General features: G+C 66.0%; 54 protein-coding genes and 3 pseudogenes (1 of these 57 running past the window's edge). 29 read left to right on the plus strand and 28 right to left on the minus strand.

Going from position 1 to position 57,671, the window contains the following annotated elements:
* Positions 1-127 precede the first annotated feature (127 nt).
* Positions 128-436: a transposase gene (locus tag AC0B44_RS16890; protein WP_471903983.1), complete on the plus strand. Its 309-nt coding sequence runs from the start codon at positions 128-130 to the stop codon at positions 434-436.
* A 255-nt stretch (positions 437-691) separates the two neighbouring features.
* Here the strand turns inward: AC0B44_RS16890 and AC0B44_RS16895 are convergent, their stop codons facing one another.
* A complete protein-coding gene (locus AC0B44_RS16895) occupies positions 692-1,363 on the minus strand; it encodes a response regulator (protein WP_471903984.1) in 672 nt (223 codons plus the stop codon).
* Positions 1,348-2,682, minus strand: coding sequence for a sensor histidine kinase (locus AC0B44_RS16900; protein ID WP_471903985.1), 1,335 nt, complete (start codon positions 2,680-2,682; stop codon positions 1,348-1,350). Before AC0B44_RS16900 ends, AC0B44_RS16895 begins: the two co-directional genes overlap by 16 nt.
* A 134-nt stretch (positions 2,683-2,816) precedes the next feature.
* Here AC0B44_RS16900 and AC0B44_RS16905 point away from each other — a divergent pair, with 134 nt between their 5' ends.
* Genes AC0B44_RS16905 through AC0B44_RS16915 form a run of 3 tightly spaced genes read left to right on the plus strand, consistent with a single transcriptional unit; the run spans position 2,817 to position 5,879 of the window.
* Positions 2,817-3,704 carry an ABC transporter ATP-binding protein gene (locus AC0B44_RS16905; RefSeq protein WP_471903986.1) on the plus strand — a complete coding sequence of 296 codons (888 nt, stop codon included), beginning with the start codon at positions 2,817-2,819 and terminating at the stop codon, positions 3,702-3,704.
* Positions 3,701-5,248: a hypothetical protein gene (locus AC0B44_RS16910; protein WP_471903987.1), complete on the plus strand. Its 1,548-nt coding sequence runs from the start codon at positions 3,701-3,703 to the stop codon at positions 5,246-5,248. Before AC0B44_RS16905 ends, AC0B44_RS16910 begins: the two co-directional genes overlap by 4 nt.
* Positions 5,235-5,879 (plus strand): hypothetical protein, encoded by a 645-nt coding sequence (locus AC0B44_RS16915; protein ID WP_378528961.1) that lies wholly within the window; start codon positions 5,235-5,237, stop codon positions 5,877-5,879. The genes AC0B44_RS16910 and AC0B44_RS16915 overlap by 14 nt, the downstream gene beginning before the upstream one ends.
* An 815-nt stretch (positions 5,880-6,694) precedes the next feature.
* Here AC0B44_RS16915 and AC0B44_RS16920 read toward each other — a convergent pair.
* From AC0B44_RS16920 to AC0B44_RS16940, 5 genes and pseudogenes are all read right to left on the minus strand, one after another.
* Entirely contained in the window at positions 6,695-7,246 is a 552-nt protein-coding gene (locus tag AC0B44_RS16920; RefSeq protein WP_059384589.1) for a helix-turn-helix domain-containing protein, read from the minus strand.
* Positions 7,247-7,299: 53 nt separating this feature from the next.
* Positions 7,300-8,394: pseudogene (locus tag AC0B44_RS16925) on the minus strand (acetamidase/formamidase family protein); the annotation flags it as partial.
* A 178-nt stretch (positions 8,395-8,572) separates the two neighbouring features.
* Complete coding sequence (locus tag AC0B44_RS16930; protein ID WP_471903988.1) at positions 8,573-8,890, minus strand: NIPSNAP family protein; 318 nt, start codon at positions 8,888-8,890, stop codon at positions 8,573-8,575.
* An 85-nt stretch (positions 8,891-8,975) separates the two neighbouring features.
* Positions 8,976-9,809: a DUF3626 domain-containing protein gene (locus AC0B44_RS16935; protein ID WP_471903989.1), complete on the minus strand. Its 834-nt coding sequence runs from the start codon at positions 9,807-9,809 to the stop codon at positions 8,976-8,978.
* Positions 9,810-9,926: 117 nt separating this feature from the next.
* Entirely contained in the window at positions 9,927-10,856 is a 930-nt protein-coding gene (locus tag AC0B44_RS16940) for a lactate/malate family dehydrogenase (protein ID WP_471903990.1), read from the minus strand.
* Positions 10,857-11,128: 272 nt separating this feature from the next.
* Here AC0B44_RS16940 and AC0B44_RS16945 point away from each other — a divergent pair, with 272 nt between their 5' ends.
* The gene (locus tag AC0B44_RS16945; RefSeq protein ID WP_471903991.1) at positions 11,129-11,263 is read left to right on the plus strand and encodes a hypothetical protein; all 135 of its coding nucleotides are present in this window, start codon (positions 11,129-11,131) and stop codon (positions 11,261-11,263) included.
* A gap of 18 nt (positions 11,264-11,281) precedes the next feature.
* Here the strand turns inward: AC0B44_RS16945 and AC0B44_RS16950 are convergent, their stop codons facing one another.
* Positions 11,282-11,641, minus strand: a complete 360-nt coding sequence (locus AC0B44_RS16950) for an Rv2640c family ArsR-like transcriptional regulator (RefSeq protein ID WP_471903992.1) — start codon at positions 11,639-11,641, stop codon at positions 11,282-11,284.
* 94 nt (positions 11,642-11,735) lie between these two features.
* Between AC0B44_RS16950 and AC0B44_RS16955 the strand changes: the two genes are divergently transcribed.
* Positions 11,736-12,242: an ArsI/CadI family heavy metal resistance metalloenzyme gene (locus AC0B44_RS16955; RefSeq protein WP_471903993.1), complete on the plus strand. Its 507-nt coding sequence runs from the start codon at positions 11,736-11,738 to the stop codon at positions 12,240-12,242.
* 47 nt (positions 12,243-12,289) lie between these two features.
* On the opposite strand, the gene arsB is transcribed toward AC0B44_RS16955, so the two are convergent.
* Complete coding sequence (gene arsB / locus AC0B44_RS16960) at positions 12,290-13,330, minus strand: ACR3 family arsenite efflux transporter (RefSeq protein WP_471904069.1); 1,041 nt, start codon at positions 13,328-13,330, stop codon at positions 12,290-12,292.
* A gap of 35 nt (positions 13,331-13,365) precedes the next feature.
* Positions 13,366-13,767: an ArsR/SmtB family transcription factor gene (locus AC0B44_RS16965; protein ID WP_378527153.1), complete on the minus strand. Its 402-nt coding sequence runs from the start codon at positions 13,765-13,767 to the stop codon at positions 13,366-13,368.
* Positions 13,768-13,832: 65 nt separating this feature from the next.
* Between AC0B44_RS16965 and AC0B44_RS16970 the strand changes: the two genes are divergently transcribed.
* The 5 genes and pseudogenes from AC0B44_RS16970 to AC0B44_RS16990 form a co-directional block, all read left to right on the plus strand.
* Entirely contained in the window at positions 13,833-14,255 is a 423-nt protein-coding gene (locus AC0B44_RS16970) for an arsenate-mycothiol transferase ArsC (protein WP_471903994.1), read from the plus strand.
* An 84-nt stretch (positions 14,256-14,339) separates the two neighbouring features.
* Complete coding sequence (gene zapE, locus AC0B44_RS16975; RefSeq protein ID WP_471903995.1) at positions 14,340-15,359, plus strand: cell division protein ZapE; 1,020 nt, start codon at positions 14,340-14,342, stop codon at positions 15,357-15,359.
* 69 nt (positions 15,360-15,428) lie between these two features.
* Positions 15,429-16,757 carry a class I SAM-dependent methyltransferase gene (locus tag AC0B44_RS16980; protein ID WP_471903996.1) on the plus strand — a complete coding sequence of 443 codons (1,329 nt, stop codon included), beginning with the start codon at positions 15,429-15,431 and terminating at the stop codon, positions 16,755-16,757.
* Positions 16,758-16,786: 29 nt separating this feature from the next.
* Positions 16,787-17,227, plus strand: a pseudogene (locus AC0B44_RS16985) (potassium-transporting ATPase subunit B); the annotation flags it as partial.
* A 119-nt stretch (positions 17,228-17,346) separates the two neighbouring features.
* Positions 17,347-17,850 (plus strand): annotated as a pseudogene (locus tag AC0B44_RS16990) (winged helix-turn-helix domain-containing protein); the annotation flags it as partial.
* A gap of 31 nt (positions 17,851-17,881) precedes the next feature.
* On the opposite strand, the gene AC0B44_RS16995 reads toward AC0B44_RS16990, so the two are convergent.
* A complete protein-coding gene (locus AC0B44_RS16995; protein WP_471903997.1) occupies positions 17,882-18,454 on the minus strand; it encodes a TetR/AcrR family transcriptional regulator in 573 nt (190 codons plus the stop codon).
* Between the two features lie 85 nt (positions 18,455-18,539).
* Between AC0B44_RS16995 and AC0B44_RS17000 the strand changes: the two genes are divergently transcribed.
* Both AC0B44_RS17000 and AC0B44_RS17005 read left to right on the plus strand, forming a co-directional pair.
* Positions 18,540-20,120, plus strand: a complete 1,581-nt coding sequence (locus tag AC0B44_RS17000; protein WP_471903998.1) for an MFS transporter — start codon at positions 18,540-18,542, stop codon at positions 20,118-20,120.
* A gap of 115 nt (positions 20,121-20,235) precedes the next feature.
* Entirely contained in the window at positions 20,236-21,090 is an 855-nt protein-coding gene (locus AC0B44_RS17005) for a TIGR03619 family F420-dependent LLM class oxidoreductase (protein ID WP_471904070.1), read from the plus strand.
* A gap of 4 nt (positions 21,091-21,094) precedes the next feature.
* Here AC0B44_RS17005 and AC0B44_RS17010 read toward each other — a convergent pair whose 3' ends face one another.
* Both AC0B44_RS17010 and AC0B44_RS17015 read right to left on the minus strand, forming a co-directional pair.
* Positions 21,095-22,381, minus strand: coding sequence for an RNA polymerase sigma factor (locus tag AC0B44_RS17010; protein ID WP_471903999.1), 1,287 nt, complete (start codon positions 22,379-22,381; stop codon positions 21,095-21,097).
* Positions 22,382-22,385: 4 nt separating this feature from the next.
* Positions 22,386-22,817, minus strand: a complete 432-nt coding sequence (locus AC0B44_RS17015) for a YciI family protein (protein ID WP_471904000.1) — start codon at positions 22,815-22,817, stop codon at positions 22,386-22,388.
* Positions 22,818-23,069: 252 nt separating this feature from the next.
* On the opposite strand from AC0B44_RS17015, the gene AC0B44_RS17020 reads away from it, so the two are divergent.
* Positions 23,070-24,359: a glutaminase gene (locus tag AC0B44_RS17020; protein WP_471904001.1), complete on the plus strand. Its 1,290-nt coding sequence runs from the start codon at positions 23,070-23,072 to the stop codon at positions 24,357-24,359.
* Between the two features lie 210 nt (positions 24,360-24,569).
* Positions 24,570-25,427, plus strand: coding sequence for an alpha/beta fold hydrolase (locus AC0B44_RS17025; RefSeq protein WP_471904002.1), 858 nt, complete (start codon positions 24,570-24,572; stop codon positions 25,425-25,427).
* A gap of 604 nt (positions 25,428-26,031) precedes the next feature.
* On the opposite strand, the gene AC0B44_RS17030 is transcribed toward AC0B44_RS17025, so the two are convergent.
* From AC0B44_RS17030 to AC0B44_RS17060, 7 genes are all read right to left on the minus strand, one after another.
* Positions 26,032-26,706 (minus strand): ABC transporter permease, encoded by a 675-nt coding sequence (locus AC0B44_RS17030; protein ID WP_471904003.1) that lies wholly within the window; start codon positions 26,704-26,706, stop codon positions 26,032-26,034.
* Positions 26,703-27,347: an ABC transporter permease gene (locus AC0B44_RS17035; protein ID WP_471904004.1), complete on the minus strand. Its 645-nt coding sequence runs from the start codon at positions 27,345-27,347 to the stop codon at positions 26,703-26,705. The genes AC0B44_RS17030 and AC0B44_RS17035 overlap by 4 nt, the downstream gene beginning before the upstream one ends.
* Positions 27,344-28,453, minus strand: a complete 1,110-nt coding sequence (locus AC0B44_RS17040; RefSeq protein ID WP_471904005.1) for an ABC transporter ATP-binding protein — start codon at positions 28,451-28,453, stop codon at positions 27,344-27,346. Before AC0B44_RS17040 ends, AC0B44_RS17035 begins: the two co-directional genes overlap by 4 nt.
* A gap of 13 nt (positions 28,454-28,466) precedes the next feature.
* Positions 28,467-29,378 carry an ABC transporter substrate-binding protein gene (locus AC0B44_RS17045; protein ID WP_471904006.1) on the minus strand — a complete coding sequence of 304 codons (912 nt, stop codon included), beginning with the start codon at positions 29,376-29,378 and terminating at the stop codon, positions 28,467-28,469.
* Between the two features lie 65 nt (positions 29,379-29,443).
* Positions 29,444-29,947 (minus strand): cysteine dioxygenase, encoded by a 504-nt coding sequence (locus AC0B44_RS17050; protein WP_471904007.1) that lies wholly within the window; start codon positions 29,945-29,947, stop codon positions 29,444-29,446.
* A 176-nt stretch (positions 29,948-30,123) separates the two neighbouring features.
* Positions 30,124-31,026: an amidohydrolase family protein gene (locus tag AC0B44_RS17055; RefSeq protein ID WP_471904008.1), complete on the minus strand. Its 903-nt coding sequence runs from the start codon at positions 31,024-31,026 to the stop codon at positions 30,124-30,126.
* A 29-nt stretch (positions 31,027-31,055) separates the two neighbouring features.
* Positions 31,056-33,605 carry a sensor histidine kinase gene (locus tag AC0B44_RS17060; protein WP_471904009.1) on the minus strand — a complete coding sequence of 850 codons (2,550 nt, stop codon included), beginning with the start codon at positions 33,603-33,605 and terminating at the stop codon, positions 31,056-31,058.
* Positions 33,606-33,859: 254 nt separating this feature from the next.
* Here AC0B44_RS17060 and AC0B44_RS17065 point away from each other — a divergent pair, with 254 nt between their 5' ends.
* From AC0B44_RS17065 to idi, 8 genes are all read left to right on the plus strand, one after another.
* Entirely contained in the window at positions 33,860-34,786 is a 927-nt protein-coding gene (locus tag AC0B44_RS17065) for a LysR family transcriptional regulator (RefSeq protein WP_471904010.1), read from the plus strand.
* A gap of 145 nt (positions 34,787-34,931) precedes the next feature.
* A complete protein-coding gene (uraD, locus tag AC0B44_RS17070; protein ID WP_471904011.1) occupies positions 34,932-35,453 on the plus strand; it encodes a 2-oxo-4-hydroxy-4-carboxy-5-ureidoimidazoline decarboxylase in 522 nt (173 codons plus the stop codon).
* Positions 35,450-35,797, plus strand: coding sequence for a hydroxyisourate hydrolase (gene uraH, locus AC0B44_RS17075; RefSeq protein WP_471904012.1), 348 nt, complete (start codon positions 35,450-35,452; stop codon positions 35,795-35,797). Before uraD ends, uraH begins: the two co-directional genes overlap by 4 nt.
* Positions 35,798-35,799: 2 nt before the next feature.
* Entirely contained in the window at positions 35,800-36,720 is a 921-nt protein-coding gene (pucL, locus tag AC0B44_RS17080; protein ID WP_471904013.1) for a factor-independent urate hydroxylase, read from the plus strand.
* Between the two features lie 566 nt (positions 36,721-37,286).
* Positions 37,287-38,105 carry a carotenoid biosynthesis protein gene (locus AC0B44_RS17085; protein WP_471904014.1) on the plus strand — a complete coding sequence of 273 codons (819 nt, stop codon included), beginning with the start codon at positions 37,287-37,289 and terminating at the stop codon, positions 38,103-38,105.
* Positions 38,106-38,202: 97 nt separating this feature from the next.
* The gene (gene crtI / locus AC0B44_RS17090) at positions 38,203-39,840 is read left to right on the plus strand and encodes a phytoene desaturase family protein (protein ID WP_471904015.1); all 1,638 of its coding nucleotides are present in this window, start codon (positions 38,203-38,205) and stop codon (positions 39,838-39,840) included.
* Positions 39,833-40,798 (plus strand): phytoene/squalene synthase family protein, encoded by a 966-nt coding sequence (locus tag AC0B44_RS17095; protein WP_471904016.1) that lies wholly within the window; start codon positions 39,833-39,835, stop codon positions 40,796-40,798. The genes crtI and AC0B44_RS17095 overlap by 8 nt, the downstream gene beginning before the upstream one ends.
* Positions 40,799-40,859: 61 nt before the next feature.
* Positions 40,860-41,468, plus strand: a complete 609-nt coding sequence (idi, locus tag AC0B44_RS17100) for an isopentenyl-diphosphate Delta-isomerase (RefSeq protein WP_471904017.1) — start codon at positions 40,860-40,862, stop codon at positions 41,466-41,468.
* On the opposite strand, the gene AC0B44_RS17105 is transcribed toward idi, so the two are convergent.
* Positions 41,465-42,973, minus strand: coding sequence for a PucR family transcriptional regulator (locus AC0B44_RS17105; protein ID WP_471904018.1), 1,509 nt, complete (start codon positions 42,971-42,973; stop codon positions 41,465-41,467). The genes idi and AC0B44_RS17105 overlap by 4 nt on opposite strands.
* Positions 42,974-43,114: 141 nt before the next feature.
* Here AC0B44_RS17105 and AC0B44_RS17110 point away from each other — a divergent pair, with 141 nt between their 5' ends.
* From AC0B44_RS17110 to AC0B44_RS17120, 3 genes are read left to right on the plus strand one after another with little or no spacing between them, the layout of a single operon-like run.
* Positions 43,115-44,488 carry an 8-oxoguanine deaminase gene (locus tag AC0B44_RS17110; RefSeq protein WP_471904019.1) on the plus strand — a complete coding sequence of 458 codons (1,374 nt, stop codon included), beginning with the start codon at positions 43,115-43,117 and terminating at the stop codon, positions 44,486-44,488.
* A gap of 5 nt (positions 44,489-44,493) precedes the next feature.
* Positions 44,494-45,303, plus strand: a complete 810-nt coding sequence (locus tag AC0B44_RS17115) for an FAD binding domain-containing protein (protein ID WP_471904020.1) — start codon at positions 44,494-44,496, stop codon at positions 45,301-45,303.
* Complete coding sequence (locus tag AC0B44_RS17120; RefSeq protein ID WP_471904021.1) at positions 45,300-48,011, plus strand: molybdopterin-dependent oxidoreductase; 2,712 nt, start codon at positions 45,300-45,302, stop codon at positions 48,009-48,011. The genes AC0B44_RS17115 and AC0B44_RS17120 overlap by 4 nt, the downstream gene beginning before the upstream one ends.
* Here the strand turns inward: AC0B44_RS17120 and AC0B44_RS17125 are convergent.
* Genes AC0B44_RS17125 through AC0B44_RS17140 form a run of 4 tightly spaced genes read right to left on the minus strand, consistent with a single transcriptional unit; the run spans position 47,982 to position 52,703 of the window.
* Positions 47,982-48,890 (minus strand): SRPBCC family protein, encoded by a 909-nt coding sequence (locus AC0B44_RS17125; protein WP_471904022.1) that lies wholly within the window; start codon positions 48,888-48,890, stop codon positions 47,982-47,984. The genes AC0B44_RS17120 and AC0B44_RS17125 overlap by 30 nt on opposite strands.
* Positions 48,891-48,922: 32 nt before the next feature.
* Positions 48,923-49,777, minus strand: coding sequence for an FAD binding domain-containing protein (locus AC0B44_RS17130; RefSeq protein ID WP_471904023.1), 855 nt, complete (start codon positions 49,775-49,777; stop codon positions 48,923-48,925).
* Complete coding sequence (locus tag AC0B44_RS17135) at positions 49,774-52,212, minus strand: xanthine dehydrogenase family protein molybdopterin-binding subunit (RefSeq protein WP_471904024.1); 2,439 nt, start codon at positions 52,210-52,212, stop codon at positions 49,774-49,776. Before AC0B44_RS17135 ends, AC0B44_RS17130 begins: the two co-directional genes overlap by 4 nt.
* Entirely contained in the window at positions 52,209-52,703 is a 495-nt protein-coding gene (locus tag AC0B44_RS17140; RefSeq protein ID WP_471904025.1) for a (2Fe-2S)-binding protein, read from the minus strand. The genes AC0B44_RS17135 and AC0B44_RS17140 overlap by 4 nt, the downstream gene beginning before the upstream one ends.
* Positions 52,704-52,841: 138 nt before the next feature.
* Here AC0B44_RS17140 and AC0B44_RS17145 point away from each other — a divergent pair, with 138 nt between their 5' ends.
* Entirely contained in the window at positions 52,842-53,903 is a 1,062-nt protein-coding gene (locus AC0B44_RS17145; RefSeq protein ID WP_471904026.1) for an alcohol dehydrogenase catalytic domain-containing protein, read from the plus strand.
* A complete protein-coding gene (locus AC0B44_RS17150) occupies positions 53,900-54,712 on the plus strand; it encodes a mycofactocin-coupled SDR family oxidoreductase (RefSeq protein WP_471904027.1) in 813 nt (270 codons plus the stop codon). The genes AC0B44_RS17145 and AC0B44_RS17150 overlap by 4 nt, the downstream gene beginning before the upstream one ends.
* Positions 54,713-54,766: 54 nt before the next feature.
* Here the strand turns inward: AC0B44_RS17150 and AC0B44_RS17155 are convergent, their stop codons facing one another.
* Positions 54,767-55,564, minus strand: coding sequence for a DUF5602 domain-containing protein (locus tag AC0B44_RS17155; RefSeq protein ID WP_471904028.1), 798 nt, complete (start codon positions 55,562-55,564; stop codon positions 54,767-54,769).
* 171 nt (positions 55,565-55,735) lie between these two features.
* Between AC0B44_RS17155 and AC0B44_RS17160 the strand changes: the two genes are divergently transcribed.
* Positions 55,736-56,368 (plus strand): pyridoxamine 5'-phosphate oxidase family protein, encoded by a 633-nt coding sequence (locus AC0B44_RS17160; RefSeq protein ID WP_471904029.1) that lies wholly within the window; start codon positions 55,736-55,738, stop codon positions 56,366-56,368.
* 40 nt (positions 56,369-56,408) lie between these two features.
* Here the strand turns inward: AC0B44_RS17160 and AC0B44_RS17165 are convergent, their stop codons facing one another.
* Positions 56,409-57,566 (minus strand): XdhC family protein, encoded by a 1,158-nt coding sequence (locus tag AC0B44_RS17165; protein ID WP_471904030.1) that lies wholly within the window; start codon positions 57,564-57,566, stop codon positions 56,409-56,411.
* Positions 57,559-57,671: the 3' portion of a vWA domain-containing protein gene (locus AC0B44_RS17170; RefSeq protein ID WP_471904031.1), read on the minus strand. 1,009 nt of this gene lie beyond the right edge of the window; the window shows 113 of its 1,122 coding nt (coding positions 1,010-1,122); its start codon lies off the right edge, out of view; it ends in the stop codon at positions 57,559-57,561. The genes AC0B44_RS17165 and AC0B44_RS17170 overlap by 8 nt, the downstream gene beginning before the upstream one ends.

Consider the following 57,671-nt stretch of genomic DNA (forward strand, 5'->3'; position numbering starts at 1 on the left):
GCTCGAGCGAAACAGCATAGTATCCAGCACGACTCGTTGATCACTACGTCTACTGCAGAGCCGATCCGAAGTCCACCACTCCACGGGGCACTATCTGCGGGCCCGGTGGCCTGGGGAGAAGTTGTATGTGGTGCTCGACAACTTCTCCCCGCACCGGCACCAGAGTGTTCGTCGGTGGGCCGCCGACAACGATGTTGAGTTGGTGTTTCTGCCGACCTACGGGTCGTGGCTCAACTGGATCGAATCCGAGTTCGCGGCGTTGCGGTATTTCGCGCTCAATGGCACCGATCATCGCAGTCATGCCGAGCAGAACGCTGCGATCGCCGCATACGTGCGGTGGCGCAATGCTCGTGCCGAGCCGAAGACCCGGTTCGCCCCGGACTCACCGATCCGATCGTGGACCGAGTACCCGCATTACACGGCCAAGGTTGCTTGACGAGGCACTAGTCACCAGACAACGTCGCTGGACATCGCATGATGGACGCCGTCAGCTCTGTGGGTGTGTCGTCCGGGACGAGGTAGCCCGCGCCAGGGATGGTCTCGAAGCGTGCTACGGGGATCTGTGCCGCAAGCTGCGCCCCTTGGCTGCAGGCATCAGATGTCATCGCCGGCTCGTCTGCGCATACGCAGGCGAGCCCCGGACGGTAGACCGGGCATCAACACATCGGATGATTCGGGCGTCGGATGTGTCTCAGCCGAGCTCGTGCCGGCGTAGATACGCGAGGACGGCCAGCACCCGACGATTCGTGTCGTCGGTCGGCGGCAGCACCAGTTTGTTAAAGATGTTGCCGACATGCTTGCCGACCGCCGATTCGGTGATGAACAATTGTGCGGCGATCGCCGCATTCGAATGTCCCTCTGCGATCGAGGCGAGCACCTCGCGTTCGCGCGGCGACAACTGCGCCAACGGATCCCGCCGGCGACGGAACAACTGCTGTATGACCATCGGATCGATCACAGTGCCACCGGCAACCACTTGACGCAGAGTGGAGACGAACTCCTCGACATCGACGATGCGATCCTTCAGCAGATAGCCGACCCGCCCACCTTCCGCACCCATGAGTTCGTCGGCGTAACTCAATTCGACATACTGGCTCAACGCCACCACGGCAAGCTCCGGGTAGGTTCGTCGCAGTGCCACTGCTGCGCGCAACCCCTCGTCGGTGAAACCCGGCGGCATCCGCACATCGGTCACGACGAGGTCCGGACGGTGCTCGGCGACAGCCGATTCCAAGTTCACGGCATCGGGGACCGCAGCCACGACCTCGAACCCGAATCGTTCGAGCATCGCGGCGAGGCTTTCGCGCAGCAGTGCACCATCCTCGGCGAGGACCACTCGCACGGCAGTCAGTTCTCGATCCACGGCAACTCCACTCGGACGACGGTGGGCCCGCCAGGCGGGCTGGACAGCAGCATTCTGCCGTCGACCGCAGCGACCCGGTCGGCCAGGCCCGTCAGACCGCTCCCTCGTTCCGGATCCGCACCGCCGCAGCCGTCGTCCACGATCTCAACGACGAGCAGATCCCCGGCGCGCCGGGCCGTCACGTCGACGGCCGTCGCATCCGCATGTTTGGCGATGTTGTTGAGCGCTTCGACCACCACGAAATAGGCTGCGACCTCGACGTCCGGCGCCGGGCGTGGCGAGATCTCCGCGGTGACGGCGACCGGGACGGCGAAGTCCTCGGTCAGCTCACGTAGGGCGTCGGGTAGGCCGCGGTCGGTGAGCACCCTGGGGTGGATTCCCCGAATGAGTTGCCGCAGTTCCGCCATCAGATCCTTGGCCTGGTCATGCGCCTGCGACACACTTTTCGCGGCGGCGGAATCCGGTGGGAGGTCGAGTTTGGCCATACCCAACTGCAGAGTGAGGTTGACGAGCAACGACTGCGCGCCGTCATGCAGGTCCCGCTCGATCCTGCGACGTTCTGCCTCGAAGGCATCGACCAGTCGGGCACGGGACCGCGACACCTCGACAAGCCGAGCGCGAAGCGCGTCCGGATCGTCGCCGCACAGCAACGACCGAGCGAGCGCGCCGTGCAGTCCCGCGATCAGAGCAATCACGTACGGGACTGTCGGCAGCAGAAGCAGACCTGCGATCGCGTAGGGGACGGCCTGATCGACCGACGTGATCTGGCTGAAGCCGAGCGCCACCGCCTCGTTACCGTCACCCACCACCAGGGGGCTTACCACCATCACGACGATGAGGCCGACGATCACCGCGGCCAGGAGCAACAACGCGGGAACCAAGGTGAGCAGCAGGACTGCGTATCCGAGCTCCCTCCATGTCGCGGCCTCGGTGTAGCGGGTGCGCACCCACGGCCACAGACCCGCGGCGGGAGGCGCGCGGTGCGCCGAGAGCGCCCGATCGCTGCTCACCAGACGCAGCCGCATACGTTCCAGAGTCGCCAGCGGTATCGCCACCAGCGGGCCGAGCCCGAACACCAGCACCACGCCGAGAACACCGAGGAACAACACCCTGCCGAGCGGTTGCGGATACATGCCGTCGCCCGCCCACACGATCAGGACCAACCACGGGACACAGAACGCAGCGAACGGCAGCGCCACCGCGCACACCACCGGGACAGTGGTCAGCAGATAGCCGAGCGAGCGCCACAGCCACCCCGTCAGCAGGAAGCGTCGTCGTGTGATCGCGGCGAGCACCGAGGTCGGTTCAGCAGAGGACACTCGAGTGAGCCTATCGACGCGGCCGCTGTTTCGGGAGGAGGTGAGGTGCAGTCGAAAAGGTGGTGCTGGCACCACCTCCGATCCGCCGCGTGGACCCAGTGACCACACCACCGGCGGAATGGTCGGCTGTAGTCATGCAACTGGAGCTGAACAAGGTCACCAAGACCTATCGAGGTAAACAGGCCGTCACCGACGTCAGCATGCGGATCGGGCCCGGAGTTCTCGGACTCCTCGGACCCAACGGAGCCGGCAAGTCGTCGCTGATGCGGATTCTCTCCACGATCACCCGGCCGACTTCCGGCACGGTCACGTGGAACGGTACCGACATCGTCGCTCGGCCGGAGCCGCTCCGACGTGTCCTCGGCTACCTCCCACAGGATTTCGGTGTCTATCCGAATCTCAGTGCCCGGGAGTTTCTCCGGTATCTCGCCGAAGTCAAGGGACTGAGCACGCGGTCTGCCAAGGAGCGGGTCGACGAGCTGCTCGAACTCGTCAACCTGACCGACACCGGATCGCGTCCGGTGGGCAAGTTCTCCGGCGGCATGCGCCAGCGTGTCGGGATCGCGCAGGCGCTTCTGAGCGACCCCGAACTTCTCGTCGTCGACGAACCGACGGTCGGGCTGGACCCTGAGGAACGCATGCGGTTCCGCAACCTCCTGGGAGATCTGGCATCCGACCGGATCGTCATCCTGTCCACCCACATCGTGTCGGACATCGAAGCCATCGCCGACGACATCGCGATCCTCACCGCCGGCGAACTACGTAGGCGCGGCACCCCCGAGGAACTCCTCCGTTCCGCAGACGGTCAGGTGTGGGAATCGATCGTCCCCATCGATGCCGTGGCCGACATCCGGCAGCGAGCGACGATCACCCGCACCGTCCGAACATCACAGGGCGTGCGTGTTCGTGCAGTCGCGCACACGCCTCCGGTCCCGGGTGCGCGTCCTGTCGAGCCCGACCTCGAAGACGCGTACGTCAGTGCGGTCAATACCCCGATCGCACCTGCCGGGGTGACCCGATGACCAGCGCGGTTACTGCCGTCTCGATGGCAGATTTCCGGGATCGTTCTCGGCGTCCCGCGTTCCTGGTGACCGTGCTCGGCGCCGTCGCGCTCGGGTATGTTGCCATCCCGCCCGCCTCCGCCACGTACGCGATGGTCAAGGTCGGATCGTTCCGGGGAGTGTACGACAGCGCGTACATCGGCATGATGCTCGCGATGATCGGAAGCCTGTGGCTGCCACTGTTCGGGTTCTACGTCGTCCGCAGCAGCATCGCGCGCGACATCGCCACCGGCGTAGGAGAAACGCTTGCCGCATCCCCGCTGCGTACTCCGATGTATCTGCTGGGAAAGTACCTCAGCAACCTGATGGTGCTGGCAGCGATGGCTGCCGCACTCGCCTTCATCGCACCCGTGATGCAGTTCCTCCGCGGGGAATCCACGGGCCTCGACTTGACTGCGCTCTGGCTTCCGATCGTGTTGTTCTGTCTTCCGGTCCTGACGGTGGCCGCAGCAGCCGCCGTTGTGTTCGAGACGATCCCGCTCTTGCGCGGTGGTGCGGGAAACATCCTGTGGTTCTTCGTCTATCCGTCGATGTTCCTCGCTGGGATTCCGCTGATCTACGGCACGATCACTGCGGGGTTCCAGACCGACCTGGCCGCGCAGCACCCCGGCATGGACGACGAGATCTCGATCGGGCTCACCGCGGAACCCGGAGCGCTCGGGCAGTTCACGTGGTCCGGAATGGACGTCGACCCGACCCTCGTCGCAGCGAGTGTGGGATTGATCGCGGCATCGACGCTCGTCGCCGTCATGCCGTCGTTCTGGTTCACTCGGTTCGATCCGTCACGGCTGCAGACTTCCCTATCGAGGACTTCCACCCAGCCGTCCTCCGCAACACCGGGACCGTCGGCGACACCCGCGTTCTCACAGACCGTACGAGGGCTGTCCCCGGCCGAGCGTGGACACGCGTTCCTGGGGCTGTTGATCGGCGAGGTCCGTATCCATCTCGGAAGTGTGTCGCGGTGGTGGTGGCTCACGCTCGCGATCGTGACGGTCGCGGCCCTCGCGGTTCCCGCTGATCGCGTCGGCACCGCGCTGCTCTTCGCGTGGTTGCTGCCGGTGCTGCTGTGGTCGCGTCTCGGCACGCTCACCTACGAACAGGGCGTCGACCCCCTTGTGGAGTGCGGTGTCTCGCCGCGCATCCGCCTCATCGCCGAGTGGAGTGCAGGTGTGCTCATTGCCGCCGTCGCCGGTGTGGGCCCCTTGGTCAAGATGCTCCTTACGCTGGACTTGACCGGCGTAGCCGCATGGGTTGCGGGCGCCGCGTTGATCCCTGCCCTTGCACTGCTGATCGGGTCGATCGGACGGGGCGCACGTGTATTCCAGGCGGTCTACCTGGTGATCTGGTACGCCGTTCTCAACGGGGTCGCGGCCGTCGACGTTATGGGCGTGCTCCGCACCGACGGCTCGCTCAGTGGCCCGTCTCCACTGTTCTCTCTCGGCATCAGCGCTGTGTTGGTCGCCGCCTCCCTACTCGTACTGGAGATTCGTCATGCCCGCCGTTGAAAACCTGCCCCGGAAATCCCTGCTCTCTGCCGGTGTTGCGGCACTGACACTCTCGACTCTTGTACTCACCGGATGCACCGCCGGTTCCGCGAGTCAGGAACAGCGGAGCGACACCTACAGCGGCGCGATCACCTCCGTCACACTCGATCTCGATGATGCGGGCGCGAAACAACTCGGTGTCACCACCGCGGCCCTGAGCGCCCAGGTGATCGGCTCCGACCGCGACGACATCGAGATCCGACGTTCCTTCGAGTTCACCGACGGCGACAAGCCCGATGAACGCATCGACACCGACGGGTCCGGTCTGATTATCAGCGCGAGTTGCCCCGATAGATTTGCCGTCGGCAGCCCCACCTGCGTCGCCCGATACGAGATCGCCGTCCCGTACGGTACTGTTGTCCAAGGGAATTCGAAGTTCGGCGATCTGACGGTGACCGACACCCGTGCCGCCGTCGATCTGAACTCCCGCTACGGTGACGTCACGCTGGTCACGGGCCCGGGCGGTTACGCGGTGGACGCCGTCTCGGCGACGGGCACAAGCACCATCGAGGTGCCGCAGGATCCCGCCGGGATCCCGGTGCGCCTACGGTCCGGAGATGGCGCCGTCTCCGCAATGACGGACCCTCGCTGAGACGAGAGCGAAGTACCCAGAGTGAATGCACACCTCGCAGGGACGGTTACTACCAGGCAGCCACTCGAGGTGTGTGTTATTCGTCGTCGATCTCGCCGCGGGCCAACCACTGTGGGAGGAGCTGCTCAGGAGTATCGGCGTGAGGATGGGGTGGCTGTGGTGTCCGGGCGAGTAGTCGATGACGGCAATCACCGCCAGGACGATTAACACCCAGAACGCGATCATCGCGAAGACCATGAGCGCGTAGCCCCACCCGTTCATGCTGTTGGCGTACCAGAACATCATCGGTGTGCCTCTGCATTGCGCCAGATTCGTCGCTCTTCAGGCAGCCCGCGCGATCGCGATTTTCACCCGGGTCCGGCGCACGAGTTCGGCGCGGCCGGCGACGGTGCCGCGAGACGGCCCACACCTGCTGCCTCAGCGATCGCATCGGGTGGCACGTCACTCGCGCCCGCTCTGCTTTCTGTTGATTGGCGTCCAAGTATGCCGAGGCGCTCTTTCAAGAACGCGATGTCGTTGTCCTGCTCGAACATCTGCTTGCGGAGACGGGCGAGCTCGGTGCCCACACGGGCGATGCTGCTGCAGCTCGGAGAGCATCTCGACATACCGCTTCGTGATCGGAACACGCTGTCGGCGTTGGTGACGAAGCGGACATCTCACCTGTCCCCGTACAGATGTCGTGGGAATCTGCGATAGGAGGCGCACACAGCCAATGGGCACACCGACCAGCACCAAAATATCGAAACGACCTGCAAAACAAGATGAAACACCTGATGAGTATCCGGACGCACCCTGACGAACCGTTGCGGGCAGATTCAATCGTCCTCGACGGTGATCGTTGGGGGACTGGGAATTACCGCGGTGGTCAAGGCGATGCGAGTGCGGTCCCCGCCGGAGTCGGTTTGGTACGGCGCGAGTAGCTCGGCGAGCCGTGTCTGGATCTGCGCGAGGTCGTCGGTGGTGACGTAGAGCGGTGTGGTGCCGAAACCCAAGTAATTCCGCAGGTTTCGATCCTCGTTCTCGATGAACGTGTCGAAACTCTCGCCGAGTGCGCTCAGGAAGGTCAGGAAGGCGTTTCGGAGTTCTGCGTCGCTCATCGCATTGAGATCGTCGTGCCCGACGTGTGCCATGCGTTCCCCGAGCGCGAGTGTTCGTTCAATGGTCCCGCGCACGCGGCGCTCGTCGACGACGGTGACGATCTCCGCGTCGATCAGTGCCGCCACGTGCCGGTAGAGCGTGGCCTGGGTGACGCTCGGCAGTGCCGCCCGGAGTTCGCCGGTCGTCAGCTGGCGACCTCCGAGCTGCTGCACAATCCGCAACCGAACCGGATGCAGTACGACGTCGGCAATTGTCGATTTGCTCGCCATCGCGACCTTTCTCCATTATTATCACTCTGATAATGTTCTCAACATCGATACGAGGCGACGCTCGGTGCATCTCCCGATCCGGGTTTGCAGACGGTCAACCGGAATGTCCCGCGCAGCGAACCCTCCATGGCGGTGAGCGCGACTTCGCCATCGCCCATCGCCATGTGTGGGTCACCGACGTAGAAGAGTGCGCCGGGCGCGAAGACGGGTAGGTAGAAGGTCGAACCTTCGCCCAGCAGTCGGATGTCGATGTTGCCGCCGCCCAGTGTGGGCGGGATCGAATTCGAGTTGGGTGAGGTCGGATCGGCGTCGGTGGAAAATGCCACGCCCATCATGCCCATGAACGGGCGGAGGGGGAACCGTACGCGGGAGTTCTGACCGAAGGGCATGACGCCCAAGCCGTTCTCGATGGACGTGAACACCGATACGTTGCCGTGCGATGTGGGATCGGGACCGGATCGCCCGTCCGTGGAGACCGGCGGCATCACCTCTGCGATGTCTATACCCGCGGGCGCGCCACCGTCGCTGGTCCGTGCAAGCGCACCCTTGCCGTGTCGACTGGAGACGACACCGTACGGGACGCGGGGAACGGCCTCCAATGTCTCGATCTTGAGGACGTCGCCGGGCTCGGCACCTTCGACGAAGACCGGTCCGGTGACCACGTGGGGTCCATCCTTGCCGAAGTCACGTGGTGTGCGGTTGTACTCAGCGGCGATGGCGGCAGCATCCTGGAGCACGTCGTCGGCGGCGACACCTTTGGTACCGAAGAAGTCGACAGGATTGCGGCCTTGGTCTTCGAGAATTCCCTCGTGTGAGACGGTGTCGATGGTGATGGTTTGTCCCGACTTCATCCGCACAACCGGACTGGTGTGCACGTTCGGCACGTAGCCCCAGAGCACCTGGTCGGGTAGCGATTCCAGGTATACGTCGCCGGACCGGTTGCCCTGACCAGGCTGCAGGATCGGAATGCCGCCGGCATACGGCAGAGCGGGCGAGGACACTGTCGGCCCCGCTGATGCGTCCGAGCACGCCGCGACCCCCGCGACACCGACACCGGCACCGATCGCTGCCACGCTCTGAATGAACCGGCGACGGCCGAGCCCTTTCGTGAGAAGTTCTGCGGCACTCCGTGAGAATTGTTCGGGCACAGTGAACCTCCGGTCGGTGTCGGAGTGCTCAAGCTATCGAGACAATGTTTCGTCCGCTTTGCCGGCCTGTTCACAAGATCGCCGGTTTTGTTTACCGCCCAAAAGGTTTGAAGCAATGAGAACGGGCACAGGTGACATGACCGTGCCTGATTTGCCCGGTCGTGTTCCGCGCAGGGGTTCAGGGCAGCTTGCCGTCGAAGATCGGCCGCATGAAGGTGCGCTCGTAGCGGAGCACACACCCGCTTCGGTCGCGAATCTCGTCGGCGGCGCGAAACTCGTCGTCGGAATCGAACAACGCGCGGTACCGCTCGTATGCGGCGAGGGACTCGAACGAGAAGAGAGCGAGCGCCCGGTCGCTGGCACCCTCACCGGGAAGGAAGTATCCGTGGTGGGTACCGCCGTGTTTGTCGACGAGCGCGATCCATGCGCGAGCGAAACGCTCGAAGTCGTCGATTTTCGCCGGGTCGATCGTGTACTCCACAACGCACGTGATCATGACGCGAGGGTAGTGCCGCACGGGTGTACTCGGGCGGACGAATCACAATCCTTGTCAGCGACTTCGACATAGGCGCACCGGCCCGTCACCTCGCAGATGCTCTCCGGCCGTACCGGGCGACGTAATGCCACACTTTCTTCAGATCCTGTGGGTCGACGTTCCCTACCCGAGCAGGCCCGAGCGAATACGGCGTGATCCATCCTTGTCGGGCGACCGATCGAGCCACCTCGACGACCGCATTCCCTCGGTACTCCGGATGAGTCTCGACTTGCTCTATCGCGAGTCTGTAGCCGTCGTGCCACAGAACAGCACAGGGCATCGTCCTGGCGACATCCTCGAACCGAGTGCCTCGGTAGCTCGGGTCCAGAACCAGTGCCTCGACATCACATTCGATGTCGATGGGTCCGTGAACATGAGCCTCGATGTAGTGGTCGAGCGGATCGTCGAACTCGGTCACCGCGTCGGCCTGCAGCAGATGACTCGATGTCTCCGCGGTCCCGAACAACTGTGGTTCGTGCACGCTGTCGGGAAAGCAGAACGTTGTGCGCTCGAGAGTGTGTTCAGCCAGCACGAAGTACGACGACCCGAACCGCGGCGAACCCCCGTAGCCGTCGCAATGACGGTCGAGGGAGCCGTACTTGGGACGATCCGACGCCGGCCGGGAGTCGTAGACACCACCGAACATCCGGCTTTCCCATCGCCACCGGTCACCACCTGCGAACGCCGTGAGTCCACCGTTGCCCGTATTCGTCTCGAACTGCGAGAGATAAGCGCCGCGCTCGGCGATTGCGGACAGCGTCGACCCTCCACTGTAGGGAGCGTCCGGATGAAAATGCATGGTCACCCGCATCGACTTGCCGATGCTCTCCCCCGCAGTCAACGCACGTACGTGGGCAACCGCAGCCTCGGCCGAATCCACCAGTCCTCCATCCCCCACACTGCCGCTTCGCGGCGCAACAACCCCACCATTCCGTCGCCAGGCAGCATTCTGCCTCGAACTGCCACCCAACACTTCGAACGATAGCGAGTTCTGCGATCACAGAATCGTCGCGAGCGCGCGTTGCAGCGTCTCTGCGCTGGCTTCGAGCGCGGCGCGCTCCTGCTCCGTCATCGGGGGCTGATGCATCTGACTCACTCCGGCACGTCCGAGCACCGAAAGCAACGACATCGTCACTCGGTACTCCGGGTGATATCCGGCGACGGTGAACACAGCCCGCTCGTCGCGCAGGACAGCTTCGGCAAGGCGTGCGCTCACCGCGCCGATACCGTATTGGCTCGCCCCGATCCCCTCGATGATGTTGATGTTGGCAAAACGGATTTCGTTTTCTACCTGGTCGCGAATCTGCTGACCCTGCTCGGCCAGCAGGTCGAGCACCGGCACTCCTGCGGCGGTGGCCGATGACCAGAGCAGCACCTCGCTGGTGCCGTGCTCGCCGATCACGAACGCCTGGATGTCGGTTGGACTGACACCGAGGTGTTCGCCGAGGTGGACGCGGAAGCGCAAGCTGTCGAGCACGGTGCCGGTGGAGAACACCCGATCGTGACCGGCCAGTGCGCGGGTCAGGTCGGCCAGCGGGTCCGGTGGGTCGGTGACCACCATGATGGTGGCGTCCGGTGCTGTCGTGACAAGTCCGGGGATCAGGTCGCGATATACCGCGGCATTGTGTTCGAGCAGTCGCAGCCGGCCTGTCGGGTCGCTCCGATCGGTCGCGCCACCGGCAGCTTCGTTCTCCCCCGCCGTGATGATCAACAGATCCGCGCCGTCGAGATCGTCTCCGTCACCGGCGCGCACATCGACCGGTGGAACCAGTGGCGTCCCGTAGCGCATGTCCAGTGCCACCGCCTGTGCCCGCTTCACGTTCTTGTCCACCAGTACGACTTCCCTGGCCGACCCCCGGCCCAGCAGGGCAAGGGTGGTAGCCGATCCGACCGCGCCGACTCCCACCACCCCGATTTTCACGGCCACCGCCGAGGCTGTGACAGATGGATTTCTGGCATTGTGCGGCAATGTATTTCGATTGATTCGCGGATGGTTTTCACGTTGCGATCCTTGCCGTAGGTCTGCGCCTTCAGCTTCTGCGGAGTTCGGTCCGCTTGCTCGGCATCCCGAGTCCAGTACACACCGTGGTCACCGGCTTTCGCAGTGAATCACGCACATGACGAAACCACTTGTAACAACGTGGTGTTCGTCCCCGATTTGCTCGGTGAAGGCTGTCACTACGACGTCAGGAGCGGGACATGGGATCGGTCGAGATCATCACGTGGCTTCAGGAAGGCGCAAGTCAGGGAGACCCCATCCGGGGTGCGCTCTACGTCGTCACCTTTATCGCACTGGGCCTGTACAGCGTCATCTTCGAGGGCGCCATCATCTGAGCCCGCATTTCGCCGCTGTCAGGTGCAGCAGTTCGGGTCCAGTACGAGGCGCAGTGCCTCGAGCGCGTCCGTCCGGACGCGGTGGTAGACGTTCATTCCGTTGCGGGTGGATTCCACCATCCCCGCCTTGCGCAACTGCCCGAGATGGTGACTGACGGTGGATTCTGCCAGGTCGACGGCCGTGGCGAGGTCGCATGTGCAGACTTCGCCGGCGGCGTCGGTGAGCAGGATGGACATCAGCTGGATGCGGGTCGGATCGGCCAAGGCTTTGAGGCGCAGTGCCACTTCGAGTGCGGAGCCGGCGCTCATCGGGGCGGCGGACACCGGGTCGCAGCAGATCGGTGTGGTGATGTCGACGACGGGCAGAGCCTTGGGCATGGGACTATTCTGCCGACCTCCTTGACATATGTCAAAAAGGTGGACCACACTGGAACCCGCTAATTCGATGTATGTCTCACACGTGGAGGTTCTCATGTCCCGCGCTCAGCTAGCCCTCAACGTCGACGACCTGTCCGAGGCCGTGGCGTTCTATTCGAAGTTGTTCGGCGCCGAACCGAACAAGCTCAAGCCCGGTTACGCGAACTTCGCCCTGTCGGAACCGCCTCTCAAGTTGGTGCTCCTCGAGAATCCCGGCAAGGGTGGCTCGCTCAATCACCTGGGTGTCGAGGTCGAATCCAGCGAAAAGGTGCACGAGGAGATCGCCCGGCTCACCGACGCCGGGTTGTTTACCGACGAGGAGATCGGCACCACGTGCTGTTTCGCCACGCAGGACAAGGTGTGGGCCACCGCTCCGGACGGAGAGAAGTGGGAGGTCTACACCGTTCTCGCGGACAGCGAGACCTTCGGCACGAGCCCCACGTTGCTCGCGGACGAAAACTCCGGTGGGGCGGCGTGTTGCGGGTCGGCAGCCTCGTCTGCCGCAACCGAGCCCGACGGCGACAACCGCACGGCTGCGGAGCAATCGACTTCGTGCTGCTGACACCTCAACCCCCGGGGGCTCGGTGAACTGCCGATTTCCGTCGCCGCTCAGGATGCGGTGGACGTGGACGCTCGGGCGAACCGCTTTCGCAGCGCGAGCGAGACGTACACGAGCGCAACGAGTACAGGCACCTCGATCAACGGGCCTACCACTCCGGCCAGTGCCTGTCCAGAGGTGACGCCGAACGTCGCAATCGCCACCGCAATCGCCAGCTCGAAGTTGTTGCCGGCAGCGGTGAATGCGAGCGTCGTGGTGCGCTCGTACCCGAGGCCCACGGCGGCACCGAACAGGTAGCCACCGCCCCACATGAGAGCGAAGTACGCCAGCAACGGCAACGCGATCCGCGCGACATCCCAGGGCTGCGACGTGATCCGGTCGCCTTGGAGCGCAAACAGAATGACGATCGTGAACAGCAGACCGTACAGCGCCCACGGGCCGATCTTCGGAATGAACCGGGTCTCGTACCACTCCCGGCCCTTGGCCTTCTCGCCGAAGTGCCGCGTCAGGAAACCGGCGACCAGCGGAATACCGAGGAAGATCAATACCGATGTGGCGATCTGCCACGGCGAGACGTCGAGAGTGGTCTGCTCGAGTCCGAGCCACCCGGGTAGCACCGAGAGGTAGAACCAGCCGAGCACGGCGAACATGATCACCTGGAAGACGGAGTTGATCGCGACCAGCACGGCAGCGGCCTCCCGATCACCACACGCGAGGTCGTTCCAGATGATCACCATCGCGATGCACCGCGCCAGTCCGACGATGATTAAGCCCGTGCGGTACTCCGGCAGGTCCGGGAGCAGCAACCACGCAAGCGCGAACATCAGGGCGGGGCCGAGCACCCAGTTGAGCACCAGCGACGAGATCAGCAGTGTGCGGTCACCGGTGACCGTGTCGAGGCGGTCGTAGCGGACCTTCGCCAGCACCGGATACATCATGATCAGCAGACCCAACGCGATCGGCAAGGAGATGCCGTCGATCTCGATGACGCTCAATGCGTCCCCGAGTCCGGGGATCATGCGGCCCAGCAGGAGACCGGCGACCATGGCGACGCCGATCCATACGGGCAGGAACCGGTCGAGTGTGGACATCTTGCCGACGACCGGCGGACGTCCGGTGGTGGCGGTCACGAGAGAGTCTCCTGGAGTGGGTCGCTCGGCGAGCAGGACGAGGCGGGCAGCACTCCGGATTCGATTGCCAGCACCGCAGACAGTTCTTCGAGAGCGGCGGGTACCACTCGGTAGTACACCCAGGTGCCGCGACGCTCACAGTCCAGCAACCCGGCTTCGCGCAGCACCTTGAGGTGGTGGGAGATAGTGGGCTGCGCCAGATCGAATGCGGGACTGATGTCGCACACGCATGCCTCGCCACCCTCGTGGCTCGCGACCATGCTGAGCATTCGCAAGCGCACCGGATCCCCGAGCGCTCTGAACACCCGGCCCAGGTCGGCGGCTCGCTCGGAGGACAACGGCTCACGCCCGATCGGTGGGCAGCAAGGCGCGACCACGCTCGACAACTGATTCGACATACGTCTATATTGACGTTCATCGATACAACGCGTCAAATGGGCCTCGCCGGAAAGGACCTTCCATCTTGTCCACTGCTTCGGTGCTGTTCGTGTGTGTGAAGAACGGCGGAAAGTCCCAGATGGCCGCAGCGCTCATGCGCAAGTCCGCCGGCGACCGCGTGGCCGTCCATTCGGCCGGCACAGCGCCCGGATCGTCCCTCAACGCCTTGTCGGTGCAGGTACTCGACGAGGTGGGCGCACCGACCGACGGCGAGTATCCCAAGCCGATCGATCCGCATCTCCTGAGCGAGGTGGACCTGGTCGTCACGCTGGGCAGTGAAGCCCGCGTCGACGCGCCCGCCACCGTCGTCGTGGAGAACTGGAACACCGACGAACCGTCGGAGCGCGGTATCGACGGGATCGAGCGCATGCGTCTGGTCCGCGACGACATCGCCGCGCGCGTCGACGAACTCACCGCCCGGTTGCTCACGGCCGCGGGCGGACGATAACCCGACTCGTCCCGGGAGGCCACCCGCGACGAGCGTGAGTGAAATCTCGGTCTCTCCGCCCCCCGCGGGCGCTACGGTTCGACCGTGCTCAGGAGATTCGGAACACCACCGCCTCGTCGTGCGCTCGGGGTGACCATGTCGGTGTTCGACACGACTGCACAAGAATTGGGCTTCGCTGTCGACGCCGCACAACAGCGTGCGGCCGAGGTCCTCGCGGACTCCGACCGGAACGTGTATCTCTGGGGTCCCGTGGGCAGGGGCAAGAGTTGGCTGATGGCAACATATTTCGCCGCAGTGCCGACAGACCGGAAGAAGCGCATCCACTTCCACGAGTTCTTCCGTGATCTGCATCTCGCGATCCGGCGACACCGCAGCAACCTTTCGGCTGCCTTGGACGAACTGCTGCACGACGTGGATCTACTGTGCTTCGACGAATTCCATGTTCACGACCCGGCGGACGGAAAGTTCATCGCCCGGTTGATGCCCGCGCTTCTCGACCGGCGCATCCGGGTAGTTCTGACCTCGAATTACCCGCCCCGGTCCTTGCTTCCCAATCCGCTGTTCCACGACGACTTCCTCCCCACGGTCGAATTGATCGAGAGTTCCCTGGCGGTCGTCGAGATCGACGGTGCCCTCGACTACCGCACCACGTCCCGGCACGAGGCGGGGTTCGCCGCCGGGTGGTGGGTCTCGCCGGGAACGGCCGAACAACGTGCTCGTCTCGGGCTCCGCTCACCACACCCCGACGAGCGGAGAATCCTCACCCCGGCGGGCCACCCTGTGCATGTCCGCCGGGCCACGGGACATTCTCTCTGGTTCGATTTCGGCGAACTCTGTGGAACTACCACCGCACCGGTCGACTATCTCGCGCTCGCGGCGAACCACTCCGATTGGGTGATCGACGGTGTGCCGGATCTTCGCACCGTCGGGAGGGAACCTGCCCAGCGTTTCGCCAACGTCGTCGACGTGCTCTATGACCGAGACGTGACTCCGATTTTTCTCGCGGACACGTCGGTGGACAGCCTCGTCGGCGGTGCTCGGCTTCCCGTCGATATCGCACGGATCGTGAGCAGGCTAGGACAACTCGGAACTGCGGCACTCTAATCGTAAGCACGTTCGGGCCGACTTTCCGGATCGGGAGACGCCCGACCTCGTGTCGTTTACCGTCGAGCGATGAACGCCGACACCAAGCGGTCCGCAGCCGTCCGGGTCCGAGACGCATTCGAAAAGATCCTGGGTATCCCAGTGCCCGTGCGGGTTCGATGCTGGGACGGTTCCGTCAGTGGGCCGGACTCGCCCGCGACGGTGGTGTTCCGCAACCGCCGCGCGATCCGCAGAGTGCTGTGGTCGCCGGGGGAACTCGGTCTCGTGCGCGCCTACATCGCCGGCGACCTCGAGATCGACGGCGACGTGTACGCGCTGTTGTCGCTGCCCGGGCTCGTGAACCGGCTCGGGGCGTTCGACCTCCGCGACGCACGCCGGGCGCTCGGCGGCGTGTGGGAGTTGGCCCGGCTCGGTGGCGTCGGGTTGCGCCCGCGACCGCCTGCGGTCGAGGTGTCTCGGCGGCGCGGCATCAAACACAGTATCGCCCGTGACGCGTCGTCGGTGTCGCACCACTACGACGTCGGAAACAGCTTCTACAGAATCTTTCTCGGCCCGAGCATGGTGTATTCGTGTGCGTACTGGGACGAGAACGCAGACGGTCTCGACGCCGCGCAGCACGCCAAACTCGACCTCGTCTGTCGCAAGCTGGGTCTGCGGCCCGGAATGCGCCTGCTCGACGTCGGCTGCGGATGGGGATCGATGGCGATTCACGCTGCCCGCCACTACGGCGTCGAGGTCGTCGGAATCACGCTGAGCCGCGAGCAGGCGGCGTGGGCACGCAAAGCAGCGGCGGAGGCGGGCCTGTCGGATCGGCTCGAGTTCCGTGTCCAGGATTACCGCGATGTCGACGACGGACCGTTCGACGCGATCTCGAGCATCGGGATGTCGGAGCACGTCGGTGATGCCGCACTGCCCACCTACGCCGCCACCCTGCACGGTCTGTTGCGGCCAGAGGGCCGGTTGCTGAACCACGCCATCGCCGCGGTCCGCACACGAGATCCCGAAGGTAACGACAAGCCCGGCCTGATCCAGAACTACATCTTTCCCGATGGGGAGATCCTGCCGCTGAGCCGCACCTTGGATGCGTTCGAACAGGTCGGTCTCGAGGTGCGCGACAGCGAGGCATTGCGTGAGCACTATGCGCTGACGCTCCGCGCGTGGGTGCGTAGCCTGCAGGATTCGTGGGACGACGCTGTCGCTTCCGTGGGTGCGGAGCGCGCACGCACCTGGCTGCTGTATCTCGTCGCCAGCGCGCTCGGATTCGAGGAGTCCGGCAGGCTCACCATCCACCAGGTGCTGGCCGTGCGCCCCGCAGACGACGGGACCAGCGGCCTCCCCCGGACTCGATCCCAATGGCTCGGCGACGCCATCCCCGCGACGTCGCCGAGTCGGTCGTAGAGGCTGCCCACCGAAGCATCAGGACGGCGGGAACCCGCGCGGCCAAGGAAGCGGGGAACATGGTCGACCTCGACTCCGATCCCACGAAATTGATCGAGATCGTCGAGATCGGCAAGCAACTGCTCATCACCCGTGGCGCTTTGACGACGTTCTCGCTGGCCAACGACCTCGCGAAGTATTTCGCCATCCTCCCGGCGCTGTTCAGTGGCATCTATCCGCAACTGGCTGCGCTCAACATCATGGGACTCGCCACGCCACAGTCCGCGATCCTCTCGGCGGTGATCTTCAATGCGCTCGTCATCGTCGCGCTCATCCCACTCGCACTCAAAGGCGTGCGGTACCGCCCCGCCGCTGCGTCGTCGCTGCTAGGGCGCAACCTGCTGGTCTACGGGGTCGGCGGCGTGGTGACCCCTTTCGTGGGCATCTGGCTGATCGACCTCGTCGTTCGTCTCGTTCCTGGAATCGGGTGAAAGACATGAGTCAAGGAAATTTCGTGCTCGGCTTCGTGCGGCAACTCAAGGCCGGTGCCATCGTGCTGGTCGCCCTAACCGCGATCGTCGGTCTCGCATATCCGGCGGCGGTGTGGGCCGTGAGCCGGATCGACACCCACGCCGGCGGCTGGAACACCGCCCCCGTCATCGTGCTCTCCGCCCGGACCGACGCGGCGGACAAGGTCGCCGCCCTCGACACCGGTGCCGACGATTACGTCACGAAACCCTTCGGGATGGAGGAGTTCCTCGCCCGCATCCGCGCCGCCGTCCGGCGGAGCGCAGCATCACCGGAGCTTCCCGAACCTGTCGTGACAACGGATACCTTCACCGTCGATCTGGTTGCCAAGAAAGTCACTCGCGACGGTGCCGACGTCCATCTGACCCCCACGGAGTGGGGCATGCTCGAGATGCTCGTGCGCAACAGGGGCAAGCTCGTGGGTCAGCGCGAGTTGCTCACCGAGTTGTGGGGACCGACCTACGTGGGTCAAAACCATTACCTGCGCGTCTATCTGACACAACTGCGCCGGAAACTCGAGGCGGACCCGGCCCGGCCCCGGCATCTGATCACCGAATCCGGCCGGGGTTATCGATTCGAACCCTGACCCGGATCGAACCCTGACCCGGACCCGATGTTCAGACGAGTGGGCCGTTCGTCTCCGTCAGGCGGACCAGCAGATCCCGTACTTGCTCGACCTGTTCGGGTCGTGTGGTCGGTCCCAGGCCGAACACACCGTCGAGACCTTCCACGGCCAGGTGGACGATGCGCACGCGGTCGGGATGTAGTCCGTCGCCCGCGAGCAGGGAAGTCCAGTAGCGATGGTCTTCGGCGACAAGTTCCGCGACACCGGGAACGGAGTGGAGGGTCGCGTACATCCGCAGGCGGGCCGCCCCGTTGGGTGTGTCCGTCACGTAGTCGCACATGGCGTGCACGTACGCCCGGAGCACCTTTCCCGGATGGTTTTCCGACAGGTCTATTCGCGCGTGCACGTCGTCCCGGAACCGCTGGATGGCGTCCTCGGCGACCGCACGCAGCAAGGCGTCGCGGCTTTCGAAGTGGTGCATCAATCCGCTTTTCGAGACGCCGGCGGCAGCGGCGACGTCGGCGAGAGAAAAGCTGTCGCCGCGGTCGCCGATCATCGTCGAGGTCACCTCGAGCAGCGTTCGCCGGGTGGCCGGGGCATCCCGGCCGGTCGTACCTGATGCCATCGATTTCCTTCCGTCGGGTGGCCCGCACCATACACCGACCATACGATCTCTATAACAGTCCAAACGGACGGTACAGTGAAATCTCGTGAACAGTGGCGAGATGGACGAGAACCCGGACGATCGGATCGGTGCCGCGCCCACGGCACGCGCCGGCGTGCGCGAATGGGCCGCGCTGGGTGTCCTCACACTGGCGGTGGTGCTGCTCGCAGTGGACGGCACGGTCCTGAGCCTCGCGGTCCCCGCACTGTCCGCAGACCTGGGCGCGACCGCGACGCAAGTGCTGTGGATCGGCGACATCTACTCGTTCGCGCTCGCCGGCCTGCTGATCACGATGGGCAACGTGGCCGATCGCATCGGACGGAAACGACTGCTGCTGATCGGTAGCGCCCTGTTCGGGGTGGCCTCGTTGCTCGCGGCATTCGCACCGTCCGCAGATCTGCTCATCGTTGCCCGCGCACTCCTCGGCATCGCGGGTGCCACCCTCATGCCCTCGACGCTGTCGATCGTCCGCAACATCTTCCTCGACGATCGGCAGCGCACCAAGGCGATCGCGGTGTGGACCGCGGGCGCCGTCGCCGGTGGTGCAGTCGGTCCGTTGGTCGGTGGCGCTCTGCTCGAACATTTCTGGTGGGGGTCGGTGTTCCTCATCAACGTGCCCGTGATGGTCGTGCTGGTCGTGTTCGGCGTCTTTCTGTTGCCCGAGTCGAAGAACCCGGCGGCGGGACCCATCGACCTCCTTTCGGCAGGACTGTCCGTGGCGACCATCGTGCCGTTGGTCTTCGCCGTCAAACAGACTGTGTCCGAAGGTCTGTCGGCCCTCGTGATCCTGGCTGTGGTGGTGGCTCTGGCTGCGGGCACGTGGTTCGTGCGTCGCCAACTGCGCCTGACGACCCCGCTCATCGACGTCACCCTCTTCTCCAACGGAGCCTTCACCGGTGCCGTCATGTCCAACACGCTGGCGATCTTCTCGCTCGTCGGGTTGCTGTTCTTCTTCTCCCAGTACCTGCAACTCGTCCGTGGCTACGGGCCGCTGAAAGCCGGCCTGGCCGAACTGCCGAGCACGCTGGCCTCGCTTGCCGTCATCGTGATGGTCGCCTGGATCGTCGCGCGACTGGGACGAGGCCGCGCGATCGCCGGTTCCCTCTTCCTGGCCGCATTCGGTCTGTTCGTGATGGCCTGGGTGCTCGACGACTCCGGATATCTCGGTATCGGTGTGGCCCTCGCCATCGTGGGACTCGGCGTCGGCATCGCGATGACCGTCTCGACCGATACGGTCGTCGGCGCCGTACCGAGAGAACGAGCGGGCTCCGCCTCCGCCGTGTCGGAAACCGCGTACGAACTGGGTGTCGCGCTGGGCATTGCTCTGCTCGGCTCGCTGGTCGCTGCGATGTACCGCGTGCACCTGGACCTCGAGACCCTTCCCGACCGGCTCCGGGAACCGATGGGTGATTCGCTCGCATCGGCGACCGCCGCACTGAACGCCGCATCCGATGCGGAGTCCGCTGCGCTGCTGATACGCAGCCAGGAGGCGTTCACGCAGGCCGTGCAGGACACCAGCATCGTCGCGGCGGTGCTCACACTGATCGGCGGGCTGGTGGCGTGGTGGCTCATTCCCCGAGACCTCGCGACCACCGGCAGCGACGACCTGAGCGCACACGTCCGTTGACCGGGACGGAGGTGGCTATGGGGCCCCCTCGCCCGGCTAGCGTGGCCGGCATGACACCTGACCTGCTCGGAACGCGCGGTCTGCGCGCGGTGGCCGTCCGGAGTGCCCGATGACCGTGCGTCTCGGTATCACCAGCCCCATCCTGACGCGCGTACCCGGCGTCGCAGCCGACTGGGAGGCCGACGCGGGCGTCGAGGACCTCGTCGCAATCGCGCAGGCGGCCGATCGCCTCGGATTCGACCACCTGACGTGTAGCGAACACGTTGCCGTGCCGGTTGCTGTTGCAGCACAACGTGGTGCGACCTACTGGGATCCGATCGCCACCTTGGCATTCCTCGCGGCGCACACGCGCAACATCCGGTTGGTCACGCATGTGGTCGTGCTCGGGTACCACCACCCACTCGAGATCGCGAAGCGGTACGGAACTCTGGACCGGCTGAGCGGTGAACGGCTCGTCCTCGGTGTGGGAGTCGGCAGCCTCGCAGAGGAATTCGATCTCCTCGGCGCGCAGTTCGCCGGGCGTGGCGACATCGCCGACGACGCGCTCCGCGCCCTGCGCGCAGCCTGGGGCCGGGAGCGGCCCTCGTACGCCGGACCGCATTTCGAGTTCTCGGAACTGGTGGTGGATCCGCACGCGCTCCGCACCGAGGTGCCCGTCTGGGTCGGGGGCTGTACACGCCGATCGTTGCGCAGAGCAGTCGAACTCGGCGACGGCTGGGTGCCGTTCGGACTCGATCTCGACGCGCTGTCCGGGATGCTGTCGCAGGCGGACCTGCCGCCCGATTTCGACGTCGTGCTGGGTACGGGACGTCCCGTCGATCCTCTGGGGGATCCGTCCCGGACCCGGGACCGGCTGGGACGGATCGGCGATGCGGGCGCCACGGTGGCGGGGGTGACAATCGCTGCCACGTCGGCCGGACACTACGTCGAGCAACTCGAGGCGCTTGCCGAACTGAGCCCACAGGGCTGATCCTTCAGCGATCGAAGGACTCCCGGACTTCCTCCGCCTTCGCCAGGAGCACAGCACGCTCCCGTTCGTTGCCGGTCAGGCGCGCCGCCTCGAGGAGTTCGCCGCGTGCTTCCACCGTGCGGCCGAGTTGCCGGAGCAACTCGCCGCGGACACTGGGCAGCAGATGGTATCCGGCGAGTGCGCCGGACGTGACGAGCCTGTCCACATGTTCGAGCGCGACCGCCGGGCCACGGGCCATCGAGAGTGCGGCCGCATGGTTGAGTTCGACGACCGGGGACGGAGCCACCCGGGCGAGGATCTCGTAGATCAGGACGATCCGGTCCCAGTCCGTGTCCTCGAAAGTGAGAGCCCGGCTGTGACATTCGGCTATCGCCGCTTGGAGCCCGTACGGTCCCCGGCCCCGCCCGATGGCGTCGGCGCGCTCGAGTGCGGCGATACCGCGATTGATCTGGGCGCGATTCCACCGAGTGCGGTCCTGGTCGGCGAGGAGGATCGGTTCGCCGGTGGGCGTCGCGCGGGCGGCGAACCTCGACGCCGTCAGTTCCATCAGTGCGACCAGTCCGTGCACTTCGGGTTCGTCGGGGAGAAGTTCGGCGAGAATCCGGCCCAGCCGCAACGCCTCGTCGGCGAGATCGGCGCGGATCCATTCCTCACCCGAACTCGCGGCGTAACCCTCGTTGAAGATCAGGTAGACGACCCCGAGTACAGCACCGAGCCGGACCGGAAACTCTTCTCGGCCGGGCACTTCGAAGGGAACCCGGGCAGCGGTGAGAGTCTTCTTGGCCCGGACGATCCGTTGCTGGACGGCGCTGGTGCGGGTGAGGAGCGCTTTCGCTATCTCGTCGGTGCTCAGGCCCCCGACGACGCGGAGGGTCAGCGCGACCTGTGCGTTCCGGTTCAGCACCGGATGGCACGCCACGAACATCAGTCGCAGCACGTCGTCGTCGATCCGGTCGGGGTCCCACACGTCGCGGTCGAATTCCGAGGCATCGTTTCTCAGCTCACGTGCGAGGTGCGCGTAGCGCTCGTCGAGCCGGCCTCGGCGACGCCATCCGTCTATCGCTCGTCTCGTCGCGACCGACGTCAGCCACGCCGCCGGATTGCGCGGCACCCCGGTGCCCGGCCACTGCTCGAGCGCTTCGACCACCGCCTGCCCGGCAAGGTCTTCCGCGAGATCGAGGTCGCCGACCGTGCGGGTCAGCGCCGCAACGATCTTCGCGGATTCCATCCGCCACACGGCCTCGACAACGCGGCGTGCGTTGTCGGGGCCGTGCGACACCGTTCCGTTCATCGCGTCAGCCGACCGCCGGCTTGTCGGTGCCCAACTGCTCGCGCCATTCGGCTTCCTTGCGGACGTATTCGTTGTTCTGATCGAAGTCCTCGGCCTCGGCCACCCGGCGCACCTCGAGCTTGGTTCCCGGCCCGAGTGGGCAGCGTTTCGCCCATTCGGCGGCTTCTTCCTTGCTCGACGTCTGGAGGATCCAGAACCCGTTGAACAGTTCCTTGGTCTCCCCGTACGGGCCGTCGGTGACCAACGGCGGGTCGGAGTCGAAATCGACGACGAATCCTTCCTCCGGATCCGACAGACCCTCACCCGCGAGAAGGACTCCCGCCTTGATCATCGACTCGTTGTACCGGCCCATGGCGTTGACGATCTCGTTGAAGTCCATGTTCTTCGACGCTTCGATTGCGGCATCGGTGGAGCGCATCACCAGCATGTATTTCATGGGGTTCCCTTCGTGTCGGAGACCGCGATTCGATCTCTCCTGTCTACTCGTCGAACGGGGCGATCGGCGATCGACATTTCCGGAAACTTTTTTCGGGAGGGTGTTTCCTGCGGAGGCTGCGCGAACGTACCCTGCCCCGACCCGGTATCCCATCGTGCCGGAGCGCGCACGAGGTGTATTCGAATTCGGCTTCCCGTTCGCCCGGGGGGACACCCACGACACGAGATATCCGCAATGCGCGACGATGGACCGATGCGTTCACCTCTTCCCGACTACCTGACCGAAGTTCTCTCCGTCTGTTCGAAGGGAGAAGGCGCGACGTCCGACCACATCCCCGAACTCGCTAATGCAGATCCGGACCGCTTCGCGATTTCGCTGGTCACCGCGGAGGGCGTGACCTATTCGGTGGGCGACGACGACACCGAGTTCAGCATCCAGTCGATATCGAAGCCCTTCGTCTACGGTCTCGCACTCGAGAAGCAGGGCTTCGAGAAGGTGCTCGACAAGATCGGCGTCGAACCGTCGGGGGAAGCGTTCAACGAGATATCCCTTCAGCGAGATACGGGACGTCCCCTCAACCCGATGATCAATGCCGGCGCCCTCACCGCGCATGCACTGGTGGGCGACAACGAGTCGGCCGAATCCCGGGTCGAGGCCATCCGCAGCCTGCTGTCGTCTCTGGCGGGTCGTGAACTCGAAGTCGACCAGGCGATCGCGGCATCCGAACTCGACGCGTCGTTCCGAAATGTCGCTATCGCGAACCTTCTGCGTAACTACGAAATCTTTCCCGACGATCCCGACGACGTCGTCGCCGGATACGTCGGGCAATGCTCCGTGAAGGTCACCACGGTCGATCTCGCGATGATGGCGGCCACGCTCGCCGGCGGAGGTGTGCAACCGTGCACCGGTGAGCGGATCTTCTCCCGCTCGGTGGTGCGGCAGGTGCTGTCCGTGATGGCGACCTGCGGAATGTACGACGCGGCAGGCGACTGGCTCTCCACCGTCGGCATTCCCGCAAAAAGCGGCATCTCGGGCGGAATCATCGGAATCCTCCCCGGCCAGCTGGGTATTGCGGTGTATTCGCCCCGACTCGACGAGCACGGCACCAGCGTGCGTGGTGTCGAGGCCTTCGAACGGTTGTCGCACGACATGAATCTCCACCTCATGGAGGCACCGATCGTGTCGCAGTCCGTGCTGCGTCGCCGCGCGGTTCTGGGAGAGGGCGACGAGGCGTTCACCCTCCTCGAACTCCACGGCGACATCCACTTCACGAATGCGGAAGGCATCGTGCGCGTGATGGTGGAGGATCCCGCCGAAACACCGGGTGTGGTGTTCGATCTCACGCTGGTACGGGCCGTTCTTCCCGTCGGGCGCAGGATGTTGCTCGAGGTGATCCGGCGCCTTCATCGCGACGACATCGAGGTTGTGCTGGTAGACCCCGACGGACGGCTGTCCGACCCGGATGCGGGCGACGGATACCGTCCGAGAGTCGTCTCCTCGGTCGACGAGTTGCGAGAGGGATTCACCGCCGCTTCCGAGTGACCTGGTGATACGCGAGTGGCACGAGGGGCAGTGCCGATCCCGGGCCGGAGTCGATGCTGGCGTGGGCCGGAGGAGTGAGCTACGGTGTCGTCCGGTGTGCCGCAAGGTCGGCGAAGAGTTGTCGTGCCTACGAGAGAAGATTCATCCAATGCAGTTCACCTGTGAACTTGTCGTCGTGCCCGGCTCGGCCCGGGTTGTCGGGTGATTCGGATGCTCACCCGATCCCCTTACCGCTGCCCCGGTGACGACAGCGTCATCCACTCCGCGTGCGCAGGCATGCTGTCGCACTGGTCCAAGCCGGTCGACGAGCACGTCGCACGCACGTCGCTGGGCGAGACGTACATCCTGAGCGTGGGCGACCCCACCGCGCGGCCGATCGTCGTTCTGGCCGGTGGAGACCTCCCGGCGGCGGGCCTCCGTCAGCTCGCCGAGGAGTTCGACAACTCCTGCCGGGCCATCCTGGTCGACCTTCCCGGCTTGCCCGGTGGCAGCGCCCGTACCCGGCCGGCGTCGGAGATCCACGCGGCGTACGGTCGCTGGCTCGTCGAGGTGCTGGACGCGCTCGGCCTCCGGACTGCTTCGGTGATCGGCCTCGGCTGGTCGGCGTCGGTTGCGGCAGCTGCCGCAGACGTGGACCGGGTCGAGAAGCTGGTACTCGCGGCTCCCCTGGGACTGGTTCCTCGCGCCCGGTGGCATCGCGCGCTCATTCCCGGCCTCCAGTGGCGGAACGAACCGAATCTCGAGAACACCCAGCGGTACCTGCAGTCGTTGGCCGGCACCGGCTATCAGCCCGACGATCTGACCTTGCGCTGGTCGTGCCGCGTCGGTGCGTATTGCACCTCGTTGACCGGCCTGCCGCGGATAGGGCGTTCGGTGCTCCAACGCTGGCGCGGTCGGCCTGTGGAGATCGTGATCGGCGAACAGGATCCGCTCGTCCAGCTCTCGTCCCTGCGCAAGCTTGCCGACGACATGGCGATCGCCCTCCAGGTCGTTCCGGGTGCCGGACATCTCCTCGCGGTAGAAGCGCCGTCCCGGCTGGTCGAAGGGGTGTTCGTCCCGAAGTCGTGAACCGACTGAAGGCCGACGATACGAAAGTGTGAGCTACGTCGCGTTCAGACCCGTGGTTGCCGGTGGTACACCCTTTAAGACACACGGCACGGACGGAAGGTCGACGATGCTCTTTTCTTCGCTGTTTCCTGTAGCGGGCCGTGTCAAGCCCGATGTGGGTACGGTCGAACCCGCGAATGCGGCGCCGTCCGAGGATTCACTGAGGGTCACGGTCTCCGCGTTGCGCGCGTGGAGTGCGGACGGTGAGCCCGGTACGGGCGTCACGGGTCACGCATAGCGCGAACCACGAGTGGGGGTTTCGGTGGCAAGTGCGGCGCCGGACTCCCCCGACGGGCGTGCCTCAGTCCGGCGCCCGCAGCTCGCAACACGACACGTCATACCACGACGTGAGGGTCCCCGCTGAGCGGGCTGTGTAATCCGTAATGGAAGATCACGAAAAGGTCACTAAAACGCGGCACCTCTCCTGGTGCCGATGTTCACACGTTCGATTCCCTTCCTCTTAGGCCTGGTCGGGCGCGCATTCGTACAGGGCGCAGCGACCCGACGGCCACCCGTGGTCGGCGAGCGATCTATGCGGCGGGGCCACCCAGGACCGGGTTTTCGTTCAGTTCGTCGCCGACCGGACACCTTCCGAGACCAGCACCCGGCGAAGTACCGCGAAGATTCCCAGCACGACGAGGGAGCACACCGCGGCGAGCGCGGCACCGCCCACCACGAGCGCGTAGTCGCTGCGCGCGAGGCCGTCGACGATCGGCCTGCCCACACCACCGAAACTCACCGACGCCGCGATGGTCGCGGTGGCGACGATTTGCACCGCCGCCGTCCGCATCCCGACGAGGATCAGCGGCATCACCACCGGTAGTTGTGCGCGGAGAAGCACCTGCATGCGGGTCATGCCCATACCGCGCGCCGCGTCCGTGAGAGCCGGATCGACCCCGCGGATGCCCTCGTACGAGTTGAGCAGAACCGGCGGCACCGCAAGCGCGACGAGCGGAACCAGAATCGGGACCAGTCCGATGCCGTACAGCACCACCAGAAGCACGAGCAGCCCGTACGTCGGCAGTGCGCGGGCGGCGTTCGCGATGAGCGTCATCAGAATTCCGCCGCGACCCGTGTGTCCCGTCCACAGGCCCAGAGGGAGCGCGAGCAGAACGGTCAGGACGAAGGCCAGGAACGTGTAGCCGAAGTGTTCGAATAGCCGGGCGGGGATGCCCGACGGGCCCGACCAGTTCGCGGGATCACCGAAGTATTCGGCGAGGTAGCGTCCCAACGTCGTCACCGGGTCGCTCCCGCCGAACGGTGCAGCCACGGCGTGACCAGCCACTGCACGAACACCAGCACCGCGTCGGCGACGAGTGCCATCACGACCGTGACGACGATCCCGATCATCGCCAGATCGAGCCTGTCGAGTTGCACCGACGCGGTGAAGAGCGACCCGAACGCACCCATTCCGATCAGCGCACCGACGCTCACCATGCTGATGTTGGCGACCACCGCGACACGTAGGCCGGCGATGACCGCGGGTAGCGCGATCGGCAGATCCACGGTGAGCAGTCTGCGGGGGCCGGAGAATCCCATCGCGATGGCGGACTGCCGCACGCTGTCCGGGATCCCGCGCAGCCCGTCGACCACGTTCGGAACCAGACCCGCGAGGGCGTACACGGCGAGCGGCAGGATCACGGTCGTGCGGCTGATACCGGTGAACGCGATGAGAAGAACGAAAAACGCAAGTGACGGAATCGAATACAGCACACTCGATATCGCCAGGACAGGTGGGTACGACCGCGGCCATCGCACGCACACCAGGCCGAGGGGCAGTGCGACCATCAGTCCCAGGAAGGACGCACCGAGCGCCATGACGAGGTGGTCCGACAACAGTTCCCAGAAGGTACCGAGGTATCCCGGGATGCGGAGGTTCACGGGTGCTCCCGGATCGACTGCGAGGCGGTGCGGTGCCGATGTTCGCTGCGCACGACGGCGGTGACTTCTTCGCTGCTGACGACCCCGAGTGCCCGTCCGTCCTCGTCGACGGCGACCGCGAAGCCCGAGGGCGACAGGACCGCGGCATCCAGCGCGACGCGCAGCGTGTCCCTCCCCGGTACGAATCCCCGTCCGGCCGGCAAGAGATCGGTGGCGGACCCGGTGGCCCCCGGGTCGCGCCACCCGAGCGGCCGCCTCTCGTCGTCGACGACCAGCAGCCAGCGGTCGTCGCGGCTCCTGAGGGGCATGTCCGCCGCGGTCGCGATCCGGTCGGTCTGCAGTGGCAGATCCGAGGTCGAGAAGAACGACAGCAACCGCACTCCCCGATCGACCCCGAGGAACCCGGCCACGAAGTCGTCCGCCGGGTAGCCGAGAAGTTCTTCGGGAGTCGCGTATTGCGCGAGTACCCCGCCGGGCCGCAACACGGCAACTCGGTCGCCGAGGGTGATCGCTTCGTCGATGTCGTGGGTGACCAGCACGATGGTCTTGGCGAGTGCCGACTGCAAGCGCAACAACTCCTGCTGCAGTTCTTTTCGGACCACCGGGTCGACAGCCGAAAACGGCTCGTCCATCAGGAGAATCGGCGGGTCGGCGGCAAGTGCGCGGGCCACGCCGACACGTTGTTGCTGGCCACCCGACAGCTGTGCCGGGTACCGGCGTGCCAGTTCTTCTCCCAGCCCGACCCGGCCGAGGACCTCCATTGCGGTGGCCCTGGCCTCCTTCCGTGAAGCACCCATCAGTCGCGGGACCGTCGCGACGTTGTCCACGACGGTCCGGTGGGGGAACAACCCGGCGTGCTGAATGACGTATCCGATCCCCCGCCGCAGCGTCTGGGGGTCCTGGGTGCGCACGTCCTCACCGTTGACGAGTACGCGCCCACCGGTCGGGTCGACCATCCGGTTGATCATGCGCAGCGAGGTGGTCTTGCCGCACCCGGAGGGGCCGACGAAGACGGTGAGCGTGCCGGTGGGCACCTCGAGGGACAATCCGTCGACCGCGACCGTCCCGTCGGGGTATTGCTTCTCGACGTTGTCGAAAGTGATCACAACGCACCGGCTTTCAGTTGAGGCCGTTGCTCTGCAACCATTCTTCGGCGACGACGTCGATGTCCCGGCCGTCGGTGACGACCTGGCCCACCAACTCGATGAGGACATCGGTGGTGAGTTGCTCCGACACGGCGTCGAGCTTCTCGACGTTCTCGTCCGTCAGATCCTCCCGATGGACGAGTGGGGTGACATTCTGCGCGCCGAAGACCGATTCCGGGTCTTCCAGTGCGACAAAGGGTTCGGTGCTGAGCGACGGGTCGGTGGTGAAGATGTTCGCTACCTGGATGGTGTTGTCGCCCAGCGCGCGGATGGTGATGGGCCCGCCAGTGTCGGTGGGCACGAACTTCTGGAACTCCACTCCGTAGACCTCGCGGAGGCCCACGACACCTTGACGACGCGTCTCGAACTCCGGCGGTCCGCCGAGGGTGAGTTCGCCCGCTACCGGCGCGAGATCGGCGATGGTCGTCAGGTTGTAGCGCTCCGCGGTCTCGTCCGTGACGACCAGGGCATCCTTGTTCTCACCGGGTGCCGATTCGAGGATGGAAAGACCCTCGGGAAGTGACTCGGCCAGAGCCGCATTGACGTCTTCGGTGGTGGCTGCGGTGCTCTCCGGGTCGACGCGGGCGAGCAGCGCTCCGTTGTACTCGGGCAGGACGGTGATGGCTCCCGACGCGACCTGGTCGAAGTAGATCTCCCGGCTGCCGATGTTGAACTGGCGCGTCACCTCTGCTCCGCTGCTTTCGAGTGCCTGCGCGTAGATCTCCGCGAGCAGCACGTTCTCGGGGAAGTTGGCAGAACCGACGACGACGGCGCCACCTTCCGCGGAGTCGGCCGCGAGCGGATCGTCGGCGTTGTCTCCGGAGCATCCGGCGACCGCCAAGGAGGCGGTGGCAACAACTACGGCTGTGCGCACGAAACGTTTCACGTGTTTCTCCCTCGGCGGTCGGCGTGTCGACTCTAACGCGCTCACCCGCGACGACGCCTGATTTGTCACCAATCTGCGCCTGCACGTTCGGAGGCGGTCACGCGCAGAACATCACCCTCGAGGCGATATCGGCTCATCGAACCGAGAGACGGCGCATAGGCGTGGACACTCACCGCCGGCACGACGCCGTCGTTGACGACCTCGTGGACGTGGTGCCGGTCGAACCTGCGCACACTGCCGGCGCCGAACAACGCACTCGAGACCCTGACACGACTGCCGTCGAGTCCGTCCGACCACGGCTGATCGACGGTGTCCTCACGCAGGGTTCCCTGCGCGACGACGAACGCGCCCGCGCTCCCGCCGTGATCGTGGATTCCGGTCCGCTGCCCGGGAAGCCATGTCAGCAGCCATATCTCGTAATCGGTAGTTGCTGCGACGCGGCTGTACCAGCGATGGTTCTCGTCGAACCGGATGGCCGGGAGCCAGGCCGACGTATCGGCTGCGAAGTCGCGCGCGACGGCCGCCGGGTCGGAGGAAGTACGAGCATGCACGAGGAGGGACATCATCATTCCTGTGGTGGTACGGGCCGCGCTGGGCCGGGGACGACGGTCGGGGGATCAACGACGGTCGCGGCGACAACCACAGAAACCACCGGCGATGCGGACGAAGTCCACATGAAGCCTGCGATGGCGCAGGTCTGCCGAGGTGTGCATGACGCCCATGTCATCCGAGCGGGGCGTCGGTGTCAAGAGTTTTGCGCGGGTGGTGCTGCAAATAGTGCAGCCGGATTGTCCCGGCGTATGCGGGTGTTGCCTTCCCGGCCGAGGTCCAGCGGCGCAGCGTACGGACGATCCGACCCGAGCACGATGCGGGACCACCCGATCCGGTCGGCCACCGCGGCGGTGACGGCGGGGCCGTAGGACGAGGTCTCGACGTAGGCGTGGACGGAGGGAACGTGCTCGGGTCCTCCGCGGGCGGCCATTCGGTCGTCGTGCAGCGAGGCGAGTCCGGCGAGCATGGCGAACACCACCGGCAACTGTGGAAACCGTGCCGCGCCGTGCAGGTGCCACGCGAACCAGGCGGTGTGCATCTGGGCGACGTACGACACCATCGCCGGCCACCAGGCCGGGTCGCCGGGCCCGGCGGCAGCGGGGCCCGGATGGATGAACAGGGGCTTGCCCTGCCGGGCCAATTCCGTGAGCAGCGGTTCGCAGCGCGCGTACCCGTCCGTGTCGGACAGCGCGGTCGCGGGGAGTTGCAGCCCCACGCAACCTGCGGCCAGGACGTCGTGGAGCACAGCCGGATCGGGATCGCGCACGTCTGCTGCCGCCCAGGCGCCGAAAGGCGGGGGCAATGCCAGCACGCCCTCGTGGAACGCCTCGAGGAGTTCCGCGCCTTCGTTGCGGGGAAGGGACTCTATGCCCAAAGGGCTCGACAGCGAGACCAGGGCGAGATCGATCCCGTCCGCTGCGGCGATTTCGGCGCGCCGGGCGATCGAATGGTCGCCCGGCGTCACCTCGTACGGTGGTTCACCTGCCAGGTGCAACGTCCAGCCGTCGAGCCGGGGTTCCCGGGTGCGGGACCGGAGAGCCGCTACCAGCTGCGGCGGCCAGACGTGCTGATGGACGTCGATCCGACGGTGGTTCATCGCTCCACGATGGCAGAGACCGGGACCGGTCACTCACCGTTGTTGCGCGACACCCATCGTTCGTGCAGTTGCCCACGCCGGATTCCGGGACTCGTACCCGGAGCGGGACCGGGGGGATTGCTGGGCGGAATCGGACGCTCCCACGGGTTCTCCGCCGGCGCGCCGTTGTACGAGTCGTTGCCGTTGCGGTCGTACCCGTTGTTGTACGAGTCGTTGCCGTTCTGGTCGTATCCGTTGTCGTACGAGTCGTTGTTGTAGGAACCGTCGCTGTACGACTCGTTGCCGTTCTGGTCGTACCCGTTGTTGTACGAGTCGTTGCCGTTCTGGTCGTACCCGTTGTCGTACGAGTCGTTGTTGTAGGAACCGTCGCTGTACGACTCGTTGCCGTTCTGGTCGTACCCGTTGCTGTACGAGTCGTTGCCGTTGCGGTCGTACCCGTTGTTGTACGAGTCGTTGCCGTTCTGGTCGTACCCGTTGTTGTCCTGCTCGAAGGTGTTGTACGCGTCGGTACCGTTCGACGGCACGTCGTGTCCGTTCTGGCCGGCCGAGGCAAACGCCTCGTTGCCGTTCCGGCCCGCTCCGGCATACGACTCCAGGGAGTTCTGGCTGTAGGACCGGGTGTCGTCGTACTGATCGTTCTGCTCGGCCGAAGTCTCACCGGGAGGTGTGGGAAGCCGGCGGGGGCGGTCGATCTGGAACGGATCGGACTGGCTGTTTCCGGTGCCCTTGAGCAGTCGGAGCGGCAGATAGAGGCTCGCGGTGACGCCGGAGTTGGTTGCGGAGTCGAACGTCGGGCGCAACCGCACCGTGATTCCGTGGCGGTCGGCAAGCCGCGCGACCACGAACAGACCCATGCGGCGAGCCGCACCGGAACCTGCTTCGCTGTCCGTCGCAAGCCGTTCGTTGATCTCGGCGAGTTCGTCTGCGGGGATACCGATTCCCCGGTCGGCGATCTCGAGCAACAGACCGCCGTCGACGGCACGCGAGAACGCGAATGCCACGGTGCTCTCGGGCGGTGAAGCGCGCAGTGCGTTGTCGAGGAGCTCGGCGACCATATGGACGACATCGGTCACGGCGGTGCCGACGAGCGAACCCTCCGGTGCATTTCCGACGTTGACGCGCTGGTAGTTCTCGACCTGGGACACTGCGGCGCGCAGAACGTCGCCGAGCGGGGTGTCCGGGATCCGGCCCATGCGCTGACGGGTGCCGGCGAGGACGAGCAAGGAGTCGCCGGTGCGGCGCATACGTGCTGCGAGGTGGTCGAGTGCGAACAGGTTCTGCAGACGTGTGGGGTCGCGTTCCTCGTGCTCGAGCGAGTCGATGAGAGAAAGCTGCTGCTCGACGAGCGTCTTGTTGCGGCGGGCCAGCGTTTCGAGCATTTCGTTGACCTGGCGGCGCAACTGGGCCTGTTCACCGGCGAGGCGCAGCGCGCCTTCGTTCATGGCGTCGACGGCGCGGGCAACCTCGCCGATCTCTTCCTTCGAGTGCACACGCACGGGGGGAAGCGTCACGCTGTCGATCTCGGCGCCGTCCTTGATGGCGGCGATCGCCCCGGGAAGGCTCTGCTCGGCCGCGAGAAGCGTGTCGTTCCGCAGACGGCGCAGGGGGCGGACGATCGAGAAGGCCACCATGACGGCCAGACTCAGGGCGATCGCCAGCACGATGGCGATACCGATGGCGTTCTTGAGAGCCTCGGTGCGAGCTTCGCTCGCGTGCTGGTCGAGCAGGCTGACGATGCGGCTCGCGGAGTCACGGACTTCCTGGATGTAGATCATGAGGCTCGTGAAGATCGAGTTGCGCAGTGCCGAGGTGTCGCCCGTGGTGGTATCGAGATTGGCCGTCAACGTGCGGCGGTTGTCGAGTTCGGCGACGAGGGCGTCGATCGTACTCGTGTCCGTGATGTTGGGGTTGGCCTCGACGGTCGCACGCAGGATCGACAGCTGGGCGGCGTCGACTCCGAGGGCGTTGTTCCACATCAGGAGGGACCCCTCGGTCCCCTGGCCGAGTGCGGAGAACGCCACGACCTGGTCGAGCAGTGCCCACTGGGTCGTCCACATGTCGAGCAGGGTCGCGCTTTCCTGCAGGACGTCGGTTTCGGGGGCGGTGGAGGCGGAGGCGCGGAAGACCGAGCTCACGCGGCTGATGAATGCCTGCGCCCGCTCACTGGCGACCAGTGGCGTCATGGATCCGGCGACAGCGCTGTCGAGCAGGCTGTTTCCCTCCGCGAGCACCTGGTTCAGCGCCGACTTGATCTCGGGCTCGAGGCTGATGTTCGCCATCTGACCCGTGAGGACCTGCTCGGCGTCTTGCGCGACCGTCGCACCGTTGTCGGTGGGCAGACCGATGATCGTCGCGGCGGCCGCACCGGCGACAGCGGTGCTGTACTCGGCGAACATCGGGAGGATCGTGACCTGCTCGGCAGCCGTGTTGAAGTGGCGCGAGTCCTCGAACAAGCCGTAGACGCGAAGCGATCCGAAGAAGGCGGCTGCGATGATGGGAACCGCCACCACGGCGGTGACTTTGCGCCATAGGCGCCAGTTTTCGGGGGAGTACTGCCGGAACTGTTGCTTGAGACTCATCGTGTTCGGCCCGAACCTCTCTTGTACGTACACCGGTCGGCCGGCCGAAGCGGATGACAAATCACATGGGCCAGGGCGAAACACGGGTCCGCCGCCGTCAGGACGTGGGTCAGCGTAAGTGTCGTTCGACTGGCTCACAAGATCGAAAAGTAACTCGGATAGCTGCTATACATCTTTGGATATATGCAACGGTGGTGGGTTACGATCCCGCCGGTTTTTACCGTTACGCCGGGTTCCGGAAAGGGGGGTGTCGAGTGGACTTGAGGCGGGTCGATCTCAACCTGCTTGTCGTCCTCGACGTGCTGCTCTCCGAGTGCAACGTGACCCGCGCGGCCGAACGCCTGAACATGTCCCAGCCGGCGACGAGCACGGCTCTCGCACGGCTGCGGAAACAGTTCGACGATCAGTTGCTGGTGAAGAACGGCCGCACGCTCCGTCTCACCCCGCGTGCCCAGTCGCTCATCGGGCCGTTGCGGAGCGTACTGCATACGCTGGAACGGTCGATCCTGACGGAACCTACCTTCGATCCGACCGTCGATTCGCGCGTGTTCACCCTGATCACCGGCGATTACGCCGAGGTCTCGTTGCTGCGCATGCTACTGCGGCGGGGTCATCCGGCCAATGTGCGCTTCGATCTGCGTCCGCTCAGCAACGCGTCGATCGCAGCCTTCCATCGGCACGAGGCAGATCTCGCGGTGCTGCCGGAACACCTGCTCGACTCGCCCGAATTCGAACGGTGCCACCGTATCCCCGTCCTCACCGATCGTTACGTCGGCGCGGTGTGGGCGGGCCATCCGTACACCGGGACGGAACTCAATCGCGACGTGCTCTCCCACTACCCGTACCTGTCGTATCTGCACCACGACGACGACACGGGTCTCGGCCGCTCGCTGTTGCGCGCCGGGATCGTTGCGCGGACGGGAGCTTCCACGACGAACATCGCCGTGCTCCCCTTCGCACTCGAACACACGGTCTTCGTCACGATGCTCCCCGAACGGATGGCCGAACGAATGGCGTCCGTGGCGTCCCTGCGGATCCTCGAGCCCGCATTCGCCCTGCCGCCGCTCTGTGAATATGCCGTCTGGCACGAGGAATCCGAATCCGACCCCGCCCATATGTGGCTGCGTGCTCAAATCGAAGCGTCGCTCGCCGAGCGCATTCCCGCTGCCCAACACGCCTGACCAGGCCACGGCGACCGTGTCCCGCCCGATCCGGGCTTTGTCGGATCATCCAACGAGTGGGCACTGCTCCTCGGGAACTTTGTAGCGCGTCCGGTACCGGTAACTCCCTCTATCCGCCATCGTGGGGACGAGAGAGAGGAGTGCCGTGACGTATACCTGTGCCGAATTCGATGCGCTTCCCGCCCGCGACGCCGACGCGGTCCTGTCAGAGTGCTGCTCGAGCACGACGTGGAGCGAGCGAGTTGCGAACGGGCGCCCCTACCGGTCCCGCGCCGAATTGTTGCGCGCATCCGACGAGATCACCGCTGCGTTGACCCGGGACGACGTCGCCGAGGCGCTCGCAGGTCACCCCCGGATCGGGGAGCGTTCGGACCATCCCGCGTCGAGGCGGGAGCAGGCGTCGGTCGGGGACGCGGACGCCCGCATCCGAGATGCGCTGGCGGCCGGAAACCGGATGTACGAGGAACGATTCAACCACGTGTATCTCGTGCGCGCGGCGGGGAGATCTGCCGCCGAACTCCTCTCGATTCTCGACCGGCGCCTCACCAACGACCACGAAACCGAATGGAACGAGACGAAAGCCGCTCTCGCCGAGATCAATCGCTCGAGGCTCGAAGGTCTCGTCACCGACGATGTGCCCGAATCCGGAAAGGAAGTTGTGCAGTGAGCATCCTGAGCACGCACGTCCTCGACGCGACCACCGGAACGCCCGCGGCAGGTGTCGAAGTGATGCTTTCGTCCGCGGGAAGGGAAGTCGCGCGATCCCGCACCGACGACGACGGTCGCATCACCGAGTTCCCTTGCCCGCCACTGGGTCCGGGTATCTACACCTTGACATTTGCGACAGGTGACTACTTCGCACTTCGGCGAGTCGACACCTTCTATCCCGAAGTGGTGATCACGTTCCGGCTCCCGGAGCAGTCGCTGGACGGCGCATCGGACGAGAACCGGAAATACCATGTACCGCTGCTGTTGTCGCCCTATTCCTATTCCACCTATCGAGGGAGCTGACCATGAGTGAATTGACCGGGAAGATCGTGCTCGGCTCCAATCGCTACGGCAAGGCCGAGAACCGGGTCGTCCGGATCTACCGGGACACCGCTCGCCACGAGATCCGTGACCTCAACGTTTCGACTTCTCTGCGTGGTGATTTCGAAGCCGCGCACCTCGAGGGTGACCAGGGTGCGGTGCTGCCGACCGACACCCAGAAACAGACGGTGTACGCGTACGCGAAGAGCAAGGGTGTGGAGTTCGTCGAGACCTATGCGCTCGACCTCGCCCGGCACTTCGTCGACGACGTCGAACCCGTCCGCTCGGCCCGGGTCGAGATCGACGACTACGCCTGGCAACGGGTATCGATCGACGGTGCCGAACACAACCACACGTGGACCCGTACCGGCCCGGAGGTGCGCACCGTCGCGGTGACGGTCGAGGGAACCGGAAGCGAGCGACGGGAGTGGGTGATCGGCGGGATCAAGGATCTCGTGGTGCTCAAGTCGACCGGGTCCGAGTTCTCCGGGTTCCTCACCGATCCCTTCACGGTGCTCGAACCGACCTCCGACCGCGTGATGGCCACCAGTCTGGTGGCGCAATGGCGTTTCACGACCGTCGACGTCGACTGGGACGTGACTTACGCGGGAATCAAGGCCACGATGCTCGAGCGCTTCGCGAACCTCCAATCGAAGGCGCTGCAGCAGACCTTGTTCGAGATGGGGCGGGCGGTGCTCGAAAAGTACCCGGTAATCGCCGAAATCCGACTGTCGGCGCCCAACAAGCACCACTTCGTATACGACCTCGACCGGTTCGGGCTCGAGAACTCGAACGAGGTGTTCCACGCCGACGACCGGCCCTACGGCCTGATTCAGGCGACCGTGAAACGAGAGGATGCACCCGACGCGGGAAGCGCGTGGGAGAAGTTCGTCGACTGGCTGTGACGGCCTGACGGCTGTGAGACGTGGTGGTGTGCCGGTAGCCCGGCACACCACCACTTTTCTGTTGTGGGTGCGCGGGGAACTTTTCCGTCCCGGTACCCATCCGCTCCCGCCCCGGCTCCGAATCGCTGGCAGACGGTAGAGGACCGTCTCCGTCCCGAAACGTGTCGGCACGGCGGTAGCGAGACGAGGTGGCCCACATGCGCGCACTGGTAGAAGCAGGTTTCCTGGCGATTCACACTCCGCTGGTCGAGTTCTACACGTGGCTCCTCGGCGTCGTGCCGATGTGAGGCGAGATCTCATGTCCCCTTCTGCCGCCGGCTCCCCCCGCCACCACCGGCCTTTCGCATCTTCGGGAATCGGGTTTCTGCAAATGTTCATGGATGCCCAGCGGGTAGGCCCCGCGGTGTCGAGCGACGTGCCCGAAGACCCACGCGACACCGACCCCGCAGACGAGCGACGGCAGTGATGAGAGTGGTCCCACCGCATCGGTCCGAGGGTGCGATACGCACGAAATGTGTGTATCGCACCGCTGTGCGTGGCGCAGCACCGACCGGGCGCGGGCTTCGATGACCCGCCTCGTGTGGGTACTCGTCGCGGGTGCGGTGCTAGCCCAGATCGCGTACCCCCTCGTGAGCGGTACTTCCAGAGACGCCGTCACCGTGGCAGTGGTGCTGCTGCTCACGGCCGCGTCGCTGGTGCACGCCGGCATCACGCGGGGCCCGGTCTGGACGATCGTTCTCGTCGTCTCGACTGCGGGCCTGGGCCTCGTATCGGAAATCGTCGGTACTGCGACCGGTTTCCCGTTCGGAAGCTACTTCTACGCCACCGGCCGACTGGGGCCCGAGATCGTGGGGGTGCCGGCAGTCGTGCCCCTCGCCTGGACCGCGGGCTTCTACCCGATCTGGTGCGCAGCATCCGCTGTTCTCCGAATGGCAGGGGTGTCGCCGGAGCGACGTTCGATCGGGCGAGTGCTGATGGTCGCCGTCGGCATGGTCGGGTGGGACCTGTACCTCGACAGCCAGATGGTGACCGACGGGCAATGGACCTGGACCTCCGGAAACGCGGGACTACCCGGTATCGCCTCCATCCCGTTCACCAACTATCTCGGCTGGTTCGTCATCGCATTGGCGATGGCGATCATCGTGGACAGGGTGGGACGACGCGTCGAGTCGCGCAGGCCGGACGGCCGGAGCATCTCGGATGCGGCTCCCCTGGTGCTGTTCCTGTGGACATGGCTGGGATCGGCGCTCGCACACGCATTCCTTCTGGAGGGAGACGAATTGCGTTATTCGTCCGTCTACGGTTTCTGCGTCATGGGGGTCGTGGGGTTCCCCTTGGCAGCCTTGTGGATTCGGCAATCCGGAAAGGTCACGGTGACGACATGATCGCAACGAAGATGCCCGCTCCACGAGAAACGAGCCGAGAAATGAACACAATCCCGCCGAACCGGGCAGCCACTGCCGGCGCACCGGGCGACCGGTCATGAGGTCCGTGGCCGGTCCCGCCGATTCGGTGGTGGTGGTGGGAGCGGGCCTCTCCGGTCTCGCTGCGGCACTGCATCTCACGGGGGCGGGCAAGCGCGTCACCGTCCTCGAACGGGACAGCACGGTCGGGGGCAGGGTGGGCACCTACCCGGTGTACGACGACGCCGGACGGCCCCTGTACCGGATCGACAACGGTGCCAGTGTGCTGACGATGCCGGAGTTGATCTCGGACGCGCTCGCAGCCGTGGGTGAGTCCTTCGAGTCCACCACTCCGCGAGTCGAACTCAGCAAGCTTTCTCCGAGTTACCACGCGCGTTACGCCGACGGAACCTCCCTCGACGTCCACTCCGATCCCGAGGCCATGTACGCGGAGATCGAACGGGTCTGCGGCACGAAGGAAGCGAACGGATACCGCAGGTTACGCGAATGGCTGGCGGCGATCTTCGATACGGAATTCGACAGATACATCGCCTCGAACTTCGACTCGCCGATCGATCTGGTGGGATCGCCTGCTGCCGTGCGCGACACCACCAAACTGGCGATGCTCGGTGGTTTCGGGCGGCTCGGCTCCCGAATCGCATCGTTCGTCGCGGACGACCGGTTACGCCGGATCTTCACCTTCCAGTCGCTCTATGCGGGAGTCGCTCCGTCGAAAGCACTCGCCGTGTACGGCGCCATCGCACACATGGACACCTCGCTCGGTGTCTATTTCCCGGCCGGTGGAATGTCTGCGATCGCGGAAGCGATGGCGGACGCGCTCACTCGTCACGGCGGGTCGCTGCACACCTCGGCCGAAGTCGCCGAACTGGAAATCCGGAACAGACGCGTGACGGCTGTCCGGACGACAGACGATCGCCGCTTCACCGCCGACGCCCTCGTGCTCACCACCGACCTGCCGGTGGTCGACAGGTTGCTGGAACAGGCCGGTGCGACGAACAGGGGCAGGAAGCGCGGATACGCCGTCGTGTCACCGTCCGCGGTCGTCTTCCACGGGACAGTTCCCACCGACGTCACCCGGGCATGGCCCTCGACCTCTCACCACACCATCGACTTCGGTGGGCAGTGGTCCCAGACGTTCGCCCGCATCACAGCCGGTCGAGGGCGCGGACAGTTGATGGAGGACCCGTCGTTGCTGATCACGCGTCCGGCGGTGAGCGACCCGACCCTGCACGTGGTCCGGAACGGTGTCCGAAGCGAACCGGTGTCGGTATTGGCACCGTGCCCCAACCTGGCATCTGCTCCCATCGACTGGAACCGCCGGGCCGTCCCCTACATGCGGGAAATCCAGATCGTTCTGGAGCAGCGAGGTTACCGGGGGCTGACGGCCGGGATGGTCGTCGATCATCTCGACACTCCGCAGACGTGGCTCGACAAGGGAATGCTCGAGGGGAGTCCGTTCTCGTCGGCTCACGTCTTCCGGCAGACCGGTCCGTTCCGTCGCAAGAACCTGGTCGCGGGCGTGGACAACGTGGTGCTGGCGGGATCGGGTACCACCCCGGGTGTCGGGGTACCGACGGTCCTCGTCTCCGGTCGCCTGGCCGCCGAGAGGATCATCGGACCGGCGGGGAGTGAACGGTCCCGGGAGCCTGCCGCCACGCGATCGGCACCGACCGAGGAGGTAGTCGAGCATGGGTGAACTGGCCGGGATCGATCCCGGACTCCACGAGGCGTATCGCGTCTGCCGTGAACTGAACGAGCAGCACGGGAAAACGTACTTCCTTGCGACGCGAATCCTTCCGGCCTCCAAACGCGCAGGCGTGCACGCACTCTACGGATTCGCGCGGATGGTCGACGATGTCGTCGATGTCGAGGGCGACTCCGATCGCGCGGCCGCCGCGAAAGTCGATTCGTTCGAGGAACGCATCCGGGCAGCCTTCGGCGGGGCTCCCCTGGGACGGAGCCGCCCCGACCTCGTTCTGGCAGCGTTGGTGGATACCACTGCGAGATACGACATTTCGCACGACTACTTCTACGCATTCCTCCATTCGATGAGGATGGACATACCGGGAACCCCGATGTTCTGCTCCCGGTACCGCACGATGGACGAGTTGTCGGGGTACATGTACGGATCGGCCGCGGTCATCGGGTTGCAGATGCTTCCCATCCTCGGCACGGAAGTCGATCGGAACGAGGCCTCGGGACCGGCCGCTGCGCTCGGCGAAGCCTTCCAGCTCACGAACTTCATCCGGGACATGGGCGAGGATCTCGACCGCGACCGGATCTACCTGCCCACCGATGATCTGAGGGCCTTCGGAGTCGACGAGGAACTGCTCCGGTACTGCCGGACGACCGGGCGCAATGATCCTCGGCTCGAACGCGCGCTCGCGCACCTGATCGCGCACACCCGGTCGGTGTACCGCACAGCCGAACCGGGAATCGACATGCTCGATCGGCCGGTGCGCCCCGGAATGCGCACCGCGTTCGTGCTGTACCGCGACATTCTCCGAGAGGTGGAAGACACCGGATATCGTGTACTTCATCAACGGGCACGCGTGTCCCGACGACGGCGCCTCGCCGTCGCTGCCCCCCGATTGGCGGAGGCGGGATGGACCACCGTCCGCGCGCGGGCGAAGACGGCGAAGAGCGTGGGCTAGGCGGGGCGTGCCGCCAGGACTTCCGACCGCGCTCCCGGAGAAAACGGACAGAAGGAACACCATGGAAAATGTAGTGCTGCTCGACGATGCGGGTCGTGCCGTCGGCACCGAACCGAAGGCCACCGTTCACACCGCGGCGACACCGCTTCACCTTGCGTTTTCCGCGTACGTATTCGACCGGGACGGAAACCTGCTGATCACGCGGCGTGCCCTGGAGAAGCGGACATGGCCCGGCGTCTGGACGAACAGTTGTTGCGGCCACCCCGCGCCCGACGAACCGCTCGAACTCGCCGTCCGCAGGAGGTTGGGCCAGGAACTCGGCATCGAGATCGACGAAATCGGCGTCGTCCTGCCGTCCTTCCGGTATCGGGCGGTCATGGACAACGGCATCGTCGAGAACGAGATCTGTCCCGTGTATCGGGTGCTGTACCGCGGATCGCATCCTGCGCCCGATCCGGCCGAGGTGGTCGGAGTCGAATGGGTGGAGTGGGCAACGTTCGCGGATGCGGTGGTGAACCGGACCCGCGACGTGTCACCGTGGTGCTTCGAGCAGGTGCAGCAGCTTCGGCAGCTGGGACCCGATCCTCTTCTGTGGCCCGTGGCGCCGGCCACTGATCTGCCACTCGCCGCGCCCGATCGCGCGGACGCGGATGTGAGCCGGCTCGCCTAAACGTGCTGGACCGGCAGCGTCCGGAGTGCGAGGTACACATCCAACCTGTCGTCGAGCCGGGAGAGATCGCGACCGGTGAGCTTCTCCACCTTGCCGATTCGGTAACGGACGGTGTTGAGGTGCACATGGATCCGGTCCGCGGTACGTCGCCACGAGCCGCTGCAGGCGAGGAACACCTCGAGGGTGGAGAGCAACCCACCGTCGTTCGTCCGGTCGTGATCGAGGACCGGCCCGAGCACCCGCGTGGCGAAATCGTGGCGCAGCCGATCCGGTACCGCCGAGAACAACTCCGCCGCCGAATCCATCGCGGCGACGCGCACCGACACCGGTTCACGGGCATCACCGTCGTCCGCCGCGAGAGCGGTAGCCGTCGCGATCGCACCCGCCAGCGACCCGAGCGTGCAGGTCGCGCTCGTGCCGACGCGCAGACCCGTACCCTCCAGCGCCGGGACGACACGCGACAGTCGCCGACGAAGCAGCATTCCGATATCGGTGTCCTCGCCTTCCACGGCCAGGACCACCCGGTCCCCGTCGAGAGCGCTCACGCTCCCCGGTAGCGCGTCGCAGAGTGCGGCGCGAAGAGCGTGGAGTTGTTCGATGGTCACCGAGCCTGCTCGAGGATGGATCGGCACCCGGCGTGCGACAACCGTGACGAGGCGGCGCGTCGCGTCGAAAGTGGTTGCCGCACCGGCTACGACACCGTTTATGTCACCCGTATCCCAGGCGCTGCGTCTGCGTTCGTCCCGGCGTATCCGGTCGAGTGCGGCCACGGCGGCCAGTTCGCCGAACGCGTCCAGGCAGTCTGCACGACCGGGACCGGTGTGCCGCACCACGAGCAGCCACGACGATGTGCGGTCGCGCAGGCCGGCACCCACGGAGAGAACGGTGTAGTCCCCCGTCGTGTGGGGAAGACGGTCTGCGGTCAGAGCGCCTGCGACGAGACGGTCCACGGTGTCGTCCTCGAGGTGCCCGTCGCCGGCGAGCGGTACCCCGGTCGCGGTCAGCAGCCACGCCTCGGCACCGAATTCGCGTGCGGTGCGGGTGAGCAACTCGTCGATGCTGCGACCGTCCGCGACCGCTTCGAGGAGACGCCGCTGGCGCGCGAGTCCGTTCTGCAGGCGGTCCATCCGCGCACCGGACATGCGCGCCGTGAGACGCTCGATGATGCGGCTGAACGGCACGTCCGGAGGCACCGAGACCAGCGGGATACGGTGGCGGACGCACGCCGCCACCACGTCGTCGGGCACCGATCCGAGCAGCGCCTCGCCCGCGGCGAGGGCGGTCACCCCCACGCGTGCCAGGTGCTTGACGAACAGGTCCGAGTCCTCGGCCGACGAATGCCACACGAGTCCCGAGAACACCAACGCCCCCGCGCTGACATACCGCGTGGGGTCGGGCATATCCGTCGTACACGTGCGCAGCACAGGGCGGTCGAGCATCTCCCGGTCGCCGTGGAGGACTCTGATCCCGAGCTCGGCATCGTCGAGAACATCCTGGAGAAGCACTGCACCACCTCCGTGCGTCGATCTTTGGACGATCGCACAATACGAAGCGGTTATTTCGTTGCGGTTTCGTACGCGGTGCCCCGGGTGTTGCGTCTCGAGCAGGCGTTCACTGGTAGATGCCCGCCGACGTGAGGAGCAACCGTGCACACTGGCCCCGCCACCCGAGCCACCGTGATCCGAGGTGCACACGTGGTCACCATGGATGCAGGTCGCGCCGAATACCGCAGCGGTCACGTCGTGGTCGAGGGGAACCGGATCGTCGCCGTCGGCGACGGTGAACCCGCCGGGTACGACGATGCGCGGATCGTGGACGGCACGGGATGCCTGCTCACTCCCGGACTCGTCAATACCCACCACCACCTGTACCAATGGATCACTCGCGGCCTGGCGGTGGACCACACGCTGTTCGAATGGCTGACCACGCTGTACCCGATCTGGGGTGGCATCGACGCCGACATGGTCAACGTGGCGGCCACCGGCGCACTCGCGCACCTGCTGAAGACGGGATGCACGACCAGCACCGACCACCACTACGTCGTTCCTCGCGACGGCGGAGACGTGTTCGGGGCCGAGATCGCCGCGGCGGCGGAGGTCGGCATCCGGTTCCACCCCTGCCGCGGTTCGATGGATCTCGGTGCGAGTGCGGGCGGACTGCCTCCGGATCGCATCGTCGAGGATCTCGACGCGATTCTCACGGGTAGCCAGGATGTCGTCCGGCAATGGCACGACCCGTCGTTCGATTCGATGCTCCGTGTCGCGCTGGCACCGTGCTCGCCGTTCTCCGTGACCGGAGAACTGCTGAAGCAATCCGCGGTACTCGCCCGCGACCTCGGCGTCCGGATGCATACCCACCTGGCCGAAACCCTCGACGAGCAGGACTTCTGCATGGAGAAGTTCGGGTGCGGGCCGGTCGAGTACATGGAATCCCTCGGGTGGACGGGCCCGGACGTCTGGTACGCCCACGCGGTCCATCTCGACGACCGCGACATCGGGGTGCTCGCGGCGTCGGGCACGGGCGCGGCGCACTGCCCGACCTCCAACGCGCGCCTCGGCGCCGGCATCGCTCGCGCGGCGGACCTCTACGCGGCGGGGGTGCCACTGGGCCTCGGTGTCGACGGCGCGGCGAGCAACGAGTCGTGCTGCATGCTCGAAGAGGCCCATCACGCGGCACTGTTCGCACGGGCACGCAGCGGCCCCCGCGCCATGACGGTCCGGCAGAGCCTCGCACTCGCCACCATCGGCGGCGCCCGAGTCTTGGGGCGCGAGAACGAAATCGGATCCCTGGAAGTGGGCAAGCTCGCCGATATGGCTCTGTGGCGACTCGACACCCTCGCACATTCGGGCATCGCGGATCCGGTGGCGGCACTCGTGCTGGGATCGCAGCCACCGCTGGATCTGCTTCTCGTCAACGGGCGTGAGGTGGTGCGCGACGATCGCGTCCTCACCGTCGACACCGAGGTCGTCGCCCGTGGCGTCGCCTCCGCACACGATCGTCTCGTCGCCAAAGCGGGGTGAGGACAATGGACCTGCACACAGTGTCCGAGTACACGGTCGCGCGATCACGTGACGATCTCGCGTGGGACCCGGGCACGGCGTTCGTCGGGGGCGGGACGTGGCTGTTCTCGGAACCGCAACCGCACCTGACGCGTCTAGTCGATCTCGCGGGATTGGGTTGGCTCGCAACGGTCGCCGACGGCAACGGTCTCGAGATCGCTGCCACGTGCACGGTCGAGGAACTGTCGAGGTTGTCCGAGACCACGACGTGGTCCGCGGCACCGCTGTTCCGGCAATGCGCGGATGCCCTGCTCGCCTCGTGGAAGATCTGGAAGCGCGCCACGGTCGGCGGCAACATCTGTCTGTCGCTGCCCGCCGGCGCGATGGTCTCCCTCGCTGCCGCACTCGACGCGGAGGCGGTCGTCTGGTGCCGGGAAGGTGCTGAGAAACGAGTACCGGTCGAGGGGTTCGTCACCGGCGCCGGTACCAATATTCTCCGCGACGGCGATATCCTCCGCAGCATCCGGATCACGTCGCGGGTTCTCGACTCGCGCACCGCTTTCCGGAAGATCTCGTTGTCTCCACTCGGCCGTTCCGGCGCGGTGGTGATCGGTCGCCGCGACGCCGACGGTGCGTTCGCCCTGTCGGTGACCGCTGCCACCACCCGCCCCTACGTACTGAGATTCCCCGGGGTGCCGTCATCGGGAGACCTCGACGCTGCACTGGCTGCGCAGGTGCCCGCCGGGGCCTATTACGCGGATGTTCACGGAGCACCACAGTGGCGCAGGGCGGTCACCGGTGTTCTCGCGCAAGAGATCCGGGAGGAGTTGTCATGAAGCTGACAGTCAACGGCAACGAGGTCGACGCGACGCCACGACCCGGCCAGTGCCTGCGCACGATGCTGCGGGAACACGAGCACTTCGAGGTGAAGAAGGGCTGCGACGCCGGCGACTGCGGTGCATGTTCGGTGCTCGTCGACGGCGATGCGGTGCACTCGTGCGTCTATCCCGCCGCCCGCGCGGAAGGGCGTGCGGTGACCACGGTCGGTGGCCTGGGCACACCCGACGATCTGCATCCCCTGCAACGCCGGTTCGTCGATGCCGCCGGGTTCCAGTGCGGATTCTGCACCGCGGGCATGATCGTCACCGCCTCCACCTTCACCGAAACCGACCTCGACGACCTGCCTCGTAAGCTCAAGGGCAACCTGTGCCGCTGCACCGGATACCGCTCCATCGACGACGCACTGCACGGTGTCACCAACGTCGAGCGGTCGTGCGGAAAACAGTTCGGCGCTTCACATCCGGCGCCCGCCGGTCCGCGCGTCGTCACGGGCACCGAACCGTACACCTTCGACACCGTCGTCGACGGGGTGCTGCAGATCGCGATACTCGGCAGCCCGCACCCGCATGCGCGCATCGTGTCGATCGACACCGCGGCGGCCGAGCAGTTGCCCGGTGTCCACGCCGTCCTGTGCTGGCGCGATGCGCCGGACGTCGCGTATTCCACGGCGCGGCACGAGAATCGGGAAGAAGACCCGGACGACACCTACCTCTTCGACCGGACCGTCCGGTACGTCGGGCAGCGGGTCGCGGCGGTGGTCGCCGAGACGGAAGCTGTGGCGCAGGAAGCCTGCCGGCTTCTCGAGGTGGAGTACGAGATCCTGCCGTTCGTGCTCGACCCGGACGAGGCGGCAGCACCGGGTGCCCCGCTGTTGCACGGCGACAAGGGTCCGGAAGCGCGGATCGCCGATGCTTCGCGCAACCTCATCGGGGAGGTGCACGGAGGATGCGGTGACGTGGAAGCCGGGATCGCGGCGTCCGCGGCGGTGGTGCGCGGGCGCTGGCAGACGCAGCGTGTCCAGCACACCCACCTCGAAACCCACGGTGCCGTCGGGTGGCTCGACGACGACGGACGACTCGTGATCCGCAGTTCCACGCAGGTTCCGTTCCTCGTCCGCGACGAACTGTGTCACATCTTCGGTCTCGAACGTCACCGCGTCCGGGTGTTCACGGCCCGCGTGGGTGGCGGGTTCGGCGGCAAGCAGGAAATGCTCGCGGAAGACGTCGTCGCAGCCGCTGTCCTGCGCACCGGACGTCCTGTGCGCTGGGAGTTCACCCGTTCGGATCAGCTCACGGTCGCGCCGTGCCGTCATCCCATGCGAGTCGACGTCACGGTGGCGGCGGATGCGGACGGCATCCTCACGGCCCTCGCGATCGACGTCCTCAACGACGGCGGCGCTTACGGCAACCATTCGGCAAGCGTGATGTTCCACGGGTGCGGTGAATCGGTCGAGGTCTACCGGTGCCCGAACAAGCGGGTCGACGGCCGGTCGGTCTACACGAACAACCGGCCCTCCGGTGCCTTCCGCGGTTACGGTCTCGGGCAAGTGGTGTTCGCCGTCGAGTCGGCCATGGACGAACTCGCTGTCCAACTGGATCTCGACCCGTACGAACTGCGCCGCCGCAACGTGGTGGTGCCCGGCGACGAACTGATCGCCGCTCACCCCGAGGGCGCCGACCTCGGCTTCGGCAGCTACGGCCTCGACCAGTGTCTCGACCTCGTGCGCACCGCGATGTCCGGTGGCGGCGGACTCCCCGCACCGGATGGTCCCCGATGGCGAGTCGGGGAGGGAATGGCACTCGCGATGATCGCCTCGAATCCACCCGGCGGGCACATCGCCGACACGTCGATCGAACTCCTGCCGGACGGGACATATCTCACCCGCGTCGGTACCGCGGAGTTCGGCAACGGCACCACCACCGTGCACACCCAGATCGCGGCGTCTGTGCTCGGGACCGATCCGGAACGGATCCGCATCGAACAGTCGGACACCGATGTCACGACGCACGATACGGGTGCGTACGGATCATCGGGCACCGTCGTCGCGGCGAAGGCTCTGCTCGCCGCTGCCCGGACGCTGCGCGGGGAAATGGCGAAATGGGGGGCCGAACTGGCCGGAGGATCACCCGGCGACGTGGAGTTCACGACCGACGCCGCGCACGTGAACGGCACGCAGGTGCCGTTCGCGGACCTGCTGGAGGCGGCCGGCGGAACCCTGCGCGCAGAAGGAAGTCACGGCGGCCTTCCCCGGTCGCTCTCGTTCAATGTGCACGGGTTCCGCGTGGCAGTCGACACCGGCACCGGCGAGGTGCGGATCCTGCAGTCGGTGCAGGCCGCGGATGCCGGTGCCATCGTCAATCCCGAGCAGTGCCGTGGTCAGGTGGAAGGTGGTGTCGCGCAAGCGATCGGGGCCGCGATGTACGAGGAACTCGTCACCGACTCCACCGGCACCGTGGTGACTTCGACCCTGCGGAACTATCACATTCCGCAGTACGCGGACGTGCCGCGGACCGAGGTGTACTTCGCCGCAACCTACGACACACTCGGTCCGCTGGGCGCGAAGTCCATGAGCGAGGCGCCGTTCAATCCCGTGGCACCCGCACTGGCCAACGCGATCCGGCGAGCCATCGGAGTGCGGCCGCACGAACTGCCGTTGTCCCGCGACCGGATCTGGTCACTTCTTCCCGCGACCGCAGGAGGCTGACCGCCCGCGGGATATCGAGCGGCGCCCGCAGGATGCCGAACGGCGACGGTTGCGCCGCTGAATGGTGCGGCTCGAGACCACGCCCACCACGATCGCCACCACGGCCACCACGGCGATCGGGACGAGCCGCTGGATGACGGAACCTCGCGCGAACTCCATGAGGTCGAGAGGTTCGGCCTCGGGCTGGGTTTGCGTATTCGAGGATGCGGCAGCGGTTCCCGCAGGTCGCGAGGTGGCCGCAGCGGGTGGAGCAGGTGCTGTCGCATCGGGCGTCGCTTCGGGTGCCGGGGTGGCGCTCTGCGCCGCATCGCCTGCTGTGGGTGCGACGAACGCCGCCCCGGCGGGTGTGGTGTCGGGCGGCGTCGGAGCCACCTCCGGCGTGCTGGACGGAACCGATTCGCTGGGAGCCGATTCGGTTGCGGCCGGTTGCTCGGCTTCGGGTCCGAGTTTCTTCGACAGGCAGGCCGCGAACTGCTCGAGAATCTTCCCCCCGACGTCGGAGATCATGCCTCGCCCGAACTGCGCGGGCTTGCCGGTGACCGTCATGTCGGTCTTGACCGTGCCGTCGGTGCGATCGCCGTCGCCGGTGAGCACGATCGTGATGGTCGCACTGACCGTGCCGTTGCCGCGCGTGTCCTTCGCGTTCGCCTCGATCACGGCCTTGTGGGACTTCTCGTCCGTCTCGGCGTATCGTCCGGTGCCCTTGAACGTCAGCGCCACCGGGCCCAGTTTCACCTTGACCGTGCCGGTGAAGGTGTCTCCTTCGACCCCGGTGAGTGTCGCACCGGGCATGCACGGAGCAACTTTTTCCGGATCGAGCAGAGCGGTCCACACGACATCGACGGGAGCCGGTACGGACAGGGTGTGATCGAGTTGCATTGTGTCCTCTCAGGTATTCGGAGTTGCCGGAATCAGATGCCCGCAGCTGTCGTCACCGCTCGACGGGTGAGAACCTGCGCCAGATGGCTGCGGTACTCGGCATCCGCATTTCCGTCCGTCATCGGGTCGGTGCCGTCCGTCGCACGTTCTGCGGCTGCCCGAATCGTCTCCGCGGTGGCGGGCTGACCCACGAGCGATTCTTCGACGCCGTGTGCCCGGACCGGCACGGCTGCCATGTTCGTCAGCGCCACCTTGGCCCGCTCGATGGTGCCGTCCACGACCGAAATGGTCGCGGCGACACCGACTATCGACCACTGCTGCGCTGCACGATGGAACTTTTCGTATCGCGCCGCCCAGTCGGTGTGCTTCGGAATGCGAATTTCCGCGAGGATCTCCCCGGCGTCCAGAGCAGTCGTGAAGTAATCCTGGAAGAACTCCGCCGCCGGGATCGTGCGGATTCCCGAGGGGCCCACCACTCGGAACGTCGCATCGAGAGCCACGTTCGGGGCAGCGAGATCGCCCGCGGGATCGGCATGTGCCAGCGAACCTCCGAGGGTGCCGCGATGCCGGATCTGCGGGTCCGCAACCGTGGCGGTGGCCTCCGCGATCAGCCGTGCGTGCCGGGCGACGAGGGGGTCGTGGAGCACCTCGTGGTGCGTGGTCATCGCACCGATGACGATGTCGTCGCCGTCCTCGCGGATCCCCCGCAATTCGGCCACGCGGCCGAGGTCGACGAGCGCCGACGGCGCCGCGAGACGCAACCGGAGCACCGGCATCAGGCTCTGGCCCCCGGCGATGATCTTGCCGTCCTCGCCGGCATCCCGAAGTGCCGTGACGGCCTCGTCGAGGCTGGTGGGGGCGAAATACTCGAACGCGGACGGAATCATTTCGTGCCTCCCTGGCTGGAAATCGCGTCGCTTCCCTCGCCCTGTTGTACCGGGGCGTTGCCGCTCTGCGCAGAACGAATTGCATGCCACACCCGCATCGGCGTACACGGCATCTCGATGTCGCGTACTCCGTACTGCCGCACCGCGTCGAGCACCGCGTTCACGACTGCCGGTGTCGACGCGATGGTCCCGGCCTCACCGACACCCTTGACGCCCAGCGGGTTTCCCGGTGCCGGTGTGTCGGTGCGGTCGGTCGTGAACGACGGTAGATCCACGGCTGTGGGAAGCAGGTACTCGGCGAACGAACCGCTGAGCAACGTGCCCGACTCGTCGTGCACCGCTTCCTCGTACAGCGCCTGGGCGATCCCCTGCGCAAGACCTCCGTGCACTTGGCCCTCCACGATGAGGGGATTGACGACGTGCCCGATGTCGTCCACGCAGACGTACTTGCGGATGCGGGCGTGACCGGTGTCGGTGTCCACCTCGATCGCACACAGGTGGGTGCCGTGCGGGAACGAGAAATTCTCCGGATCGTAGGTCGCTTCGGAGTCCAGATTCGGTTCGACTCCGTCGGGCAGGTCGTGCGCGGCGAACACCGCGAGCGAGATGTCGGTGAGGCCGACCGATTTCGCTGTTCCCTTCACCCGGAACCGACCGTCGGTGAAATCGAGATCGTCCTCGGCGCATTCCAGCAGGTGAGCGGCGATCGGCCGTGCCTTGGCCACCACTTTCTCCGCAGCCTTGACGACGGCGATACCGCCGACCGCGAGCGACCGTGATCCGTAGGTGTCGAGGCCACGCGGTGACGACTGGGTGTCGCCGTGCAGCACTTCGATGTCCTCGAACGGAATCCCGAGCCGATCGGCGACGATCTGGCTCCATGCCGTCTCGTGGCCCTGCCCGTGCGCCGATGCTCCGGTGACCACCTCGACCTTGCCGGTGGGAAGCATACGGATGGCAGCGTGCTCCCAGCCGCCGGCGCCGTACGAGAGCGATCCGAGGACCCGGGACGGCGCCAGACCGCACATCTCGGTGAAGGCCGACACCCCGATGCCCAACTGCACGGGGTCCTTCCGCTCCCGGCGCTCGGCCTGTTCGCGTCGCAACCCGTCGTAGTCCAGCAGTTCGAGCGCCTTGGCCGTTGCAGCCTCGTAGTTGCCGGAGTCGTAGGTCAGCCCCGCGACCGTGTCGAAAGGAAACTCCTCGTGCCGGATCCAGTTCTTCTTGCGCAGTTCGACCGGATCCATCGACAGTTCGACGGCGAGTTCGTCCATGATGCGTTCGATCGCGAAGGTCGCCTCGGGCCTGCCCGCCCCGCGGTACGCATCGGTGGGCACCTTGTTGGTGAACACGTTGGTGCAGGTGAAGCGGTAGGCATCGAACTTGTAGATGCCGTTGAACATGAATGCTCCGAGGATCGGCACGCCGGGGGTGACGAGTCGCAGGTACGCACCCATGTCCGCGAGCAGGTCCACTTTCAGGCCCGTGACGGTACCGTCGCGCCTCGCCGCGATCGTGATCTTCTGGATCTGGTCGCGGCCGTGATGCCCGGCCATCATCGACTCGCTGCGCGTCTCGGTGTACTTCAGCGGCTTGCGCAGGCGCCGCGAGATCAGCAGCGTGAGAACCTCTTCGGGGGTCACCTGCAGTTTGCCGCCGAATCCGCCACCCACGTCGGGGGCGATGACCCGGAGCGTGTGCTCGGGGATGCCGAGCGTCATCGCGAGCATCAGCTTCAGGATGTGCGGCACCTGCGTGGCCGACCACATCGTGATCTGGGCGGCGGTCGGGTCGACGACGACCGACCGCGGTTCCATGAACGCGGGGATGAGGCGCTGCTGGCGGAACGTCCGCTCCACGACGACCTCTGCGTCGCGGATCGTGTCGTCGACGTCGCTCCCGCTGCCGGCTTCTGCGGAGTCGTACACCCATGTCGCGCTGCGGTTGGTTCCGAGGTCGGAGTGGAGGACCACGGTGTCTTCGGCGGCGGACGCGAGGTCGAGCACGACCGGCAGGTCCTCGTAATCCACATCGATCGCGTCGAGAGCGTCGTGCGCTTCGTAATAGGTGCGGGCGACCACGACCGCGACGGCCTCCCCCGCGAACCTGACCGTGTCGACGGCGAGCGCCGGCGCGGGCGGGGTCAGCATGTCCTCGGTGATCTGCCACGCGCACGGCAGGCTGCCCTGTTCCTCGGCCAGATCAGCGCCGGTGTAGACAGCGACGACGCCCGGTTGCTTCTTCGCTTCGTCGACATCGAGGTGAGTGATGCGGGCGTGCGCGAAGGGGCTACGCAGTATCGCCGCGTGCAGCATCCCGGGGAGCACGATGTTGTCGGTCCAGCGCGTTCGGCCGGTGATGAGATGCTCGTCCTCCTTCCGGCGGCGCGCCCTGCCGAGTTCGGATTCGGTGGCCGGTTCGGCGGTGCTCGTCATCGTGTGCCTCCCTGCGTTCCCGTCGGTGCCTCACGAAGGCGCTGGGCCGCGTCCTGCGCGGCCGCGACGATGTTCTGATATCCGGTGCAGCGGCAGAGGTTTCCTTCGAGGCTGTGCCGCACTTGTTTCTCGTCGGGATCGGGATCCTCCGCGAGCAGGTCGATCGTCGCCATGATCATTCCCGGCGTGCAGAACCCGCATTGCAGAGCGTGGTTCTCGCGGAACGCTTCCTGGACGGGGTGCAGCGACCCGTCGAGCGACAGTCCTTCGACGGTCGTGACCTCGCGCCCGTCGGCCTGGACCGCGAGCACCGAGCACGCCTTGACGCTCCGGCCGTCGAGCAGGACGGTGCACGCGCCGCAGTTGCTGGTGTCGCAACCGACCACCGTCCCCACTTTGCCCAGTCGATCTCTGAGGTAGTGCACGAGCAGAAGGCGGGGTTCCACGTCGTCGGTATAGGACGTTCCGTCGACGGTGACAGTGATGCGCATCTAACCTCCAGTGCTGACGCAAGCGACTCCGGTGATACAGATCACTGCCACTTTGCGTCACCGGACGGGCACGATGGCGCGAATCGACGAAATCGGTCGCCGCGGTTCCGGCGGACCACGAACACGAGGGGCTCGCAGATGGGAATCGCGGCGGTGATCGCACCCGAACGGGCGCTGTCGGTGATCGAAGTGGACCGCTCACCCTGTGCGCCGGGTGAGGTCCGTATCGACGTGGCGTACTGCGGAATGTGCGGGTCGGATCTGCATCTGTTCTTCGACCCACCGGACCCGCTCACCGGGCATGTCCTCGGGCACGAGCTCTCCGGAATCGTGAGCGAGACGGCACCGGACGTGGACGGATGGAACCCCGGTGACCGGGTGGTGGTCCGGCCGATCGACGACTGCGGCGACTGCATCGCCTGCCGGAGCGAGGATGGTGTCTGCCTTACCGGTCTCGTCCGGGGCCCGGGCCTGGGACGCCCGGGTGGGCTCGCGGAGTCGGTGACCGTTCCCGCCGGAATGCTGCACCGGATACCCGGCGGCCTGAGCCTGCGGGACGCCGCGCTGACCGAACCACTCGCCGTAGCGGTGCGCGCGGTGACGCAGGCCGAGGTCGTGCCCGGTGCGGGTGTGGTGGTGTTCGGCGCCGGCCCGATCGGTCTGCTCGTCGTCGAGGTGCTTCGAGCCAGGGGCATCACCGATGTACTGGTGGTCGAACCCAACCATGCGCGTCGCGCGCTCGCCGGAGAATCGGGTGTGCGGACGACAACGCCCGGCCGGGTGCGTGAGGAAGCCGCCGCGCTCTTCGCCGGCAAACCCCGCGCGGTGCTCGAGTGCAGCGGTCATCCACGGTGTGCGCAGGACGCGGTCGACCTCCTCGGCTATCGCGGTCGATTGGTGATCGTCGGAATCTCATCCGTGCCCTCCGAAGTCCTGTTGTCGCAGGTCTCCATGTTCGAGATGACGATCGTGGGCTCGACCGCCTACAGCGAACGAGACTTCGACGAGGCCCTGGCGCATCTCGCGGCCGGACGAATCAGGGTCGACACCCTCGTGACGTCCGTCGTCGGTCTCGACGGTGCCGATGCGAAATTGCGCGAACTGTCCGACGGCACCGGATCGGATATCAAGGTTCTGGTGCAACCTACGACCCTGGGTCACAAGACCCGCGAAAGACGACCTGAGGAGAACAGTCCGTGAACCGTTTCGAGGGCAAGATCGCGTTCATCACCGGTGTGGCCCGGGGGCAGGGCCGTGCGCATGCCGTCCGGCTGGCGCGCGAGGGCGCGCAAATCGTCGGCGTCGACATCGCGGGTCCGTTGCCCGGAGTGCCCTACGAGTCTGCGACGCTCGACGATCTCGACGAAACCCGCCGCCTCGTCGAGGCCGAAGGCGGGAAGGCGTACTTGGTGCAGGGCGACACTCGTGATCTCGAGGTGTTGAAGGTGGTTGCGCAGGACGGCGTGGCACGATTCGGCGGCCTCGACGTGGTCGTCGCCAATGCCGGGATCTGCATCCCGGAGACGTGGGACGAAATCAGCCCCACCAGTTTCCGCGACACCCTCGACATCAACGTCACCGGTACGTGGAACACCGTTACGGCGACCGCACCTCACCTCATCGAGCGTGGCGGTGGCTCGATCATCCTCATCAGTTCGCTGGCGGGGGTGAAGATGCAGCCGTTCATGGTGCACTACACGACCAGCAAGCACGCGGTGACCGGGATGGCCCGTGCATTCGCTGCCGAACTGGGCCGGCACAACATCCGGGTCAACAGTGTTCATCCGGGTGCGGTGAACACGCCGATGGGCTCCGGCAGCATGCGCGAACGGATCGCCGAAACCGCGGCGAGCAACCCCAAGCTCGCGTCGATGACCACCCCGTTCCTCGAGAAGTACTCGGCGGAACCCGAGGAGATCGCCGATATGGTGGCGTTCCTCGCCTCCGCCGAGTCGGCGTTCGTCACCGGACAGCAGTTCGGCGTGGACGGCGGCGCCCGGTACTTCTGACCGGACTTCCGACGGGCACCGGCCCGGACTCGGAGTGCTCGTGCGACCCGGGCCCTACGACGCCTCGCGCATCGTGAGCCCGCCGAGTTCGATCGAGTACGTCTGCATGGCACCGTCCCACCACACGGCGTACGTGGTCGGATAGAGACCCGCGCGCTGGTACGCCTCGGGCTCTGGCAGTGGCTCGAGGATCGCGGGCCGGGACTCGAGCCACGCCCGGGTCATCATGGGTTCGACGAACGCCTGCTTGCCGTCCCACGACCCGTAGAGCACCTTCTCGGTGAAATTGTGATCCGTCTCGGTCGTGTCCAGCCAGTGCAGTCCCATGCCGGGGACGGTCGCGGTGAGCGGATTCCCGTCCGGGGCATATCCCGGAGGCAGGTACCGGGGCTCCGGCACGCGGGAGGCAGCGGGGATGTAACCGGGGGCGAGCGGGTGGATGGCCTCCACGGTGGCCCTGTCCAGGAGATAGAAGTGCACGTCGAAATGCGGAACGTCGAATCCGTGCTCCGGGTTGTGGCCCCGGGAATTCCAGTCGATCGTGACATGGTCGAAGGCGGTGGCGGTCGCCTGTTCGGGAAGATCGAGCACGTAGGCATCGGTGATCGGCAACAGACCGTCGGGCAGGTTGTCGAGAGCCGCCGCGTCCAGTCGCACACCGATGGCGGCAGGCGTGCCGTCGGCGTCGAGAGTGACGTACGTGCGGGCGAAACCCGCGCCGACCGGACGCGCCGGACCCTCCGCCGTGGCTGGGACGCCCTCGCCGGCCACCGTCGCGGGGGCGGCGAGCAGGCCGACGAATGCCGCAGCGACGATCACGGAAAGGTGTCGGACACGCGGACGAACAACCATCTGAGGCCCTCGAATTCCGTCGCCGGGCAGCATCGTCTGCATCGTAACCGAGGTACCTGCGGCGACGAGACGGACTGCACCGATTCGTGATGCGCGGGCGCGGAGGGGTTTCGGGCGCAAAGTGGAGAAATCGGTTGTTTCCCGAGTGCTCGCACTGCTTCGATCGATGTCATGACCGAGCGAACACGTCTGACTCGCAAACCCGAACGAGGCAACGATGATCCGGAAGTTCTGCAACGTCTACTCGACGAGGCGCGCGTGGCCCACGTCGCGTTCGTTCGTCGCGGCTGTCCGGTGGTCCTCCCCATGGCCTTCGGCCGTGACGGCGACCGGATGTTCCTCCACGGTTTGACCGGCGCCGGCGCCTTCCTCGCCTCTCGGGACGGTCTGGATGTGTCTGTCGCGGTGACGCATCTCGACGGACTCGTGTTCGCCCGGTCTGCGTTCGACAGCAGCATGAACTATCGCAGCGCGGTGATCTTCGGACGTGCGGTGCTTGTACCGGCCGAAGACAAGCAGGACGCGCTGCGGGCGGTCACCGAACACCTCATGCCCGGCCGGTGGGACGAAGTCCGTCCGCCCACCCCGAAGGAACTCGCGGCGACGACGGTGCTGGTGCTTGCGCTGGACGAGGTGAGCGTCAAGGTGCGCGCGGGTGGTCCCGGCGACGATCCCGACGACGGCGAGGACCGGTCGGTGTGGGCCGGGGTCGTCCCGATGCGCACCGTCGTCGGTGTTCCGGAGCGGTCACCGTTGACGGATCCCGCACTTCCGTTGCCGCCGTCGGTCACCTCGCTACTCTGACGATCGCGCACCTCCGACGATCGCTCACCTCCGGTCGAACTCAGATCTTCCGGGCGGCACCGCCCACCGAACGGACAGGTTCCTCGTGCGCGTGGATCGGCCCGTCGGTGTCGGCCAATCGCTGTCCGCGACCGCCCCAACGCAACGCGATGATCTCGGCGGCGATGGACACCGCGGTCTCCTGGGGTGTCCGGGCCCCGAGATCCAGGCCGATCGGTGACGACAACCGGGTCAGGTCGTCGTCCGTCATTCCCGTTTCCCGTAGCCGGGCCATCCGGTCGTCGTGCGTACGACGCGACCCCATTGCTCCGACATACGCCACGTCGAGCCTGAGCGCGACCTCCAGGAGCGGGACGTCGAACTTGGGGTCGTGGGTGAGAACCGTGATCACCGTGCGCTTGTCGACCCGTCCGGCGTCGGCCTCGGCGGCGAGATACCGGTGCGGCCAGTCCACGACGACTTCGTCCGCGCCGGGGAATCGTGCCGCGGTGGCGAAGACTCCACGGGCGTCGCACACCGTCACGCGGTAGCCGAGGAACGCGCCGAGGTCGGCCATCGCAGCGGCGAAATCGATTGCGCCGAAAACGATCAGGCGCGGCGGCGGCTGGAACACGTTGACGAACACCGACATTCCCTCGCCGCGTCGTTCACCGTCGGTGCCGTAGTGCAGTGTCCCCGAACGTCCGACATCCAGCAGGCCGCGTACGTCGTCGGTCACGGCGTCGTGCATCCGTGCGGACGGGAGTGTGCCGGAGTCGCGATCGGGCCACACCACGAGGCGTTGTCCGAGGATCGCGGGATCGGGGTGTTCGGTGACAGTGGCGATGGCGACGGGTTCGCTGCCACGCACCGAATCGACGACCTCGGCGAACGCGGGGAACTCGGTCGCGTCGATCCGTTCGACGAAGACGTCGATGATTCCGCCGCACGTCAGTCCCACGCTGAATGCGTCGTCGTCGGATACCCCGTACCGCTGCAACACGGGGGTTCCCTCGCCGATCACGTCCTGAGCGAGTTCGTACACCGCACCTTCCACGCATCCGCCCGACACGCTGCCGGTGACCGTGCCGTCGCCCGCGACCAGCATCGACGCTCCCGGAGGGCGCGGCGCAGAACGGAACGTCGACACCACGGTGCCTACGGCGACGGTCTCGCCGGCGCGATAGCGGCGGTCGAGTTCGTCGAGAACCTCACGCACGATGAACCTCCTCGAGCAGTGTTTCCAGTGTTGCAAGACTGTGGCCCGCGAGCAGACGATCGAGATGGGGCAGTGCGACGGAGATCCCCGATTGGATCGGCTCGT

The organism is Rhodococcus sp. NPDC019050 (genome assembly GCF_055664235.1).

Excerpts from the sequence above, each read along its gene's own strand:
- AC0B44_RS17085 (WP_471904014.1), top strand. The coding sequence starts at position 37,287 with ATGACCCGCCTCGTGTGGGTACTCGTCGCGGGTGCGGTGCTAGCCCAG.
- AC0B44_RS17020 (WP_471904001.1), top strand. The coding sequence starts at position 23,070 with ATGCGTTCACCTCTTCCCGACTACCTGACCGAAGTTCTCTCCGTCTGT.
- AC0B44_RS17120 (WP_471904021.1), top strand. The coding sequence starts at position 45,300 with ATGAAGCTGACAGTCAACGGCAACGAGGTCGACGCGACGCCACGACCC.
- AC0B44_RS16920 (WP_059384589.1), bottom strand. The coding sequence starts at position 7,246 with ATGGCGAGCAAATCGACAATTGCCGACGTCGTACTGCATCCGGTTCGG.
- AC0B44_RS16950 (WP_471903992.1), bottom strand. The coding sequence starts at position 11,641 with ATGCCCAAGGCTCTGCCCGTCGTCGACATCACCACACCGATCTGCTGC.
- idi (WP_471904017.1), top strand. The coding sequence starts at position 40,860 with ATGGAAAATGTAGTGCTGCTCGACGATGCGGGTCGTGCCGTCGGCACC.
- AC0B44_RS17140 (WP_471904025.1), bottom strand. The coding sequence starts at position 52,703 with ATGCGCATCACTGTCACCGTCGACGGAACGTCCTATACCGACGACGTG.
- AC0B44_RS17050 (WP_471904007.1), bottom strand. The coding sequence starts at position 29,947 with ATGATGATGTCCCTCCTCGTGCATGCTCGTACTTCCTCCGACCCGGCG.
- arsB (WP_471904069.1), bottom strand. The coding sequence starts at position 13,330 with ATGTCCACACTCGACCGGTTCCTGCCCGTATGGATCGGCGTCGCCATG.
- AC0B44_RS17015 (WP_471904000.1), bottom strand. The coding sequence starts at position 22,817 with ATGAAATACATGCTGGTGATGCGCTCCACCGATGCCGCAATCGAAGCG.
- AC0B44_RS17125 (WP_471904022.1), bottom strand. The coding sequence starts at position 48,890 with ATGCAACTCGATCACACCCTGTCCGTACCGGCTCCCGTCGATGTCGTG.
- AC0B44_RS17115 (WP_471904020.1), top strand. The coding sequence starts at position 44,494 with ATGGACCTGCACACAGTGTCCGAGTACACGGTCGCGCGATCACGTGAC.
- AC0B44_RS17145 (WP_471904026.1), top strand. The coding sequence starts at position 52,842 with ATGGGAATCGCGGCGGTGATCGCACCCGAACGGGCGCTGTCGGTGATC.
- AC0B44_RS17095 (WP_471904016.1), top strand. The coding sequence starts at position 39,833 with ATGGGTGAACTGGCCGGGATCGATCCCGGACTCCACGAGGCGTATCGC.
- AC0B44_RS16910 (WP_471903987.1), top strand. The coding sequence starts at position 3,701 with ATGACCAGCGCGGTTACTGCCGTCTCGATGGCAGATTTCCGGGATCGT.
- AC0B44_RS17135 (WP_471904024.1), bottom strand. The coding sequence starts at position 52,212 with ATGACGAGCACCGCCGAACCGGCCACCGAATCCGAACTCGGCAGGGCG.
- AC0B44_RS17055 (WP_471904008.1), bottom strand. The coding sequence starts at position 31,026 with ATGAACCACCGTCGGATCGACGTCCATCAGCACGTCTGGCCGCCGCAG.
- AC0B44_RS16980 (WP_471903996.1), top strand. The coding sequence starts at position 15,429 with ATGAACGCCGACACCAAGCGGTCCGCAGCCGTCCGGGTCCGAGACGCA.
- AC0B44_RS17130 (WP_471904023.1), bottom strand. The coding sequence starts at position 49,777 with ATGATTCCGTCCGCGTTCGAGTATTTCGCCCCCACCAGCCTCGACGAG.
- AC0B44_RS16955 (WP_471903993.1), top strand. The coding sequence starts at position 11,736 with ATGTCCCGCGCTCAGCTAGCCCTCAACGTCGACGACCTGTCCGAGGCC.
- AC0B44_RS16965 (WP_378527153.1), bottom strand. The coding sequence starts at position 13,767 with ATGTCGAATCAGTTGTCGAGCGTGGTCGCGCCTTGCTGCCCACCGATC.
- crtI (WP_471904015.1), top strand. The coding sequence starts at position 38,203 with ATGAGGTCCGTGGCCGGTCCCGCCGATTCGGTGGTGGTGGTGGGAGCG.
- AC0B44_RS17155 (WP_471904028.1), bottom strand. The coding sequence starts at position 55,564 with ATGGTTGTTCGTCCGCGTGTCCGACACCTTTCCGTGATCGTCGCTGCG.
- AC0B44_RS16905 (WP_471903986.1), top strand. The coding sequence starts at position 2,817 with ATGCAACTGGAGCTGAACAAGGTCACCAAGACCTATCGAGGTAAACAG.
- AC0B44_RS17025 (WP_471904002.1), top strand. The coding sequence starts at position 24,570 with ATGCTCACCCGATCCCCTTACCGCTGCCCCGGTGACGACAGCGTCATC.
- pucL (WP_471904013.1), top strand. The coding sequence starts at position 35,800 with ATGAGTGAATTGACCGGGAAGATCGTGCTCGGCTCCAATCGCTACGGC.
- AC0B44_RS17160 (WP_471904029.1), top strand. The coding sequence starts at position 55,736 with ATGACCGAGCGAACACGTCTGACTCGCAAACCCGAACGAGGCAACGAT.
- AC0B44_RS16915 (WP_378528961.1), top strand. The coding sequence starts at position 5,235 with ATGCCCGCCGTTGAAAACCTGCCCCGGAAATCCCTGCTCTCTGCCGGT.
- AC0B44_RS17010 (WP_471903999.1), bottom strand. The coding sequence starts at position 22,381 with ATGAACGGAACGGTGTCGCACGGCCCCGACAACGCACGCCGCGTTGTC.
- AC0B44_RS16930 (WP_471903988.1), bottom strand. The coding sequence starts at position 8,890 with ATGATCACGTGCGTTGTGGAGTACACGATCGACCCGGCGAAAATCGAC.
- AC0B44_RS16995 (WP_471903997.1), bottom strand. The coding sequence starts at position 18,454 with ATGGCATCAGGTACGACCGGCCGGGATGCCCCGGCCACCCGGCGAACG.
- AC0B44_RS17060 (WP_471904009.1), bottom strand. The coding sequence starts at position 33,605 with ATGAGTCTCAAGCAACAGTTCCGGCAGTACTCCCCCGAAAACTGGCGC.
- AC0B44_RS16945 (WP_471903991.1), top strand. The coding sequence starts at position 11,129 with ATGGGATCGGTCGAGATCATCACGTGGCTTCAGGAAGGCGCAAGTCAG.